The organism is uncultured Tateyamaria sp., from assembly GCF_947494755.1.
In the GTDB taxonomy this organism is placed as follows: Bacteria; Pseudomonadota; Alphaproteobacteria; order Rhodobacterales; family Rhodobacteraceae; genus Tateyamaria.
This window is the reverse complement of the sequence record NZ_CANLVZ010000001.1, coordinates 225,309-280,147: the sequence shown is the minus strand read 5'-3', so window position 1 is coordinate 280,147 and position 54,839 is coordinate 225,309. Positions and strand designations below refer to the sequence as shown.

Below are 54,839 nucleotides of genomic sequence, written 5' to 3'. Positions count from 1 at the left end.
AATGCCAAGGCCGAGGCGATGAAAGTACCGTTCCTGCGCGCGCTTCTGCTCAGCGACAGCATCTATATCGGCTCGAACATCACCTTTGATAATCTGAACCCGGTGTCGACCTACCTGGGCAAGCCCGGCGATGCGGACAAAGGCGGTCTGCCCATCGATGAATACCGGCGGCGGCAAGAGCAGTTCCGCACCTCCGAAGTCGCGGCCCTGAACGACACGAGGCATTTTGCGGATCGGGCGCATGATTTGTACGGCTACCCGCATTTCATCTGCGACACGGGCGGCTCCATCTGTGAGTGGGTGGACCCGCACGACGACAACGACGCGCTGATGCAGAGCCTCAGCGCCGCCTGCCTGCCAATCTGGATCAAAGGGGACGCAGCCCACACCGCCGCCCTGATCGCGCGGTTTGACAAGGCCCCCAAGCCGATGGCCTATCAGCCCGCCTTTTTGCTCGACTGCTGGAACAGTTATCTGGGGGAAACCGGCCTTGGCGAAGACAAAGTCGACCCCGATGCCTTCGTGCGCTGGACCTACGCGCGCGCGCTCGCTCACCGCCAGCCGCGCTACGAGGCGATGTCGCGATGGGGCGTGACTGTGACCGCCGACGAGGTCGCCTCGCTCAAAGGTGAAGCGGATTTTGTCGATCTGGTCGCCATGGCCCTTGAGCGACGTGCACCCTAGGGCTATCTGCACCTTTCGCTTCATTGTTCCATAAATATGCATCTCTCCCCGTGCGCCATCAGGACCACCCTCATGCCCATCAAGCTCCCCTCCACCCTGCCCGCCTATGACGTTCTGACGAACGAGGGCGTGATGGTGATGGACGAAGAGCTGGCGGCCCATCAGGACATCCGGCCGCTCAAGATCGGGCTGCTTAATCTGATGCCAAAGAAGATCCAGACCGAAACCCAGTTTGCGCGCCTGATCGGGGCCACCCCGCTGCAAATCGAACTCACGCTGATCCGCATGTCCGATCACGAGACGCGCAACACCGCCGCCGAACATATGGAGAGTTTCTATCAGCCCTTCTCGGCCGTGAGGGGCCAGAAATTCGACGGGCTGATCATCACCGGCGCGCCCATCGAACATCTCGACTTCGAGGATGTGGACTACTGGGACGAGCTGGAACAGGTCATGGACTGGACACAGACCAACGTACATTCCACGTTTGGTGTGTGCTGGGGCGGCATGGCGATGCTGCACCACTTCCACAAAGTGCCCAAACACCTGCTTGGCGCGAAACTGTTCGGGGCCTATCGGCACGCGAACCTCGCACCCGCCTCGCCCTACCTGCGCGGCTTTTCGGATGATTGCGTCGTGCCCGTCAGCCGCTGGACCGAAGTGCGCCGCCCCGAGGTCGAGGCTGCGGGCCTGCCCATCCTGCTCGGCTCGGACGTCACCGGCCCCTGCCTGATCGAAGACCCCGACCACCGCGCGCTCTATATCCTGAACCACTTTGAATATGACAGCGATACACTGAAACAGGAATATGACCGCGATCTGGAATCCGTACAGGTCGAAGGGGCCAAGATTGCCGTTCCGGTCGGCTATTTCCCCGAAAACGATCCCAGCCAGACACCCGCAAACCGCTGGCGCAGCCACGCGCATCTGCTCTATGGCAACTGGCTGTCCGAGATCTATCTCACCACCCCATACGAGATGGAGCGGATCGGTCAAGATCGCACTGACTTGCGAGGATAACGATATGAAAACAACACTGTGGGTGCTTTTGGCCGTCGTCGTTCTGTGCATCGGTCTGGTGCAATTCTACGCGCTGAAACGCGAGCGCGACGCGGCTGCCGCCTATCCTCCGACCGGGCAAATGCTCGATGTGAATGGCGTGCAAGTCCACGCCGAACAGATGGGCAGCGGCCCCGATCTGGTCTTGATCCACGGGGCCTCGGGGAACACCCGCGAATTCACGCTCGGCTTTGCCCAAACGCTCGCAGAGAGATACCGCGTCACCATTTTGGATCGTCCCGGTCTGGGCTGGACCGACCAAATCGACCCCGAACACAAACGCGCATGGTCCACTGGCCATGCCAGCCCCAGCGACCAAGCCCGACTGCTCAAGGCGGCCACAGACCAGCTTGGTGTCGAAAACCCCATTGTGCTGGGCCACTCCTTTGGCGGGATCGTCGCGCTGGCATGGGCGCTTGAATTTGACGATCTGGCAGGCGTCGTGTCCGTGGCAGGGGTCGCAAACCCGTGGCCGGGCGAACTGGGCTGGACCTACACGGTCAATGGGTCGGCGTGGGGCGGCGCGCTGGTGGTGCCTGTGCTTTCCGCATTTGTGCCGCAGGCTTATGTGGACTCGATTGTGGCGAATATCTTTACCCCTCAGGCAGCACCCGAAGGCTATATCGAGCACGTCGGCCCTGCCCTGATCCTGCGCCGCAACTCTATGCGTGCGAATGCGCGTCAAGTGAACTGGTTGCGTCCTTATGTGGTTGAGATGGCTCAGGAATACGGCGACATCTCCGTACCGGTTGAAATCGTGCACGGCGATGCGGACACCATCGTGCCTCTGACGGTCCACTCCGCCAAGCTGCCGGATCAGATCGATGGGGCCAATGTCACAGTCCTCGAAGGCGTCGGCCACATGCCACAACACACCCACCCCGAGGCCGTGATCGACGCCATTGACCGCGTCGCGGCGCGTGCGGGTTTGCGGTAGTGTCTCAGTTTGAAATTGGTCCTTACAATCCATTGTAGAAACCGCCGTACGCTAACCAAACGTTAACGCGAGTGTGTTGAGTTGATGCCTTGAAAGGACAGTCACAGTGACCTACATTTATTGGATGTTAACCATTGACATGTTGGCAACATATGTCGCAGCCGAACTAAAATAGTGCGCGAATCGACTTGTTGTGGTAGTCAATGAGTGTGTACAAGAGAAAAAAGCGTTGACATGTGAGTCTACATTTACAACGCGAGAGAGGGTTGACATGCCGAAAGGCCCAAACGGACAGAAGCGGCCAGCCGACTCCATTGGGATGTCGGTTATGGTAGCAAAGATAGCGACAGGTGAGGAGGAAGAAACCTCTTACGTGTCAAAGAATCGCCGCAAAAGCGGTGTAGCTGGTGCGAAAGCACGAAATGATATTCTGAGCGCAGAGCGCCGTTCAGAGATAGCAAATCAAGCCGCTAGCGCTCGGTGGCAAAAAGGAGAGAAGGAAATGACTCAACTTTGTTCGTCAGGACTCCACGACCTTCTGTCTGAAGGTGGCCGTGAGTTACATAACGTTAAGTTTCTAGCAGGTACCGACTCCACTAGTGAAGGTATGTGCGAAGAGGCAAGGCGCGTCATTAAGTCTGCGATTGACAGGGGTATGCCGCACAACCCGCCGAAAACGGGCCGTGAGAAAACGCCCATGTAACAACTTGTTATGCATTCCCAAATTGTGGTAGGCCCGATTTTTATCGGGCCTATTTCATTTGGAGCAAAATGTTGTTCAAAAATCTTCAATCAAAGTTTGACGGCAGAACAGAACTCCCAATAGAAATTGAGGAGATTTGCGATGCCCTTATCGAGATGGGGTATCAGGATGATATACGCTTGGTTGAAGAGGAAATGGACTTAAACCAACTTCTTGGAACTTACGTTCAATTCACGGAACCTTCGGGGGGGATGTACTCGGAACCCAATCTGGTTTCACTTATCGTCTATCCTGCAAATGTAGACATTCTGCTGCAAAGAATTATTTGCGCCAAAGAGCTTGTGCACGTGTGTGATGCGCACGTTTCACGAACAAGCGATCCTGAAGACATAATGGAGTTGGCGCAGGTGCTGAGCGGGAGTGCGGCGATAGGGGATGAGCCGCGAATGACGATGAAGGTTGCGGCTGACATGCTGGCTCAACAAAAGGGATTAATGCTTCTATTCCCCAAAGCGGCGAGAGTTATTGCAAGGCAGAAAGTCACAGAAGGCATTCTCACGCTGGATGGCCTAGCTGACAAGCTTCAACTGCCTATATCCACGGTTGAAGACATGCTTGAAGAAGACTGGGATAACTTGGCAGAACGACTCGCAAATATTTAAACTGAAATTTTTGCCTGTTAAGTAAATATAAAACAACTATAACAAAGGTATGAACAAACTTGACATCAAAACCCGCGCAATGATCCTGAACATGATGGTAGAGGGTAATTCCATGCGCTCAATCAGCCGGGTTGTAGGTGTATCAATCAACACAGTGACAAAGCTGTTGATAGAGGCTGGTGAAGCCTGTGCGGCATACCATGACGAGACAGTGCGCAATGTAGGCTCAACTCGCGTTGAGTGTGATGAAATCTGGTCGTTCTGCTACGCTAAAGACAAGAACGTAAAGACTGCCAAAGCCGCCCCTGATGGCGCTGGCGACGTGTGGACGTGGACTGCTATCGACGCAGACAGCAAAATGATCCTGTCCTATGAGGTAGGTGACCGCTCCGCGACAACAGCGCACGAGTTCATGTTTGATCTGCGCGACCGCCTGACAAACCGCGTTCAGCTTACCACAGACGGCCACAAGGCTTACCTCAGCGCCGTTGAGGATGCGTTTGGTTCAGACATTGACTATGCCATGCTCGTGAAGATTTACGGCGAGACTGGCGGTAAGACCGCAGAGCGCAAGTACAGCCCCGCCGAGTGCACAGGCATCAAGAAAGAGGCTGTCATTGGGCAACCTGTCGAAGAACTGGTCAGCACGTCCTACGTTGAGCGTCAAAACCTCACAATGCGCATGGGCATGCGTCGCTTCACCTGTCTGACCAACGGTTTCAGCAAGAAGCTGGAAAACCATCTGCACATGCTTTCGCTGTACTTTGTGCATTACAACTTCGTGCGTATGCACAAGACGTTGAAAATGACACCTGCAATGGCCGCCGGTGTTTCCGACACGCTGCGCGATACAGCTTGGATTGTTGGCTTAGTCGATGCGCGTGCACAAGCGCCCAAGACGCGCGGTCCCTACAAAAAGAAAGCAATTTCAAACTGAGACACTACCGGGTTTGCGTTAACCGTCGCCCTACCCCATATTGCATGTTAAGAGCAGTAACTTGGACCATGCCATGACCCTTCCCTTTGACGGGGCGATCTCCGATTTTTATGAAAACGGTGCGCCAGATGACATTCGCGCAGCGATCAAGGACGCGGACAAGGACGACATCCTCGCCCCGTCCTACCCCCATGATCAGCGGATGAAGGGAAAGGTCTATGACGCCGAGATGGAGGCGCTGCAGATCGAGCTGGTCAAGATGCAGGCCTGGGTCAACGAAACGGGTGCCCGCGTGGCTTGCGTGTTCGAAGGGCGCGATGCGGCTGGCAAGGGCGGTACGATCAAACGGTTCCGCGAGAACTTGAACCCGCGCGGCGCGCGCGTGGTGGCCTTGTCAAAACCTACCGAAACCGAAGCCAGCCAATGGTATTTCCAGCGCTATATCAACCAGTTGCCCGCCGGGGGACAGATCACCTTCTTTGATCGCAGCTGGTATAATCGCGGTGTGGTCGAGCATGTTTTCGGCTTTTGCACACCCGAACAGCGCGCCCTGTTTTTTGAACAGGTGAACCCGGTTGAGCGGATGATAGTCGAGGACGGCATTCACCTGTTCAAGTTCTGGCTGAATGTCGGGCGGGCCGAGCAATTGCGCCGGATCCGCGCGCGTGAGCGAGACCGCCTCAAGCAGTGGAAACTCAGCTGGATCGACGTCGAAGGCCTCAAGAAATGGGACGCCTATTCGGCGGCGATCCGCGAAACGCTCGACAAGACCCACACGGACATTGCCCCGTGGACCATCGTGCGCTCAGACGACAAGAAACGCGCGCGCCTTGCGGCGATCCGCACGGTTCTGCATGGGCTCGACTACACGAATAAAGACGCCCAAGCCATTGGAGAGACTGACAAAGGTATCTGTGGTGGGCCGGACATCTGGGATGCCTAAACGGGGCTATCACCACGGAAACCTGAGGCAGGCCCTGATTGATGCCGCCCTCGTTCTGATCGAGGAAAAGGGGCCGACGGGCTTTACGCTGTCCGAAGCGGCCAAGAAGGCGGGCGTGACGCCGGCAGCCGTCTATCGCCACTACGAAGGACGCGCCGACCTGATCGCCGAATGCGCGCGTCAGGGCTATGGCATCTTTGCGGACCTCATGGAACACGCCTACCAATCCGGTCAACCCTCGGCACTGGCGGCATTCGAGGCGACGGGGCGCGCCTATCTTGCCTTTGCCCGCCGCTTTCCGGGCCACTACATCGCGATGTTCGAGGCGGGAATTTCCGTCAACCGCACCCCCGAACTTGCGGATGTGGCCGCGCGCGCCAATGCGGTGTTGGAAAAGGCCGCTGGTGACCTCAGCGAGCATATCCCGGCGGATAAACGCCCGCCTGCGTCGATGTTTTCGGCCCATATTTGGGCAATGAGCCACGGGGTGGTCGAATTGTTCGCACGCAACTCACCGGGCCGCGCCTCGCCCTTTCCGCCCGAAGACCTGCTGGAAACCGGCATCGGGATCTACCTGCGGGGTCTGGGGCTGATCCGCCCCGACGAGTGACGCCCGTCTAGGGGATGCGATTGCGGACCTGCACCAGCATCGCCTGTTTCTGCTTTTCCAGATTGCGACGGCGCAGCCGCTCTGACAGCCACTGGGTCTTGATCAACACGATCTCACCCAGCCCATCGACCAGATAAAACCGGGTGCCGCCATCAATGACGACGATGTTGCCCCAGTGGATCCCACTGGCGATGCAGCCCTGATCGGCCAAGTAATCGAAAAACGCGGCCAGCTTGTCGGCGAACGCCGCCGTAGCGTGACCAGCCTGGCAAAACGCCTTGACTGTGGGGGCCAGCGCGCCGTCCACATCCACGATCTTTTCAACCAGCGCGCCGGGTCCTGCGCTGGTTTCGCAATAGCCCATCAGGCGCGGCAGGAACGAGGGCAGCGCACCGTTGCGCCACAGCAGGGCAACATATTCTTCCTGTTCGCGCTGCATCGTGCGCAGGCTGCCAAAGCGGATCAACGCGGGCCTGTTGATCCAGCGGGTCTTGAGCTTGCGCAGGTCCTTGCTGGTCGATTTTGGCAGCTTGATCAGCACGTTATCTTGGTTGGGATGCTGATAGACCAACCTGTTCTCGCCCTGGGCGATCAGCTCTGTCTGGTCCAGATCAATGATATCGGTCGCGTCCATGGCCCCATCCCGGTGTTCTTGCCCGCCCTGCCCCCGAGGGCAAATCTAGGGGCCGCAACAGGCAACGGCCAGAAAAAAAGCCCACTGAAAAGCGGGCTTTTGATCTTAATATCGAAGGGTTTAGCGTTTGGAGAACTGAAAGCTCTTGCGCGCCTTGGCCTTACCGTATTTCTTGCGTTCCACAACGCGGCTGTCGCGGGTCAGGAAGCCTGCGGCTTTCAATGCGCCACGCAGTGAGGGATCATAAAGCTGCAACGCTTTGGACACGCCGTGCTTGACCGCACCGGCCTGACCCGAGAGCCCGCCACCTTTGACGGTAGCAACCACGTCAAACTGGCCTTCGACCCCTGCGACCGTGAACGGCTGTGCGAGGATCATTTGCAGCACGGGGCGTGCAAAATAGGTGTTCATTTCCTTGCCGTTGACAGTGACCTTGCCCGAACCGGGTTTGATCCAGACACGGGCGACCGCGTCCTTGCGTTTGCCTGTGGCATAGGAGCGGCCCAGCTCGTCACGAACGGGCTCGCGGTGGATGACCTCAACCGCTTCGGGGGCGGCGTCGCCCGCAACGGCTTGCAGGTCTTCGAGTGTGTTGATTTCGTCAGCCATGCTCATGCGCTCCGCGTGTTTTTGGCGTTCATGGACGCAACATCCAGAACTTCGGGGCTTTGCGCCTCGTGGGGGTGATCCGCCCCGGCATAAACGCGCAGGTTGGTCATGATCTGACGGCTCAGACGGTTGCCGGGCAGCATCCGCTTGACCGCGAGGGTCACGACACGCTCAGGATACTTACCCTCGAGCATTTGCTCTTTGGTGCGCGATTTGATGCCGCCGGGGTGGCCAGTGTGCCAGTAGTGACTTTCCTGACGCTTGTTGCCGGTCAGCTGGATCTTCTCGGCATTGATGATGATGACGTTGTCACCACAATCCATGTGAGGCGTGAAGGACGGTTTGTGCTTGCCACGCAGGCGCATGGCGACGATCGAGGCAAGGCGGCCCAGCACGATGCCTTCGGCATCAATGATGATCCACTTTTTTTCGATGTCCGCAGGTGTTGCGGTAAAGGTTTTCATGTGTCGCATCCCTAAGGGGTCGAATTTCAGATTGGGGCGTTATATGGGGGGTCAAGGGGCGCGTCAATGACGTGAAGTCAGTTAAAATAAATGTAAATCAATGCTTTATAAATACGGTATCATATTACCCCAATTTGAGGGCAACTTTCAACCCTTGCACCCCACCCCACATCTGCAACAAGGGGCCTTGACGATTTTGACAACCCAAAGGCCCCTTTCGACGTGATATCCGATTTGGCGTTTTTTCCGGCACTGGCGACCTTGGCCTTGATCGTTGTGGCCACCCTTGCGGGCATTCCGACCGTGCGCAAACTGATCACCGTCTATGAGGCCAAGCACGAGTTGCGGCAAGGCTCGGCCGGCTGGCTGCGCAGCATCGGGGGCTGGTCCATCATTGCGTTCTGGCTAATGACCACGTGGTTCATCGCAACCATCATCGGCGATTGGGGCGTCAGCGGCGATCTGGCGGGGGCGATTGACCGTGGCTGGCTGCGCCTGCGCATCCTGCTGGAAATCGCCGTCGCCCTGATGGAGTCCGACCGATGAGCGGCGCGCTACAGGCCGAATTGCAATGCCCGTCCTGCGCGGGCCAGTGCCTTTACGATCCGGCCCCCCAAGCGCTGGTCTGTCAAAGCTGTGGCACCCCCCGCCGGCTTGAGACCGAGGATGACGCCCGCGCAGGCCATGAATACCCCTTTGATCCCGACACCGACACCTCCGAGGCCCCGGCGCAGATCGACGCCACGGTCCACCGCTGCGAGACCTGCGGCGGGACGGTGACCTTTGTCGGCCCCTCGCTCAGCACGCGCTGTGCCTATTGCGATGGCCCCGTGGTGCTGGCGGACGGTGATCGGGCCTATGAGCCGATGGCGCTGATCCCGTTCCGGGTGCCCGACAGTGATGCCCAGAAGGCCGCGCTGGCGTGGGTCGCGCGTCGCCTTGCCGCGCCGCGCGATCTGGCCGGGATCGTGGCCAAGGGGCGGGTTGCGGGCATCTATGTCCCGTTCTGGACCTTTGATAGCAAAGAGGCGGTGCAATATTGGGCAATGTACACCACGCGCCACAACAAAAAGACGCGCACCCACAAGGTGCAGGGGGGCATGACCATCCGCTTTGACGATCTGCTGGTGCCCGCCTCGCCCCATGTGACACCCCTGATCCGCGACGGCATCCTGCATGATTTCCAGCCAGCCAATCTGCGCCCCTACCGGGCAGGGTATCTGGCCGGGTTCGCCGCCGAACAGCACCACCAGAGCGTCCACGAGGGGCTGGCCGCCAATGAGGACGACAAGGACCTGCTGATCCGCAACCACATCAAGGACGACATCAACAGATCCGGCGTGCACAATATCGGCTATCAGGCCGCCACGACCGGTATCCATTATCGGCGCATCCTGCTGCCCGTGTGGATTCTGCACTATAGCTACAAGGGGCGAGCCAAGAAGGTAGTGGTGTGCGGGATGCGGGGGCGCACCTTTGGCGAGCGGCCCTTTTCGACATGGAAACTGGCAGGCTACGCGGCGGCGCTGTCCTCGGCGACGGTGGCGTTCGGGCTGTTCTGGGGCGCGGCGGGCCTGCTTTAGACCCCGATGGATTCGGGTGGATTGTTGAGAAGATCGCGCAGGCGCACCAAGGCACGCTCATAACTTTCGATGCCCACACCTGCGTTGACCGCAAAACGCACCGCATGGGGCGCACGCGCATCGCGGCAGGCATATTCCTCGGCCGCGCGGATGCGCACGCCTTGCGCTTCCGCCGCCTGCACAAAGGCCCCGGCCCGCCACCCTTCGGGCAGACGCAGCCACAGAAAGGGCACATCGCTGCGCCATTCCAGATCATAGCTGCCCAGCACATTGACCGCGCAATGGACATAGGCCCCAATTTCATCCCGGGCCCGCTGCATCATCGGCGCGAGGTCTGGATGGATCAGCAGCTTGGCCGCCAAATCCGTCATCGGCGTGGCCAACCCGAAAAAGGAATACTCCGCCGTGCGCCGCAACACTGCCGCCTGCCCCTTGGGCGCAACCGCAATGCCAAGGCGCAAGGCCGGGGTGACGGATTTCGAGATGGACGAGATGTACCAACTGCGCTCGGGTGCAAGCATCCGATAACTTGGGGCCTGCGCGGCCCCAAGGCGATAGCAATCATCCTCAAGAATGCTCAGATCGTGGCGGCGGATCACCTCGACCAGCTCGGCGCGCCGCGCCTCCGGCGTAAACCCGCAGGTCGGATTGTGGACCTCAGGCGAGGTGCAAAAGACCTGCGCGTCATGCGCCTTGATCGCGGCCTCAAGCGCGTCGGGCATCACACCATGTTCGTCCATGGCCACCGGGATTACATCCGCGCGCAGCAATTCGGCAGCGCGGCGAAAGCCGGGATAGGCCAGATCCTCGACCAGTACAGCCGGGCGACGGCCCCGCAAAAGGGCCTGAAAGATCAGCATGATGGCGTTCTGCCCGCCATGGGAAAGCACGATATCATCCGCGCTGAACGATCCCAAAGGAGCGGAAGACAACCACGCTTTAGCCGCCTCGCGCGCAGGCGCGGCCCCGCTGCGGGTCGGGTAGTGCATCATGCCCGATGGCGGATCGGCGGCAACCTCAGCCAGCAAGGTCCGGATCAGCGTCGCCTGCCCCACACTCGGCAAGTGCGGCGAGAACAGATTGACCTGATAGGGTTGGTATTCCGAATTGTGCGTGGCTGAATCCACCTCAAGCGGGATGTCCGTCCACAGCGGCGTCTTGGGATCGGGCGTGGCGACAAACGTGCCCCGCCCCACCTCGGCGCGCAGCGTGCCATCGTCCGTAAGCAGCGTATAGGCGCGGGCAACCGTCCCCGGCGTTATACCCAGCTTCCATGCCAGATCACGCACCGGAGGCAGCTTTTCACCGTTTTTCAGGTGATTTGAGGCGATCCGGGCGCGAATGGCCTCCATCACCGCTTTGTATTTCGGCCCCGGTGTATCAAGCAGGTCCGGCCGCCAAATTGTATCCATTACAATATTTCCGTAGATTTAGTACGCACCACTATTGTACCGTTATTTCTGGCAGCTTTGCTATATTGTGTCAATACAATTACAGGAGATTTCCCATGACACACCGCATCATGAACGCAGACCAGAACCTCGCCTATCTGATGGCGCAAACCCGCATTCCTGCGGCCTCGGTTGTCGCGCTCAAATGTGCGGTACTGCTGTCGAAATGGGCCACACGCCGCCGGTCACGACTGGCCCTGGCGCAACTGACGCCAGCGCAGTTGCGCGATGTGGGACTGACACCCGCTGCCGCCTCGATCGAAGCACAGCGTGTGTTCTGGCGGGCGTGACATCCCCGTGGCATCCGCCAGACCTCTTCCTTGCGGCCGGGTCTACCCCGGCCGCCTTTTCACTATTTGACATACACTAAAGCCATCCCACTCAAGGCAGATCGACACCTTGCGGCGGGATCGCATAGGTTAGGCTGGCACGCGCGACGGGCTGCGCCATCCCCTCGGAAAAGATCAGCACGTCTGACACAGACAATTGCTTGCCCAGCTTCAGCAGACGACCCTGACCGATCAGATCAACACCTGCGGCAGGCTTGCGCATGAAATCAATCGAACAGTTCGTGGTGACCGCCAGCGCGCGCGGCCCGATATGGGCCAGCGTGACCATATAGGCGGTCACGTCGGCCAGCCCGAACATCGCGGGCCCCGAGATTGTACCACCGGGGCGCAAATGGTGATCTTGTACCAATAATCGCAAGGTCACGCCCGCCTCTGTTACCTCTTCGACGTTGAACTCCCCCGCCACTTCCAGAAACACCTTTTGCAGAAACGCGTTCATCTCGGTGGCGGTCATCACGGTTCGCATGCTTTTCCTCACTGCTGGCGTGACGTAGGGTTTGCTCGAAACCGGGAGGAGGGCAAGATGGCAATTCTGGAACGTGAGGTCACAGGCGCGGTGGCGCATCTGCGCATGAACGCGCCCGAGCGGTTGAATGCGCTGTCGGACGAGATGATCGCGGCGGTGCACACGACGCTCGACGAGATCGCCGAGGATCGCGGCATTCGCGCGGTGGTCCTGTCTGGCGCGGGCAAGGCCTTTTGCGCAGGCCATGACCTCAAACAGATGACCGCCGGGCGACAAGCCGAAGATGGCGGCACCGCCTACTTTGCGGATCTGTTTGACCGCTGCGCGGCGATGATGACCCGCATCCAGTCCCTGCCCCAACCCGTGATCGCCCAGGTCCACGGGATCGCAACGGCTGCCGGGTGCCAGCTGGTTGCGACCTGCGATCTGGCCGTGGCAGCACATGGCACACGATTTGGGGTCAACGGGGTCAATATCGGCCTGTTCTGCTCGACCCCGATGGTTGCGCTGTCACGCAACATCCCGCGCAAGCACGCCTTTGAAATGCTCACAACTGGCGATTTCATCGAAGCCGCGCGCGCGGCTGAGCTGGGCCTGATCAACCATGCCGTTGCACCCGACGATCTGGAAAGCGCAACCGCCGTCCTCGCCCGGAAAATCGCCGACAAATTGGGCAGCGCCGTCAAAATTGGCAAAGAGGCGTTCTATGCCCAGGCCCAGATGAGCACGGCAGACGCCTATGCCTACACCGGGGATGTCATGGTCAAGAACCTCGCCGACCGCGACACGCAGGAAGGGATCGCAGCCTTTATCGCCAAGCGCACGCCAGAGTGGAATCAATAACCCTTTGAAATTGAATGAAATTACGTGGGATTTTGAATTGTTTCCAAATCAGGCCCGGATTATTTCCAAATCAAGCGTAGTAATTTGGGCGCAAATGCGGCACAAATAGGACACGGTTCATCGGAACTGTCACACTTTTGGGTCGCCGCCGGCGGAAGGTCCCTCCAGATCAGCCTCTCACTGATCGACCATTCCCGCAGCGGCGACCCCAAAACCACCCCACAGCAATATAAGCCAGAACCCACCCCGCGGTTGCGCGTGCGTGGTCCATGCCCTACATCCGCGCCATGACAGACATATTACACATCGTGGGCGGCGGCATGGCCGGGTCCGAAGCCGCCTGGCAGGCCGCACATATGGGTATTTCGGTGGTTATCCACGAAATGCGCCCCGAGGTTGGCACCTTCGCCCACCAGACCGGACTGCTTGGTGAGATGGTGTGTTCCAATTCATTCCGCTCTGACGATAGCGAGCAAAACGCAGTCGGCCTGCTGCACTGGGAAATGCGGGCGGCCAATGGGTTGATCATGCAGACGGCGGACAAACACCGCCTGCCTGCGGGTGGCGCATTGGCTGTGGACCGCGAGCCTTTTGCCCAATCGGTGACGGATGCGCTGATGGCGCACCCCAATATCCGTGTTGAGTATGGGGAAATCACCGCCCTGCCGGAGGATGGCCACTGGATCATCGCGACCGGGCCGCTGACGTCGTCAGCCTTGGGTCAGGCCATCGCAGCCGAGACGGGGGCCGAGGCGCTCGCCTTCTTCGACGCCATCGCGCCGATCATTTACCACGACAGCATCGACATGAGCAAAGCGTGGATGCAATCGCGCTATGACAAGGGTGAAACCGAGGAAGAGCGCACCGCCTACCTCAACTGCCCCATGGATCGTGACCAATACGAGGCGTTTATAGACGCGCTGCTGGCCGCCGACAAAACCGAGTTTCACGAGGGCGAGACAGCCGGGTATTTCGACGGCTGCCTGCCCATTGAGGTGATGGCCGAACGGGGCCGCGAAACCTTGCGCTTTGGCCCGATGAAGCCGGTGGGCCTCACCAATCCGCATGCGCCCGACGTCAAACCCTATGCCGTCGTCCAATTGCGGCGCGACAACAAACTGGGCACGCTCTACAACATTGTCGGGTTTCAAACCAAGATGAAGTATGGCGCACAAGGGGATGTTTTTAAAAAAATTCCGGGTCTCGAGAATGCACGGTTCGCCCGTCTTGGCGGCATTCACCGCAACACGTTCCTGAACGCCCCCACACTGCTCAGCGCGGACATGCGCCTCAAATCCCGTCCCAACATCCGCTTTGCCGGTCAGATCACCGGCGTCGAAGGTTATGTGGAATCCGCCGCCATGGGTCTGCTAGCGGGGCGCATGGCTGCGACCGAAATTCTGGGAGGCACGCTCGCCCCCCCGCCAGATACGACCGCCATGGGCGCATTGATCACCCACATCACCGGCGGGGCGGATGCAAAGACATTTCAGCCAATGAACGTCAATTTCGGGCTGTTCCCCCCGGTCGAGGGCCTGAAAGGTGGGCGCAGAGGGCGCAAGGACCGCTACAAAGCTTATACAGACCGCGCCAAAATCGATTGGCAAGACTGGCTCGCCCCTCAAGCCAAGGCGGCCTGATTTCTTTTGACCAAAAATACCGCGGGGGTCTGGGGGCTGGCCCTCAGGTGCAGGTCTTGAGGCGGCCCCTAGCCACTGGACGTCTCACCGCCTAAACTGGCGTCATGACAAAATTTCTGAACAAGGCGTACAAGGCCCGTGACGCCGCCTCCACGCGCACGCTCTATGATGACTGGGCCGCAAGCTACGAGGCCGAAGTCAGCGAAAACGGCTATGCAACACCGGGGCGCTGTGCGGATGCGCTGGCGCGGCAGGTCGATGATCTGGCCGCCCCCGTCCTGGATTTCGGATGCGGCACCGGGCTCTCCGGCCTTGCCCTCAAACATGCCGGGTTCGGCACCATCGATGGCGTAGATCTGTCCGAGGAAATGCTCAACGGAGCACGCGAAAAAGGGGTCTATCGGCATCTAAACCAGATCGAAGCGGGGCAAGACCTGCCGCGCACCGATTACAAAGCCATGGCCGCCATCGGCGTCATTGGCGCAGGCGCAGCCCCGATCAGCGTGCTGCACCAGTTGATGCGTGCGTTGCCACCCGATGGCAAACTGGTCTTTTCCTTCAATGATCACGCCCTTGAGGACCCCGCAAACATGGCCGGGGTATCGGAATGGACCGACTGCGGTGCCGCCCGTTTGTTGTTCAAGGAGGCTGGCGCACATCTGCCCGGCATCAACCTCAACTCCACCGTCTATATACTTGAGAAAGCGTGACATTTCGAACCCGCTTTGCACCGTCCCCGACCGGACCACTGCATCTGGGGCATGCCTATTCCGCCTTGCTCGCTGAGCAGATCGCGGCCCGGCACAATGGTGACTTCCTGCTGCGGATCGAGGACATCGATCAAGGCCGCGCCCGCCCTGCCTGGGAGGCGCAGATTTACGACGATCTGAGATGGCTGGGGCTGACCTGGCCAACCCCTGTGATGCGCCAATCGGACCGGCTCGCGACATACCACCACGCGTTGGATCGGTTGTGGGCGGCGGGGCTGCTTTATCGCTGTGACTGCAATCGGCGCGACATTGCCGAGACGCTCAGCGCGCCGCAGGAGGGTGCGCCACTGCACGGCCCCGATGGGCTGATCTATCCCGGCATCTGCCGCACCAAACATCCCCGCACCGGGCCGCGCCCGCAGGACCACGCGCTGCGGCTCGATATGGGTAGGGCCACGTCACCCATCACGCTCAGACCATATGTCGAAACCGGGTTAAACGCGGGCGAGATCAGCGCAGACGATCCCGTGCGCACCATTGGCGACATCGTCTTGGCGCGCCGGGACATGGGCACATCCTATCACCTTTCGGTCGTCGTGGATGACGCGGCCCAAAAGATCACGGATGTGGTGCGCGGCGTCGACCTCGCCCCGGCCACAGCGATCCACGTCCTCTTGCAACAGCTGCTGGACCTGCCCACGCCGCGCTATCACCACCATGCGCTGATCCGGGATGAGGCGGGCAAACGGCTGGCCAAACGGGACGATGCACGCAGCCTTGCGACCTACCGCGCCGAGGGCAGATCGCCCGACGATATCCGCGCCATGATCGGGTTGTGACCTTCAGACCTGACAGGGTGAGCGCCAATCGGGCGCGCAGGCCGCATCATACCATATATGACATCAACTCCACTTCGCAACCCTCTGTTACATCGGTATAAAAACAGGTACGCCGCCCCGTGTGACATGCAGGCCCGGTCTGGCGCACCTGCATCAGGATACAGTCCCGATCGCAGTCAATGCGCAGCGACACCAGGTCCTGTACATGGCCCGATGTCTCGCCCTTGATCCAGAACTCCTGCCGCGAGCGCGACCAATAGGTCACCCGCCGGGTCTCAAGCGAGCGGCGCAACGCTTCGACATTCATCCAAGCCATCATCAGAACCTCGCCGCTGTCCACATCCTGCGCAATTGCGGGCACCAGCCCTTGCGCATTGAACTGCACCGTGGCGGGGTCAAAAACGTCACTCATGGCAAAACCTTTTTGAATCTGGATCAGACCCGCTTATGTAAGGACAAAGCGCAACTGACACCAGAGACGCCACGCATATGCCAGCTGATACGGACCTGATCAAACTCTACTCGAACCGGATCCTCGCGCTGGCGGCCGACATTCCGCATCACGCCCGCCTGCCCGACCCGGATGCCAGCGTCAAGAAACGATCGCCCTTGTGCGGCTCGACTGTCACGGTGGATGTGAACGTGGCGGACGGCAAAATCGTGGGCTTTGGCCAGGACGTCAAAGCCTGCGCACTGGGCCAGGCTGCGGCGGCAGTTGCGGGCGGCGCGATCATCGGGCGAACGCTGGACGAGGTGATCGTGGCGCGTGACAGTCTGCGCGCGATGCTGAAATCAGGCGGGCCTGTCCCATCCGCGCCCTTTGACGGGTTTGAGGTGCTGGAACCTGCGCGCGAGTACAAGAATCGCCACGCCTCCATCCTCCTCAGCATCGAGGCCACGGTCGAAGCGATGGAACAAGCGGTGCAGTCCGACTGCGCCTGAGCGTCGATATTAGCCAAATCTGAACGATTAGCGCCTAAAGGTAGCCAACCTTTAGGCGGCGAAAGTGACTGGATGACGGCCCACCCTGAATTTCCCGATATGCCGCAGTTGAATGCGCTTGCACGTGCGGCCTCTGCGCTTGGGTATGAAATCGTTGATATTGCGGGGTTTCTTGACATGGTCGAGGCACAGGCCCGCGATCAGCGCGCCGCCCTGTCGGCGCTTGAGCGGGAAAGCCGACAGATCGAAACCGCCAATGATGCCGCGCAAGAGGCGGCAAGCGATCTTGAGGATAGCGTGGCGCGCACATCCGAAGATGTCAGCCACTCCGCCGCTTTGATACGCGCGTTTGGCACCCAATCGCGCGAGGTCGCGACATGGGTCCAAGGGTTGTCAGAGCGCAGCGATGATGTGGGCGAAACACTCAAGGCCGTGAAATCCAACAACTCACAGATTGCCGCGATCTCGATGCAGGTGAACACGCTGGCCATCAACGCCAAGATCGAGGCGGCCCGTGCCGGTGAGAGCGGGCGCGGCTTTGCCGTGGTGGCTGAGGCCATCAATGAGCTGTCGCAAAAGACCAAGGCCGCCGCCGCGCAGATTTCAACAAATATCGAGACATTGACCGGCTGGATCTCGGCCCTTGGCGTCGAAGCGCAGGACGTGGCCGAACGTGCCACCAAACTGATGGAGCACAGCACCGAGACCGATCAGGCGCTCAGCAGGATGGAGCGATCGGTGGGCGACACGAAGTCTCAAGCCGACCGCATCGATGCTGAAACAAAGAAAGTGCGCGCCGCTGTCGAGTTGTTCGCCCCCGACATGACAGAGATCGGCAGCAGTATCGTGGCCACCACAGACGGAATCAAACAGGCCCACGCCCGGGTCGAGCGGTTGATTGACACATCCGAAGAAATTGTGCAGTCCACCGCTGACCTTGGCGGGCTGACCGATGACGCGCCCTTTGTCGACTATGTGCGCGCGCAGGCCGCAGCCATCACCAAGGTGTTCGAAGAGGCCATCGATCAAGGCAGGATCAGCGTACTAGCCCTGTTTGACCGCACCTATGTGCCCATTCCGGGCACGGCCCCCGAACAGGTGCGCACTGCCTATGTCGACCTGCTTGATACCGTGCTGCCCGCGATACAGGAACCGGCACTCGCCTTTGATCCCCGCGTTGTCTTCTGCGCAGCGGTGGATGTGAACGGTTATCTGCCGACGCACAATCGCAAATTCGCGCAACCACCGCGCGATGATGTCATCTGGAACACCGCCCATTGCCGCAATCGGCGTATTTTCAATGATCGGGTGGGCCTGAAGGCCGGGCGCAACACAGCCCCGTTCCTGCTGCAGGTGTACCGGCGCGATATGGGAGGCGGGCAATTTGTGATGATGAAGGATTTGTCGGCCCCGATCACCGTGCGAGGACAGCATTGGGGCGGCTTGCGACTGGCCTATACGTTTTAACCAGCGGCGGCTTTATCCAAAAAAAACGCCGCACATCCTGTAAGGATGGCGGCGCAAGGAAAGCGTGTCTTGCGGGGGACAGATCCGTTATCCCCCGAGGCAATTGGGGGAATTCGTAATCGACAGGCAGAGCCGGTTACGAAAGGTAGCGCCAATTTGGGACGGGCGCAAAGAGGATCAAAGCAAGTACGCAGGCAGTAATCAGATCAAGGACGGCAGATGCAGACCCACCACCAGCATCACCATCAATGCCGCCGCCCCAAGTGCATCCTGAAGCAATGTCGCTTCGGCCCGGGTGGCAATCTGTTTGATGTGGCGCAGCGTGGTCATGTCGGCGTCTCCGTTCTTAAGTTGCCTCTTTGTTCTCACATTCTTAATGATGCGTAAAGAACTTTTTAAGAACATTTGTGAACTTTTCGGAACCCGGGCGCTAACCCACTGATATCAAACGAATGGCCTCGTCCTGCCGCATCAACCACAGCAGAACACGCGCAGCCTGCCCGCGCGGACTTTGCAAGGTCGGATCATCCACAAGCAATTTGCGCGCGTCACTTTGGGCGACGGCCATCAACGCACTCTGCCGTTCCAGATCCGCAATCCGAAACCGGGGGACGCCCGATTGCGCGGTTCCGATCAGGTCTCCGTATCCGCGCATCTGCAGGTCGGTTTCCGAGATGCGAAACCCGTCCTCGGTTTCGCGCAGCACTTCGAGCCGTTTGCGCCCCGCCTCTGACAGCGGTGCCTGATACATCAGCAAGCAGGTCGAGGCCGCCTCGCCCCGCCCGACCCTGCCGCGCAATTGGTGGAGCTGGGCCAGCCCGAATGTCTCCGCCCGTTCGATCACCATGATCGTGGCATTTGGCACGTTCACCCCAACCTCGATCACGGTCGTGGCGACCAGAACGCCGGTTTCACCTGCTTGAAACCGCGCCATGGCGGCGTCCTTTTCGGCAGGCGGCATTTGTCCATGCACCAACCCCACGCGTCCCTCGCCCAAGACCGCGCGCAACCGTTTGAACCGCTCCTCGGCCGCCGTCAGATCCAGTGCCTCGCTTTCTTCGACCAACGGGCACACCCAGTAACACTGACGCCCCTCGGCCATGACGGCTTGCAAGCGCGCGATCACCTCTTCGATGCGCCCGGTGCTGACCAGCGCCGTCTTGATCGGCTTGCGACCGGGCGGTTTTTCATCCAGCACGGAGACGTCCATGTCGCCGTATTGCGCCAGCGCCAAGGATCGCGGGATCGGTGTGGCGGTCATCACCAGAACATCTGCCGTCCCGCCTTTCTTACCCAAGGCCAGCCGTTGGCGCACCCCAAACCGGTGCTGTTCATCCACGATGGCCAAGCGCAGATCGTCAAACTGCACATCGTCCTGAAACACGGCGTGCGTGCCCACCAGAATATGTATGTCGCCCCGCGCAAGGGCTGCCAGCTTGGCGCGTCGTTCGCTGCCTTTGTCCCGTCCGGTCAGTATTTCCAAAACAACGCCTGCGCTTTCGGCGAGGGGCTGCAAGCCCTCAAGGTGTTGACGCGCAAGGATTTCCGTCGGGGCCATCATTACGCCCTGCCCGCCCGCCTCGACCGCGATCAGCAGCGCCATGAACGCCACCAGCGTCTTGCCCGCGCCCACATCCCCTTGCAGCAACCGGTTCATCCGAACGGGCTTGGCCATGTCGTCTGCAATGTCCGCAATCGCGCGTTCCTGCGCGCCGGTCGGCGCAAAGGGCAAGTCGGCACGCACCTTTTGCTGCAACGCTTGTGTCCCCACCGATGGTCGCCCGGCCACATGCCGTTCGGACGCCCGGGCCAGCGCGAGGGTCAATTGATGGGCAAACAATTCATCATATGCCAAGCGGGTGCGTGGCCCTGACGTGGCCGACAGATCACCCTGCGCCTCGGGGCTGTGCGCGGCCTGCATGGCGCTCGCAAAATCCGGCCATTTGGCCTGCACAATCTGGCCCGGATCAACCCATTCGGCCACGTCCGGCAACCGCGTCAGCGCAGCGCGAGACGCTTTGAACATCGTCTTTTGCGTCACCCCCGCCGTCAGCGGATAGACCGGTTCGAATTGCGGGATCTGATCGGCCTCCTCGGGGGGCAGAATGTGGTCGGGATGCACCATATTGGCGACACCATCGAACATCTCGACCTTGCCCGACACGACCCTTTCACTGCCGACCGGCAACACTTTGTTCAGGTAATCGCTGCGCCCATGGAAAAACACCAGCTGGAAACTGGTTTGCGCATCTTCGACATGAATGCGGTAGGCCCCGCCCCGATTGCGCGACGGGTGGTGTGCGCCGACCTTGATCTTGACCGTGAAGGTACCGGGCAGCGGCGCGCCCTCCAAACTGTCGCGCAGGGTGCGATCAATGCCGGTATGGGGCAGCGTGAACAGCACATCGCGAGGGGCCTGAATGCCCATGTGCCCAAGGTTCTGCGCCGTTTTCGGCCCCACTCCATCGAGCGTTTCAAGGTCGGCAAAAAGCGGAAACAGGACTTCGGGGCGGCTCATGACGCGGCAATCAAGTCCAACCACGCATCTTCGTCCAGCATTTCGATGCCCAATTCCGCGGCCTTTTTGGCCTTGGAACCGGCCCCCGGGCCAGCCACCAGAATGTCGGTTTTGGCACTGACGGAGCCAGATACCTTGGCCCCCAATGCCTCCGCGCGCGCCTTTGCCTCCGCCCGGGTCATTTTCTCGAGCGTGCCGGTGAACACGACGGTTTTGCCTGCCACAGGGCTGCCATCCGTATCCGGGCGCGCGGCGGCCTCGATGTCCAGATGTGCGACCAACCGGTCAATGCTGGCGATTTCAGCCGTTTGGTTGAAGGTGGTCGCAAGCGATTTTGCCATCACCGCGCCGACGCCGTCGATGCTCAGCAGATCGTCCCACGCCGCGTTGCCTTCTTGCGCGGTGCGCATTGCGGTGCTGAAGGCGTCCCACGTCCCAAAATGCAGAGCCAGAAGGTTCGCCGCCGAATCGCCCACATGTCGGATCCCAAGCGCGAAGATCACACGGTTAAGCGCAATGGTCCGACGGTCGTCGATGGCGTCAAAGAGGTTGGATGCTGATTTGTCGCCCCACCCTTCGCGGTTCTTGAGCTGCTTCACACCCGAGCCATATTTTGCGCGCAACTCGAAAATGTCCGCAGGTTCGGCGATCCAGCCATCGGCATAGAATTGTTCGACTTGTTTGGCCCCCAAACCGTCGATGTCAAAAGCGGACCGGCCTACAAAGTGTTTCAGTTTTTCAACAGCTTGCGCGGGACAGATCAGCCCACCCGTGCAGCGTCGGATTGCATCACCCGGCTCGCGCACCGCGTCGCTGTCGCATTGCGGACAGGTCTGCGGCATCAAAAACACGGGGGCGTCTTCGGCGCGTTTGGACAGATCGACATCCGCAACCTTCGGGATAACATCGCCAGCGCGGTACACCTGCACCCAGTCGCCCACGCGGATGTCCTTGCCGTCGCGGATTTCGGACCCTTTGTTGTCGCGGCCAGCGATGTAGTCTTCGTTGTGGAGCGTCGCGTTCGAGACGACAACGCCGCCCACCGTGACCGGCGCGAGCCGTGCGACCGGCGACAACGCACCCGTGCGTCCGACCTGAATGTCGATGGATTCCAGCCGCGTCCACGCCAATTCCGCGGGGAATTTGTGCGCAATCGCCCATCGCGGTGTGGTGGAGCGGAACCCAAGCCGGCCCTGTAACCCAAGGTCGTTCACTTTGTACACAACCCCGTCGATGTCATAGCCAAGGCTGGCGCGCTGTTGTTCGATCTCCCGGTAGTGGGCGATCATCGCCTCGGGGCTGTCGCATATGGCCGTCAACGGATTTGTTTGAAATCCGAGCGCGCTCAGCCGGTCAATCGCGCCCATTTGAGTGTCCGCCAACGGCTCGGACAAGGCACCCCAGGCATAGGCAAAGAATTCCAGCGGCCGTGCACGGGTGATGGTTGCATCAAGCTGGCGCAAAGAGCCTGCAGCGGCATTGCGCGGGTTCGCAAACGGTTTTTGGCCCGCCTCCGCCTGGCGTTCATTCAGCGCCTCGAAGTCGGGATGAGACATGTAGACTTCGCCGCGCACCTCAAGGACGTCCGGTGCGCCACTCAAGGATTGCGGCACCGTGTCGATGGTGCGGGCGTTGGCCGTTACATTCTCGCCCACAGCACCGTCGCCACGGGTTGCGGCCTGCACCAGCTCGCCCTTTTCATAGCGGAGTGACAGGGACAGCCCATCAATCTTTGGCTCGGCCGTATAAGACAGCGCAGCCGCGCCATCCAGCCCCAGGTATTTGCGAATGCGTCCGTCAAATTCGACCACGTCCGTGTCGTCGAACGCGTTGGCCAGTGACAGCATTGACACGGCATGGGTAACTTTTGAAAACCCTTCGGACGGGGTCGCGCCCACCTGTTCGGATGGACTGTCCTTGCGTTTAAGCGCCGGAAACCGCGCCTCGATTTCGGAATTGCGCCGTTTCAGCGCGTCATAGTCCGCATCTGAAGTAACTGGGTCATCGCTTGCATGATAGGCGGCATTCGCCTCCCCCAACACCTGCGCCAAACGGGCGAGTTCGTCCCTCGCCGCCTGTTCATCCAAATCTGCTAGTGGGGTCTGCGCTGTCACGGTGTCCCTCGTCCGGTTCAGGCCAAGAGATAGAAGCGCGGGCCGCCAGCGTCCAGTCATTGATGACCCGCAACCCGGACCGACAAATGAAAACGGCCAGCGCCCCCATGAACTGCGCTGGCCGATTGCCGAGAGAAATCCAGATAGGATCAGGCGCCGATGGCGAGCCGTTCATCCCCGGTATCCTGTGCCGGTTCCGGGTCCCTCAGCACATAGCCCCGCCCCCAAACCGTTTCGATATAGTTCTGCCCACCCGTCGCGGTGCTGAGTTTCTTGCGCAGTTTGCAGATGAAAACGTCAATGATCTTCAACTCGGGCTCATCCATGCCGCCATAAAGGTGGTTGAGGAACATCTCTTTGGTGAGCGTCGTGCCCTTGCGCAGCGAGAGCAGCTCGAGCATCTGGTATTCTTTTCCGGTCAGATGGACGGTCTTGCTATCGACGCTGACGGTCTTGGCATCCAGGTTCACCGACACATCACCCGTATTGATGACCGATTGCGAATGGCCTTTGGAGCGGCGGATGATGGCGTGAATGCGGGCCACCAGTTCTTCGCGGTGGAATGGTTTGGTCAAATAGTCGTCTGCACCAAAGCCAAAACCCTTGATCTTGTTTTCAGTATCGTCCGCACCGGACAGGATCAGGATCGGCGTTTCGACACGTGCCAGCCGCAATTGACGCAGCACCTCGTGCCCGTTCATGTCCGGCAGATCGAGGTCCAGAAGGATCAGATCGTAGTCATAAAGCTTGGCCAGATCGATCCCTTCTTCCCCCAGGTCCGTCGCATAGACGTTCAGGTTGGCATGGGTCAGCATCAACTCAATACTTTTGGACGTCGTCGGGTCATCTTCAACAAGCAGCACACGCATTCTAGGCTCTCCAAACTTGGGGTGTCTTGGGCTGAACTAAACGTGAACTGAAAAGGTTAACCACACGTTACCCTTGAGACAGAGATAGCACAACAACCTAAGGTTGTCTATACTTTTGAAGTGCCGTCGCCTTCAATGCCTCTTCGCCATGTTCGGACACAGCGCGCACCCATTCCACAAACTCCTCTTCGGAGATGCCGTATCGCTCAAGCGCGACCTCTTGGCTAATCAACCCAAAGGCCACCCCGCGCACCACAGCCGCCTTGCGCGAGGCGACCCATCGTCGGGTCGTTTTGGGGGGCAAATCCGCCTGCGTTAATACCGTGCCATCCGGCAGAGAGACCGCCCGTGGGCCATCGACTTTTTTCAAATACATTGCACCGCTCTTGTCTTGGTTTTGCCCAACATCGGCGCTGGCATTTAATGCGGCGTTAAACGGCCCCTTGAGACTATTTCGCATTTTCATATATATGCGCCGAACCCTCCCGGAGATGCCCCATGCTTGACCAATCCGGTCCGCTCAACTCGCTTGGTTTTGCCAAGTCCCCGGCCGACACCCGCGTGGTTGTCGCGATGTCTGGCGGCGTGGACAGTTCGGTCGTGGCGGCCGAACTCAAGACCCAAGGCTACGACGTCGTGGGCGTCACCTTGCAGCTGTACGATCACGGGGCTGCGCTGGCCAAAAAGGGAGCGTGCTGTGCGGGTCGTGACATCCATGATGCGCGCCGCGTGGCCGAGGAAATGGGCTTTCCCCACTATGTGCTCGATTATGAAAACGTCTTCAAAGACGCAGTGATCTACGAGTTCGCCGACAGCTATCTGGGCGGAGCCACGCCGGTGCCCTGCATCCGCTGCAATGAGCGCGTGAAATTCAAGGACCTGCTGGAAACAGCCAAGGATCTTGAGGCGGACTGCATGGCCACGGGGCACTATATACAACGCAAAATGGGCGATTTTGGCGCGGAACTGCACAGTGCAGCAGATGCCGCGCGCGATCAAAGCTACTTCCTGTTTTCGACCACGCCCGAGCAACTCGACTACCTGCGCTTCCCGCTTGGGCACCTGCCGTCCAAGGATGATACGCGGGCCTTGGCGGCCAAATACGGGCTGAGCGTGGCCGACAAACCCGACAGTCAGGACATCTGCTTCGTACCCAACGGCGACTACGCCTCTGTCATCCGCAAGCTGCGCCCCGAGGCGGCGGCACCGGGTGATATTGTGGACACCGAAGGGCGCGTTCTGGCGGCCCATGATGGCGTGATCAACTACACGATCGGGCAGCGGCGCGGCCTCGGGATCGGGGGGCTGGCGGACCCGCTTTACGTGGTGAAACTGGACGCGGATGCCCGTCAGGTCATCGTCGGCCCCAAGGAGATGCTTGCGACCCGTACCGTCCCTGTTCGCGAGATCAACTGGCTCGGCGATGTTCCGCTCGACAGCCAATCGGAATGGCACGTGGCGGTCAAAGTCCGCTCGACCCGCCCGCCCACCGACGCCGTGATTCGGCCTATCAGCGCGACGGAGGCCACTGTCGAACTGGTCGCCGCCGAAGCAGGCGTATCCCCGGGCCAGGCCTGTGTCTTTTACGACCGCGACAGCAGCCGGATCTTTGGCGGGGGCTGGATCCACAAAGGCTAGGCGGCGCGGTTGCGTCGCCCGTCTCTTTGCGGCTAACTGAACGTGTGTTCAAATCTGTCCGGAGGTCCTGTCGATGCAACTCAACACAACTCAAGCGGTAGTAACGGGCGGCGCGTCAGGGCTTGGAGAAGCAACGGCGCGCCATTTCGCGTCTCTGGGCGCGCAAGTCACCCTGCTGGATCGCGATTCGAATCGGGGTCCGGAGGTCGCAGCCGAGATTGGCGGGCACTTTGCCGAGACGGATGTGACGGACGAGGCCTCGGTTCAGGCGGCCATTGATCTGGCGCGCGACAAGATGGGTGGGATCAATGCAGCCGTAAACTGCGCCGGCATCGCATTGGGTATTAAGACGGTTGGCCGCGATGGCCCCCACCCCCTGCCCGCCTTCCAGAAGACCATCGACATCAATCTGGTGGGCAGCTTCAACGTGGCCCGTCTGGCCGCCGCCGCCATGGCCGACAACACGCCAGAACCCGATGGCGCGCGCGGCGTGATCATCAACACGGCCTCGGTCGCGGCCTTTGACGGGCAAAAGGGGCAAGCGGCCTATGCGGCCTCCAAGGGCGGGATCGTGGGGCTGACCCTGCCTATGGCCCGGGATCTGGCCAGCAGCGGCGTGCGGGTGATGACCATCGCGCCGGGTATCTTCAAGACCCCCATGCTGGCCGGATTGCCCGAAGATGTGCAGGCGGGTCTGGCCGCGGATGTGCCGAACCCACCCCGCCTTGGTGATCCGAACGAGTTTGGGCGGCTGGCCGCGTTTATTGTCGAGATGGGGTATCTGAACGGCGAGGTGATCCGGCTCGATGGCGCATTGCGGATGCGATAATGCAATCCGAGCGGCACAAGATGGAAGCAGGTATGTGGTATACGTGCCTTGATGATGAGCTTGAGGACTTGCGCTGCATCGCGCTGGATGCGGTGCACACCCACAATACGTTACCCCCGGCACAACGCCGCACGCTCAGTGCCCCCTTATCTGCCCTCTTCGGCGACCACGGCCCCAACTGCCTGATCGAAGCGCCGTTCCACTGTTCATATGGGCGCAACATCCATCTCGGCGTCGATGTTTTTATCAATGCGGGCTGCGTGATCCTCGACAGTGCGCCCGTTCATATCGGGGACGGGACGATGATCGGACCCGGAGCACAAATCCTGTGTGCGGATCACCATCGCGACCCCGTCAAGCGGCGGGCAGGCATCGAAATAGCGCATCCCGTCACGATCGGGGCGGATGTCTGGATAGGCGCGGGTGCGATTGTACTGCCGGGTGTGACCATCGGCACGCGCGCCATAATCGGTGCAGGCAGCGTCGTGACCAAGGACGTGGGGCCAGATGAAACAGTCATCGGAGCAGCCGCCCGCGCCCGCTAGGCTTGTGCCTTCTCTTCCAACGCCAGCCATTCTTCCTCGGCGGCATCCAGCTTGGACTGGCGTTCAATCAGCGCATCCGTCGCCTTCTGGAACTTCACGGGATTTTCGGTGAACAGGTTCGGATCACTCATCAATTCCTGGATCTTGTTGATCTCCGCCTCGAGGCGCTCCAACTCGGCGGGCAAGGTCTCGAGACGATGCTTTTCGGTGAAGGTCAGGCCCGACGTTGGCGCGCTTTCTGGCTTCGACTTCATCCCGGACACTTTTGATTTCGCTTGGATTTCAGCCCTTTCGTCTGCACCGCGCTGACTGCGGTAATCCGACCACCCACCCGCATAGACAACCGCTTTGCCGTCCCCCTCCATCGCGATGGTGGTCACAGCGACTCGGTCCAGAAAATCGCGGTCGTGGCTCACCAGCATCACGGTCCCATCATACTGGTCGATCAGGTCCTGCAAGAGATCGAGCGTTTCGACATCCAAATCGTTCGTCGGCTCGTCCAGCACCAGCAGGTTCGACGGTTTCGCCATGATCTTGGCCAGTAATAACCGCGCCTTTTCTCCCCCAGACAGCGAACGCACAGGCGCGCGGGCTTGGGCGTCATCAAACAAAAATTCCTTGAGATAGCCCACCACATGTTTGGGCGTGCCACGCACCATGACCTGATCGGCCTTGCCGCTGACGCGCATGTCGGGGTCGCCCGTCAGGCTGTCCCACAGGGTCATGTCGCCATCCAGCTTGGCTCGTGCCTGATCAAACAGCGCGATATCGAGGTTGGTGCCAAGGGTCACGGTGCCGGTGTCGGGCGCAATCTGCCCCGTCAGGATGTTCAGAATGGTGGTCTTGCCCACGCCGTTGGGGCCGACAAAGGCGATGCGGTCGCCCCGCTGCACGGTCAGCGAAAACGGCTGCGCGATCACCTTTTCACCGAAGGCTTTGGAGATGTCCTTGGCCTCGATCACCTTGCGCCCTGATTTCTGGCCCGCGCCAAAAGCCATCGCGGCCGTACCCTGCCGCTTGATCTGGCTGGCGCGTTCGGCGCGCAACTCCTGCAAGGCGCGCACACGGCCCTGATTGCGCTTGCGCCGCGCACTGATGCCCTCAACGGCCCACCGGGCCTCGGCCTTGATCTTGCGGTTGAGTTTGTGGCGTTGAGTGTCTTCCTCTTCCCACGTGGTGTCGCGCCACGCCTCAAACGCATCGAACCCCTTTTCCTGACGGCGCACCATTCCCCTGTCGATCCATAGGGTTGCGCGGGTCAGTTCACGCAGAAACGCACGGTCGTGGCTGATCAGCACGAAACCGGCGCGGGTGGTCTTCAACTCACTTTCAAGCCAGGCGATGGCCTCAATATCCAGATGGTTGGTTGGCTCGTCGAGCAGCATCAACCCCGGCTCTTCGGCCATCAGCCGAGCCAAAGCCGCGCGGCGACGCTCGCCACCGGAGGCGGTGGACACAGGACGGGCGGGATCAAACTTCAGACCGGCCCCGGCGCGCTCCACCTTGTAGAGATCCGACGCATGCAGCCCGTGCATCGCGAAATCACCGAGCGTTGTAAAGCCGGACATATCCGGGTCCTGCTCCATATATCCCACCGTCACGCCGGGGCCCGCCACGATCTCGCCGCGATCAGGCTCGACCAGCCCGCCCATGACTTTCATCAACGTCGACTTGCCCGAGCCGTTGCGGCCCACAAGGGCCACGCGATCACCGGGTTGGACAACCAGGGACAGGTCGTCAAACACAGGATCGCCCCCGAAGGTGAGGGAAATATCGGAAAGCTGCAGAAGGGGTACACGTGCCATGACGCGCAGCTAGTGGGTCAGGCCCTCAGGGTCAACCACACCGCCCCCTTGCCCCTTCCTTTGACCAAAAATACCGCAGGGTGTCCGAGGGGCCGGCCCCTCGGTCCGACCTCAGCCCAGCACGGCCCGCAAAAGCCGTTTGCGCGCCGGTGGGATTGCCCCAATCTCGACCCCTGTAAAGACGTGCAACGTGTTGAGTTGGCGATCCACAACCGCATGGTCGCTGACCCATCCGCCCATCATCAAATAGGTGCGCAACAAGGGTGGCATGCGCAGCATCGCCTTTTTCGCATCCGGCTTGCGGCGCAGGCGGGCGGCATATTTGAAGACATGGGGGGCCTTGACGCGCGGCAGCCAGCGGTTGGGGGCCAGATGGCGGGCCTTGAGCATGGCAAAGGCGTCCAGATAATCCGCCGTCTCGGTGCCAGCAAAGGACGAACAACCAAACAGCAGCGTCACCTCATTGGCGTCGACATAGGCCGTCATCGCCCCCCACGCGACGCGCAGGATGTCAGGGTCACTCATCTCGGGGTCGACGCAAAAGCGGCCCATTTCAACAAGGTTGCCTGCATAGCCTTCCAATGCGGTCAGCTCGTAATACTGAGCGGAATAGCTTTGAGAGATATCGCCAGCCGCCAACGGCATCATCCGAAAACAGCACACGACCGCGCCGTCCATCACCCGGCGGATCAGAATGTGAACGCAGCGGTCATCAAAGGCGTCTCCGTCCAGATCCACGCCGAAGCAGCGGGCGCGCAGGGCCTGGGCGGCCGCGATATCATGCGCGCTCTGCGCCTGCTCTGCCAGATAGCGGCCCTTGGACAGCCCGATCATGCCTCACATCTCCTGCCATGGGCGGTGACACATGACATATGCCACGGCGCGCGCGACAGAAGGATGACAGGCGTGATCAGTTGTCGCCAAAGACGCCGCCTGCCCCGATGCGCCCGATATTGCCAAAGAGCTGGCGAATGATGTTGGTGTCGGTCACGCCACTTTCGGTCACACGGCGCGACAAGGGTACAACGCGCCCGTCCTCTAGCCCGAACCGTTCGATATTGGACAGCACGCCCGCCTCGTCAAAGCTGACAGCCAGTACCTGACGTTCGATGATCGTGGGGCGCGTGAACGCGAAGGTGCGCACGCGGCTGCGTACATAGAAATAGTTGCCGCCTTCAAGAACACCGCCCGCGGTTGGGGGGCCCACCAGATCCTCGACCGAAGCGCGGGTATCGATGCCGACTGCAAGCTCCTGAAGGTCTTCGTCGTCGGGAACATAGCCGTGGTTGCGAAACGTGGGGGAACAGCCCGCCAGCGAAAGCGCCAGAACTGCGCCGAGAAGTGGTGTAAAGGTCCGCATTGTGACCCCCCTTTGTTGCGCCGCCCCTTGCTCAGGAGGCGGAGTGCTTTTATCCCGACTTACTAAAAGGTTTCCTCCGGTTCAAGAAACGAAAGCATCCAGCATGTCAAAGACCCCTCCGTCACGTGCGGCCCTGCGTGTGGCCGACCTGTCCCAGAACAGTGAGACGGCTTTCGAAGTGGTCCCCGATGCCGCAGCGATGGCCGCCATGGCTGACACGCTAGACCTCAGCGGGTTGCGCAAGGTGCGCTTTGCCGGGGCCATCTCGGGGCATGGCGCGAGAGACTGGCACCTTGAGGGCACATTGGGGGCGACGGTGACCCAGCCCTGCGGCGTGACACTTGTGCCTGTCACCACGCGGCTCGATGTGCCGGTGCGCCGCCTCTTCGTGCATGACTTCCGCCCGGACGAGGATGTGGCCGAGGGCGACGAGGTGGAAATGCCCGAGGATGACACCATCGAACCCCTTGGCCAGTGGATTGACCCCGAGGCGATCCTGATCGAAGCGCTGAGCCTTGCGGTGCCCGAATATCCGCGCGCGCCGGACGCCGCATTGGGCGAAACGATTCTGACTGAGCCGGGTGTGGCCCCCCTCACCGACGAGGCCATTCGCCCCTTTGCAGGGCTTGCGGACCTCAAGGCGCAGATGGAGGGCGACAAGGAGGACTGATTTGCCCTTGCACGCAAGGATGGATTGAGTATTTTGCGCCCTTCACGCAATTTTCGGTTGGACATGGCGTGGGCACTTGCCTAAACGCACGTCACACCTGATCAGGATGATCGAACCCGTGCCCCTTTGCAGGGCAACCCAAACCGCGCCCCTTTGTCGGGCGATTTAAACCGCGCCCCTTTGTCGGGCGACCTGACAATCTCGCATCCCCGTCGCTTTGCGATGCGGCTCTGCCCAAATCCAAAGGCCCATTCCAATGGCTGTGCAACAGAACAAAGTGTCGAAATCGCGCCGCAACAATCGCCGCGCCCACGACAGCTTGACCGCCGCAAACCCCAACGAGTGCACCAACTGTGGCGAGCTGAAACGCCCCCACCATATCTGTGCAGCCTGCGGTCACTACGACGACAACGAAGTTGTCGCCCTGACCGAAGAGATCGATCTGGAAGACGACGCGGCCTAAGTGGATTGAAAGCGATACACGCAAGACATCAGCAATGACGGCCCCCCCATCCGATACGGCCGACACGAGGTCAGCGCTCGCTTTTCCGATCATACTTTCTGTTGACGCAATGGGCGGGGACGCGGGCCCCGCCGTTGTTGTGTCTGGCTGTGCGACTTCTGCACAGATCAATCCCAAACTCGGCTTTATCCTGCACGGCCCCAAGGACGAGCTTGAACGGCTGGTCGCGCGCCGCAAGGGCCTTGCCGACCGCTGCGAGATTCGCGACGCCGCAGACGTCGTGACCATGGAAGACAAGCCCAGCCACGTGGTGCGCAACGGCAAGGACACCTCAATGTGGTCCGCTATCGAATCGGTGCGCGCGGGCGAGGCCACCGTGGCCGTCAGCTGCGGCAACACCGGCGCGCTCATGGCTTTGTCGATGATCCGCCTGCGCAAGCTGCCCGGCGTGAACCGCCCCGCTATTGCCGTGCTTTACCCCAGTTCAAACCCCCAGGGCTTCAATGTGATGCTCGATGTGGGCGCGGATGTGCGCGCGGATGCTGACGATCTGCTGCGCTTTGCGCTCATGGGCGCATCCTATGCCCGCAACGGCCTTGACCTGTCCCGCCCCCGCATCGGCCTGCTGAATGTGGGCACCGAAGAGCACAAGGGTCGCGCCGAATTGAAAGAAGCCTATGAGCTGATCAAGGATCACGCGGGCGCTGCCGATTTCGAATTTGTCGGCTTTGTCGAGGGTGGCGATATCTCGGGTGACATGGCGGACGTGGTCATCACCGACGGCTTTACCGGCAACGTCGCCATCAAGACCGGCGAAGGCACCGCGACTCTCATCGGCGAACGGCTGCGCGAGGCCTTCAAATTCTCGCCCCTGTCGCGCCTGGCCTCGTTGCTCGCGTTCACCTCGCTGCGCCGCCTCAAAAAGCGGATCGATCCGCGCCGGGTCAATGGGGGCGTGTTCCTTGGCCTGAATGGTACGGTTGTCAAATCGCACGGGGGCGCAGATGCTACGGGTGTGTCGGCCGCCATCAAGCTTGCGGCCCAATTGGCCGAACTTGGCTTTAACGATAAGCTGGCTGCGCGCGTCGCCAAAGTGACGATGCAGGCTGAGGAGAGCGAAACATGACCTTGCGTGCCGTTGTGCGCGGTGTCGGGCACTATTTGCCTGCGCGCGTGGTCGAAAACGCCGAATTCGAGGCCACGCTTGAGACCACGGATGAGTGGATTCGCGCCCGTTCCGGAATTGAGCGGCGCCATTTTGCCACTGAAAACGACACCACATCTTCAATGGCAACCGCAGCCGCACAGGCCGCCTTGGCCGATGCTGGAATGGATGTGAACGACATCGACGCCATTGTCCTGGCAACCTCGACCCCCGATCTGACCTTTCCGTCGGCAGCCACGATGGTACAGGCCCAACTGGGCATGACGCGCGGCTTTGCCTTTGACATTCAGGCGGTCTGTGCGGGGTTCGTCTATGCGTTGACCAATGCCAACGCGCTGATCGTGTCCGGTCAGGCCAAACGGGTGCTGGTGATCGGGGCCGAGACGTTCTCCAAGATCATGGACTGGACCGACCGCGCCACCTGCGTGCTGTTTGGCGATGGCGCAGGCGCACTGGTGCTTGAGGCGCAGGAGGGTGCGGGGACCGCGCAGGATCGCGGTATTCTGGCCACGGACCTCAACTCGGACGGGCGCCACCGCGACCTTTTATATGTGGATGGGGGCGTCAGCACCGGCACGAGCGGCTATCTGCGGATGCAGGGCAATCAGGTCTTCCGCCACGCGGTCGAAAAGCTGGCGAGCACCGCCCACACGGCCATGGACAGTGCCGGAGTGACAGCGGAGGACGTCACATGGATCGTACCCCATCAGGCCAATATCCGCATCATTCAAGGCACCGCCAAAAAGATGAATGTCCCGATGGAGCGTGTCGTGGTCACCGTTCAGGACCACGGCAACACCTCGGCGGCTTCAATCCCCTTGGCACTGTCGGTGGGGCGCGCCCGCGGACAGATCAAGGACGGCGATCTGATCGTGACCGAGGCGATTGGCGGTGGTCTGGCTTGGGGCGCGGTCGTGCTGCGCTGGTGAAAATGCTGTTTTGAGCCGCTATGTCTTAAGACGCACTCGCTCTGATTGCAGTTTTCGTCCATTGTCCAAGCCATTGATATTGACTCGGAATTTCCACTCCACTTATGCTTCACCAAAGGGGAGTTCACATGACTGACAAGACTTTGACGCGGATGGACCTGAGCGAAGCGGTATTTCGCGAGGTGGGTTTGTCGCGGAATGAAAGCGCGCAATTGGTTGAAAGCGTGCTGGATCACATGTCTGATTCGCTGGTGAAGGGCGAGCAGGTCAAAATTTCGTCCTTTGGCACATTCTCGGTGCGCAACAAGTCCGCCCGCGTGGGCCGCAACCCCAAAACGGGCGAAGAGGTGCCGATCAACCCGCGCCGGGTCCTGACCTTCCGCCCCTCGCATCTGATGAAAGATCGTGTGGCCAGCGGCAACAAGTCCTGAGCCGATGAGCAAATCCGCAGACGCCTTTCGCACCATCTCTGAAGTGGCTGACTGGCTCGGGGTGCAAACCCACGTGCTGCGGTTCTGGGAAAGCAAGTTTACTCAGGTGAAACCCGTCAAACGCGCAGGTGGACGGCGGTATTACCGCCCCGCCGACATGCTGCTGTTGGGCGGCATCCGCAAATTGCTGCACGACGATGGGCTGACAATCAAGGGCGTCCAGAAAATCCTGCGCGAAGAGGGCATGGCCTATGTCTCGGACATGTCCAAACCCTTGGACGAGGAAACCGAGGCGCAGCTTGACAGCGATCTGGTGACCCATGTGGAGGAGGATATTCCCCCCGCCCCAGTCCCAAGCGCGCCACCTCCGATCTCGCGCGAACCGACCGAGGCCAACGCGGCCTTTCTGTCCGAAACCGTGCTGTCCCCCACGCCGGTGGAGCCACCGGACGCTGCTGCACCGCCACCCCCAACCATGCCCGACGTGCTGGCCGAGCCTACACCACCGGCAGAGCCGATGCAGGCGGCAGAGGTCACGCCACAAGCGCAGCCCGAGCCTGTTGAGCCGCCCGAGGATACAACACCCGAGGCCGCTCCTTTTGAGGCTGACGTAGCCCCAATGCCGACAGACCCGCCCCCCTCTGACATAGCGCCAGAGGCACCGGCCGCACCCCTCGACCCAATTCCCGAGCCGATTGCGGCCAGCGCGCCTGAACCCGCACCAGAGACCGAGCCTGAGGTCGAGCCTCAAATTGCAACCGAGGCCCCTGCCGAGCCTGCGCCTGCCGAAACACACACCCTGCCATCTTTCCTGACCGAGCCGCTTGCGCCCGCGCCCACAAGCCCGGTCGCCCGTGTGGTGGATGTGCCAGATGATGCGGACCCGGCCAGCTATGAGGTTGCGCCCTCCGCGCTGACGCGTGTCGGCCAGATTGACCGGCTCAGCCCCGATCAGATCAGCGCGATCCGCCCCCTTGTCGCCCAACTGTCCGCGCTGCGCGATCAGATGGCTGGCACCCGCACCGACGCCCCCTAAGCCAAGAACGTCCATCCGTGCCAATTCCCCCTTGCCCCCGGCCAAAATTCGGTTATGACACGGGCAAAGTCGGGCTATGGCGCAGCCTGGTAGCGCGTCCGTCTGGGGGACGGAAGGTCGCAGGTTCGAGTCCTGCTAGCCCGACCATTTACAACGGCTTCCGCGCTACGGGGCCATGCATCGCCGCCCTGAAAGCCAACGATATCGAGGGGATGGGATGACCGGCGTACTTGCAGACACACATCTGAAGACCATGATTGCCCGCGCCGAAATCGCGGCTGATGTGGCGATCACCGATGCCCAAGTGCAGCCCGCCAGCCTTGATCTGCGCCTTGGCCATGTGGCCTACCGCGTGCGCGCCTCGTTTCTGGCGGGGCATGGGCGCACGGTCACGGATCGCCTGACCGAATTTGAAATGCACCGGGTCGATCTGTCGGATGGGGCCGTTCTTGAGAAGGGCTGTGTCTACGTGGTGCCCTTAATGGAGCGGTTGGACCTGCCCGAGGGCATTCAGGCGGTCGCCAACGCCAAAAGCTCGACCGGGCGACTTGATCTGCTGACCCGGCTGATCACCGATGGCGGAGCCGAGTTTGACCGGATCGCGCCGGGCTATCAGGGGCCGCTTTATGCCGAGATTTGCCCACGCTCGTTCTCTGTTCTGGTCCGGCCCGGCATGCGTCTCAACCAAATCCGGTTTCGCGATGGTCAGGCGGTGTTGGGTGACGACGAATTGCGGGCGCTTCACGCGGATATGCCCCTCGTTGATGGGACTGCGGTCATTGACGAGGGATTGGGGTTCTCGGTCGATCTGCGCCTGAAGGACACCACACTGGTTGGCTACCGCGCCAAGCCCCACACCGGTGTGATCGATCTGGACAGGATCGGGCACTATGATCCGACCGAATTCTGGGAAGACGTCCACAGCAGCGATGGTCACATCATTCTGGACCCCGGCGCGTTTTACATTCTGGTCAGCCGCGAAGCGGTCCACATCCCGCCCGATTATGCCGCCGAAATGGCCCCCTACCTTGCCATGGTCGGTGAGTTCCGGGTCCATTATGCAGGCTTTTTCGATCCCGGCTTTGGGCACGACCCTGCGGGCGGGGCCGGATCACGCGGTGTGCTTGAGGTGCGCTGCCATGAGGCCCCCTTCGTGCTGGAACACGGCCAGATCGTCGGTCGGCTGATCTATGAGCGGATGAAGGCGCGCCCCGAACAGATGTATGGCGCGGGGATCGCATCAAACTATCAGGGCCAGGGCCTTAAGCTCTCCAAACACTTCGCCGCGCCGCATTAGGCGGGGTCGCCCGCCTCGGGTGGTGGTACGTTGACCTCCGTGTCGTTGGGCATGTCCCGCTTGAAAATGCGCTTGCCCGCCGATTGGATCGAGGCAAACGCATCCTCTGCCATGAATCCTGACAGGAAGGCGATAAAGGCCACGGTATAGGGGCTGAGTTCGACGTCATTGCCTGTGCCCCCGCCTTGGGTCAGGGCCAGCATACCCGCCCCGGAAAACAAAAAGATCGCGATGGCGGCGGCAATCCCCTCGCCCACATTCACGAACAGGCGCGACAGGGTCAGCGTATCGGCATGCGCCGAGGAATAGTAACGGCGCGAGAACGCAACCACGGTGCCCAACCCCCCTGCCGCAATGGTCACGATTAGGGTCAGGAAGATGGTGGGGAAACTGACCAGCCGCATCAACGCATCCGGGATCAGCGGTATATTCATCGACAAGGCCGCCAGCCGGGCGCGGGTCACGGACCCGATCGGCAGCACCTCGCGCAGCGCCTTGATGCGCTCGTCATGCTGGCCGCGCTGCGCCTCAAGGGCTGTGATCTGGTCTTTGACCACATCGCGTTCCTGCTGAAGATCGTGCGAAGCCTTGTTTGTACGCTCAAGCGCGGCCAGCAGGTCGTCCAGCCTGAGCCGGGAGGCGTTGGCCATGGTGGTAAAGGCGTCCCGGCCAGCCGCATCAAGGTCGGCGTCCCCGATCCCCTCCTCAACCACGCTGATCAGGGTCGTCACGCGGGTGTGCGGGCCAAGGCCGGTCTGGTTCAACACCAGCTCATATCTGCTGCGCGCCGGGGCTTGCAGGGCGTATTGATACTCGGTCAGGTCTGCCACGATCAGATCCGCCTGCACCCGCAGCGTCTCGCGGTCGCGATTGATCGGGCCAAAGGACAACCGGATCCGCGCCTCGTAATCGGCCACCTGTCTGCGCAGATCGCGCAGGCCCTCGGCCAGCTGCAGCTTGGCATATTCGAGGTTCTGCTCGCGGCGCAGGATAAAGATCATGTTGTCGATATCCGCGTCTTGCCCGGCGGTCGCGGTGTCGCCTTCGATCTGGGTGCGCATGGGTTCGCTTTGCCAGGCGGTGCGATAGATGTAGCTGCCAAAGCCAAACGTGACGAGCATCACAAACAACACGTAAAGGGCCACAACCGTGACCCCCAACGAAACGGAGCCCACACGGTTTCCCGTCGTGTTATCGCCCATAGCTTAAATCCCCCACTTGAAAGCAATGGGGGTACGCTAGGGCACTACTTATAGTGGATCAACGGGGGTTTTCCTGACCGGACCGTGGTCAGCTCAGCCCTGATTGTTCTGGGCGCGGGCCTGTTTGGCCGCGCGACGCGCCGCGCGCACCTGCCGGATTTCCGCTTGGGTCGGTGGGGCGTCGTCGTCGATGTCAAAGCTTTCAGCCATCTGATTTTGCGGCTGGCGCGCCCGGTTCTGGACCGGTGGCGGCCCCGATTTACGACCCCGCCCGATGCGGTTCACACCCGCATTGATCCCAGAATTGATCGCTTTGCGCATGATGATGCGCATGACCATGTTGATGATCTGATTTGCATTCATGGCACTGCTCCTGCCCTGTTCTGCGTCCTGTTGCGTTCAATATAGCATCAAATGCGGCGAATTTCAGGCCCGCCCGGTCTCTAATCCTCAAAGAGCTCGGATTGGCCTTCGGTGTCTTCGGCCTCTTCTTCGGTCTCGGGGCCGGGCATCGTGCCGGGCGGCGGGCGATTTTCCAGCAATCCGGCAGCACGCAATTCCTTGAGGCCGGGCAGATCGCGCGCGTTCTCAAGGCCAAAGTGATCAAGGAAGGTTTGCGTGACCACAAAGGTCACAGGCCGCCCCGGCGTCATCTTGCGCCGCCCGAACCGGATCCATTCGAGTTCAAGCAATTGATCCACCGTGCCCCGGCTGACGGACACGCCCCGGATCTCCTCGATCTCGGCGCGGGTGACGGGCTGGTGATAGGCGATGATGGCGAGCGTTTCGATGGCGGCGCGGGACAGCTTGCGCGTCTCGACCGTTTCCTTTTGCATGAGGAACCCAAGGTCAGCGGCGGTGCGGATCGCCCAGGCATCACCGATCTTCATCACCTGCACGCCGCGCCCCTCATAGCGTTTGCGCAGGTAAACCAGCGCCTCTGCCGGGTCGCAGCCATGGGGCATCCGCGCCTCAAGTTCACGCACGGTGATGGGTTCGGCGGTCGCAAACAGGATCGCCTCGACCATCCGTTCCTGTTCAGCCATCGGAGGGGCTTCAAACAGGCTTTCTTCTTTTTCTTCAGGTGCTTCTGTCACGGGGCTCATCTCGTTTGCGCAGTTGGATCGGCGCGAATGTGTCGGTTTGCCGGATTTCGAGGTGGCCTTCCTTGACCAGTTCGAGGCTGGCGGCAAAGGTTGCCGCTGTGGCCGAGCGGCGCTTGATCGGGTCCAGTTCCCACCCTTCGGGCAGATAGGACAGAATGTCGGTCCACTCGCCCGCATAGCCGATCAACCCGCGCATCCGCTCAAGCGCCTGTTCCATCGTGAACACTGCGTCGCGGTCCATCACGAAGGGGCGGAATTCGTCGCGGGTGCGGATGCGGGCATAGCCTTGCATCAGATCAAGCAGGGTCGCCGAATAGGTCACCTTGCGCACCCGCGTGACCATCTCGGACTGGCCGCGTGCAAAGAAATCCCTGCCCAACTGGTCGCGCGCCATCAACCGCGCGGCGGCATCGCGCATCGCTTGCAGGCGTTCGAGCTGAAAGGCCAGATGGGCGGCCAGTTCTTCGCCAGATGGCCCCTCTTCGGTCGGGTCGGGCGGCAAGAGCAGGCGGGATTTAAGGAAGGCGAGCCAGGCCGCCATCACCAGATAGTCAGCAGCCAGTTCTAGGCGCAACTGTTTCGCTTTTTCGACAAAAGCGAGATATTGATGCGCCAGTTGCAGCACCGAAATCTTGCGCAGATCGACTTTTTGGGTCCGCGACAGGGTCAAGAGCAGGTCCAGCGGCCCCTCGTACCCGTCCACGTCAATGATCAGCGCCTCGGCAGCGAGGCGGTCGGCAACCGACACGCTGTCTTCTTCAAAGCTGTCTTCAGCCATGCCTGCTCATCGTCACACGCCCCCGCCCAAAAGCGCCTCAAGTTCGGCGTTCAGGTCGGCAATGTCAATGTCATCAGGGGTGCGACGGGCGGCCAATGCGGCCTCGGCCCGGCGTTGCGCGGCATCACTCATAGGGCCCGCCGCATTGGCAGAGGCGATCCGGCTGGCAAGCGGTGCATTGCAATGGAGGATCACGTCGCAACCCGCCTCAAGCGACCGGCGCGCGATCTGATCCACGGTCCCACTCAGCGCCTTCATTCCGATATCGTCCGTCATAATGAGCCCGTCAAAGCCGATCTCTTCGCGGATCAGGGTCATTGTGGCGCGCGACAGGGTGGCTGGCACCTCATCGACGGCCTCATAGACCACGTGGGCGGTCATCCCCATAGGCAGGTCATTCAGCGCGTGAAACGGAGCAAAATCCGTCTCGCGCAGTGTATCAAGGCTCACGTCCACGCGCGGTAGATCATAGTGGCTATCCAGATCGGTGCGCCCATGGCCCGGAATGTGCTTGAGCACTGGCAGAACACCCCCGTCCAGCATGCCGTCGGCGGCGGCGCGGCCAAGCAGGGCGATGTCCGCGGGCGACGTGCCGTAACAGCGGTTGCGCAGAAAATCATGGGTGTCCTTGACGATGATATCGACCATCGGCGCGCAATTGCTGTCGATGCTGAGGGCTTTAAGTTCGTGCGCTATGTGCCTGTGACGCAAGTACATTGCGCGTTCTGCATTGTCTCCGGCGCGGCGTACGAAGTCTAGCGGCGGCAGATGTTCCGTCCAGGTTGGCCCGCGCAGACGCTGCACGCGCCCGCCCTCTTGATCAATGGTGATCGGGGCGTCGCGCCCCACAGCCTCGCGCATTTCAGAGCACAGGCCATAGACCTGATCCGGCGTGTCGATGTTGCGGGCAAACAGGATGAAGCCGAACGGGTCAGCCTCACGAAAGAACGCCTTTTCGTCGACACTGAGTGCCCCCCCATCCGCGTCGAGAATGGTCGCGCCGAAATTCATCGCGTGACGACCGGGATGCAGTCCGCGCCTTCGGCAACAAGGGCCGAACAGAACCGGCGCGCGTCGCTGAGGTCGGCAAAACCGTGGGCGCGCAGACGGTAAAAGGTGCGCCCGCCCGATTGCGCCTGCTGTACAATCCGGTCCTTGCCCTTGAGGTAGTCGCCAAAGCGACCCTGCATCTTGTCCCACTGTTCGCGCGCGATTTCGGGGCTGTCGAAGGCCCCAAGCTGCACGAGACGGGTGCCGGTCGGAATCGTTGCTGCATCAAGGTCTTGCGTGCCTTGCGCCTCGGCAATGGCTGCGACGGGCACGACAACAGCCGGCGCGCTTTTGGGGCGCAATTGGGGACGCCTGGATTGGGATGGTCCGGGGCCCGTGACGCTTGGCTCGGATGCTGTCGCGGCAGGAGCGGGCACCGCGGCGGCAGCAATGCTGGCCGGCTCCGGCTCAACCGGGTCAGCATCGATGGCGTCGACCCCGGCGGTAAGCTGGTTCACAAGGTCGTCCACATTGTCGATCGCCAGCACATCACGCGGCGACGTCTCAAAACTGGCGGACACGTTCAGCGGTTCAGGCTGTTGCACGGGGGCCACCGTTTTGGCTGTCATCGGCAAATCTTCGTCGCTTAGATCCATGGGGCGCGGGGCCAGAACGAGCCGATCCACAGGGCCGGATGCTTCGCCGACGGCGGCCACTTCGTTCACGGCAAGGCCGGTGTTTTGTGCAAGCTGTCCGCCCGGTTCACTTGGTCGGATGCGCATGTCCCCCTCAGCCGCGCGCACCACCGGAATGCCCGAAACATCGCGCATCACCAGCTTGTAGCCCCAGATCGACACGCCCGCGATCAGCGCCAGAGACACGGCAGCCCCTGCCAGATTGGTCATGTTCTTCAGTGGGTTGGAAGGCGTTTTTGAAGTTGTGTTGGGGGATGTATATCCCACGTGACCCACATGGTGGGTGAACTGCATATCTGCCATCTGTGCCTCGTTGTCCGCGCCGATGCGTGCCCGCGCGGATCATCTGATTGTGGGTGCGCCCCAAAGAAGCGCAAGGGGAAGTCGGTGCCTGCTGTGCCCCTTTTGGCGGGGCTAACGCAGCTCTTTGGCTGGTTCTACGCCAAGAATACCAAGGCCAGCCGCAATTACAACGGCGCAGGCACGCGCGAGGGCAATTTTTGCCTGCGAGGTGGCCGCACCCTCTTGCAGGAAGCGTAAGGAGGGAACGTCGTTGCCCCGGTTCCAAAGCCCGTGGAAGGTGCCCGCCAGATCATAAAGGTAGAAGGCGATCCGGTGCGGTTCATTGCTGCGCGCCGCCGTTTCAACCAGCCGGGGCCATTCGGCGAGCTTCGCCGCAAGCGCCAATTCCGCCTCGTGATCGAGTTTCGACAGGTCGGCGGCGGCCAGCGTCCCATCATCGACGGCAATCCCCGCCTCTTCGGCCTTGCCCAGAACGGACGTCACCCGCGCGAATGCGTATTGGACGTAAAACACCGGGTTTTCGCGGCTTTGCTCCAGCACCTTGTCGAAATCGAAATCGAGCGGCGCGTCGTTCTTGCGCGTCAGCATGTGAAACCGGGTCACGCCGGGGCCGACCTGATCGACCACATCGCGCAGGGTCACGAAAGTCCCAGCCCGCTTGGACATCTTGAACGGCTCGCCGTTTTTGAACAGCTTAACCAGTTGCGTCAGTTTGATGTCGAGCGGGACGGTGCCCCCCGACAGCGCGCTGACGGCCGCTTTCATCCGTTTGACATATCCGCCATGATCGGCCCCGAAGACGTCGATCAGCGCATCAAAGCCCACGGTTCCATCCGGGTTCTGTCGCGTGATCTTGTCATAGTGATAGGCGATGTCGGGTGCGAAATAGGTCCACGCCCCATCCGACTTCATCACAGGCCGGTCCACATCGTCCCCGTGGTCGGTGGACTTGAACAGCGTTTGCTTACGCGGCTCCCAATCCTCGGGCTTTTTGCCCTTGGGTGGCTCAAGCACGCCTTCGTAGATCAGGCCCTTGGAACGCAGATCGTCCAGCGCCGCTTCGATCCGACCCGTGCCATAGAGCGACTTTTCGGAATAGAACACGTCCATCTCGACGCCGAGGGCTTTGAGGTCGGCCCGGATCAGGTCCATCATCGCTTGGGTCGCGTAGTCGCGCACCTCATCCAGCCAGAATTGCTCGCCTTTGTCGACGAACCTGTCGCCGACCTTTTCCTTCAGCGCCTGGCCGACTTCGATCAGATAGTCGCCGGGATAGGTGCCATCGGGAAAGGCGACGTCCTGTCCGTGCGCTTCGAGATAGCGCAGGTATACCGACCGCGCGAGCACATCGACCTGCGCGCCGCCGTCATTGATATAGTATTCGCGTGTCACATCGTGGCCCGCAAAGGCGAGCAGTGAGGCCAGCGCATCCCCGAACACCGCGCCGCGCGTGTGGCCCACGTGCAGAGGCCCCGTGGGGTTGGCCGAGACATATTCGACGTTCACCCGCTTGCCTGCGCCCATATCAGAGCGGCCAAAATCCGCGCCTGCCGCCAAGACATCCCCCACAATCCCCTGCCACACGACGGGTGCCAACCGCAGGTTCAGGAACCCCGGCCCGGCCACCTCGGCGCTGGTGACGCGTGGATCATTTGACAGCCGGGTGGCGAGTGTCTCGGCAATATCGCGCGGTTTCATCCCCGCCGGTTTGGCCAGAACCATCGCCGCATTCGTCGCCATATCGCCGTGCGCTGCATCCCGCGGCGGCTCCACCGCGACGTTGTCAGTCGACAGCCCTTCGGGCAGCGCGCCATCTGCCACCATGGCGGCAAGGTCGGACAGCACAAGGGCGCGGATATCGGCGAAAAGGTTCATGTCTCAGTTACTCAGGTTAGGGTTCGGGCGGTGTATCACGGCCACCGGGCGCGTCAATCAGGCTCCACGATCAGGCGCGCATGTTCCTGCAACGCGTAGCGGTCCGTCATGCCCGAGATATAGTCCGAGACCGCCCGTGCGAGCGCCGTTTCATCGCCCCCTGTGGCGTGGCGGCGCCATTCCGGGGGCAGCAGTTCGGGTTGTTCCATGAACAGCGGGAACAGATCCTCGACCACCTGGGTGACTTGGGCGCGCTTTTCCATGACGCTTGGGGCGCGGTACATATTGGTGAACAGGAATGCGCGAATGTCCTGCAGATCGGCCCAGAGGCGGTCGGAAAACCGGATCACAGGGCGTCCAAGATGGCGGATATCCTCGACCGATTGAGCCTTGCTTGTGCTCAATAACTCACCCGAGGTTGCGACCACATCGCTGACCATCTGCCCAAAGACGCGCCGCAACGCCTCGTGACGCCGCCGCATGGGGTCAAGGCCCGGATATTGCGCATCCACTTCGGCATATGCGGCCCCGATCATGGGCAGGTGCAGGATGTCATCCTCGTCAAACAGCCCGGCCCGCAGCCCGTCATGCAGATCGTGGTTGTTATAGGCGATGTCGTCGGAAAGGGCGGCCACCTGCGCTTCGGCACTGGCATGGGTGTCGAGTTCGAGATTATGGATCGCGTTGTATTCCGCCAGCGCGAAAGGCAGATCACCGGTCACCGGTCCATTATGCTTGGCGATCCCCTCAAGGCATTCCCATGTCAGGTTCAACCCATCAAATTCGGCATAGTGACGCTCAAGCTGCGTCACAATCTTGATGGCTTGGGCATTGTGATCGAAGCCGCCATAGGGCGCCATCAGCGCCTGCAACGCATCCTCGCCGGTGTGCCCGAAGGGCGGGTGGCCCAGATCATGGGCCAACGCGATGGCCTCGGTCAGACAATCGTTCAGCCCCAAAGCCCCCGCAATGGTGCGTGCCACCTGCGCCACTTCAATCGAATGGGTCAGCCGTGTGCGGTAATAATCACCCTCATGTTCGACAAACACTTGTGTCTTGTGCTTGAGCCGGCGAAAGGCCGAGGCATGGATGATCCTGTCCCGGTCGCGCTGAAAACACGAGCGAAAGGGCAACTCTGTCTCCGGCACACGCCGTCCCCGGGCACGCGCAGGATCAGAGGCAAAGGGCGCGGTCATGTTGCTGATCCTTGTCGCCTGTTCCAATGATCCATATATTGCAGGTGCAGCGCGATTGAAACCGCCGCACCCGCAAACAGTGATCGGAGCCGACAGATGCAACTCCCCCCCACCGTGACCTCCCGCGCGTTCGAACGTCTGGCTGAAATCGGGGCCGCAGATCAGGGTCAGGCCCTGCGCGTGGCTGTTGAGGGGGGTGGATGTTCCGGCTTTCAGTACGAGATTGCGCTCGATCAGCCCAAAGAGGATGATCTGATCCTCGAAGGGGCCGGACAAAAGGTCGTGGTGGACGCGATTAGCCTGCCCTTCCTGTCCAACGCCACCATCGACTTTTCCGAAGAGCTGATCGGCGCGCGTTTTGTGATCGAAAACCCGAACGCGACCAGTTCCTGCGGCTGCGGCACATCCTTTTCGATGTGACGCCTCAGGCGGGCACGGCCCGCGCGAATTGCTCAAAGAAAGCGGCGAAATGGGGCGAGGACGCCTCGCTTGTGCGCAATGTGTCTCCGGCGTCAGGGTCAAGCATATCGTATAGGCCCGCCTGCATCTGCTCCCAATCCGCGCTGCGTGCATCCGCGAAACTCAGCAGCGCCGAGGACATCGGGCGCAACGCCCCTGCCGCCAGAACCGGACGTTGGAACACGGCACGCCCCTCGGGCACGGCGCGCGCCATCTGGTCCTGACCAGCCGTGGCGCAGGCCCAGTTGGCCACAAGATATTCATGATAGTCATCCGACAGCGGCGCATCGCCGTCTTGCCGAACGTCAAAGCCATTGACGGTCTGGCGCACCGCCGCTTCCCACACCGGGTTCGCGGCCTGGCCAGCCTGGCGCATGGCGACACAGATCTCAGCCAGCAAATCCATGTTCTGATCCAGAAGCGCAAGAATGCCTGCGTATTCCAGACTGACCAGCGCCCGGGGGTCGAGGCCGGGGTCCTTGCGCCCGTATTCGGACAGATAGAACACGATATGCGTCAGCTCGTAGGCCGCCTTTTTATTGGGCAGCGCAAAGGTGGCCGGGCGATTGATGAAGGCGTGCAACCGGTCATCGAGGCCCGGATCAGCCGCCGCTGTGTGCACACCGCGCCGCGCCAGCAACCGGCGCGCTTCGGCGCGTTGCAGATCGCTTAGCTCCGCTTCGGGCAGGCCCTGTTTGGCGACCCATTCACACAGACGCTCCATTTGCGCGCCGGCCACACCAAGGTCTTCGAGGTCGAGGCCAATGGACAGCAGGAACCGGTAATATTGCGGGAAAAACTGCAACCGCTCGGTCAGACTGCCGTAAAAGGCCAGGTGCGGCGTCAGCGCCTCTTGGGACACAGGCGTGCCGGTGCATTCCAGAATGTTGAGCAGTTCGGCGTTCTCTTTCAGCCAGAACACATCATCCTGGATGCGGCGATGGCGGGCGAAGCCGTCGATCAGGGCGTCGGTTCGCTCGGCCAAACGTTGGCGGCGCGGCAGGACGTTGAGGGCAATGACATTTGACATGGGGGTAGTGTCCTTTTGATTGCAATATGTCGTCCCGCCGCGGCAGCGACGTTTACGAGCCCGACGAGAAGAGGCCAGTCACCGCACCATCCGTCACAGTGCCCGTGACAGGGGCCGAGCCGGAGGAGAACATTTCTGTCGCGTCCCCTGCGCTGGCATCCGAAGCGGTGGGCGTGGAGCCGGAGGAGAACATGTGCGTCGCATCACCCGTTGTTGCATCCGAAGCGGTTGGTGCAGAGCCGGAGGAGAACATTTCAGTCGCATCCCCTGCTGTTGCATCGCTGGCCGTGGGGGCCGAACCAGACGAGAACATGTGGACGGCATCACCTGTTGTGGTGTGCGCTGTTGTCGCTGTGGAGCCTGACGAGAACATCTCGACCGCGTCCCCTGCACTGGCTTCGCTGGCCATTGGCGCAGAGCCTGAAGAAAACATGGAAATCGCATCACCCATCAGTGCATCACTCGCCGCCGGGGCCAAGCCGGACGAAAACATTTCAGTCGCATCGCCGCAGTGCAGGCCGTCGATTTCAGTGGTAGTGGTTGAGACAGAAACTTTACGTTGAGCAGTCATGTTGAGGTCCTTTTCATCTCTTGGTTGTGACCTCTCAACCTTTGCTCGTTAAAAGTGTGTTGCGAAGCACAAATTCTCCTTACGCGTGTTTTCTGGCGGTTTATCCACATGAAGACCCCCTCAGAAGGTGCTGACCTCTGGACAGATGTTGTTGCCTGATCGGTTGCAAAAAAAATTTGTCCACAGCGCCGATTTTTCATGGATCGAGAGCCGCTCGCCCGGAATCAGCCTCACCGCACGCCGAATCAGATCGTTGAAAAAGCGTTCACCGACCGCGCGGCGCAGCCTGCTTGCGATCCCCGAACGGATCGGTCACATCTGGATCAACAGGCAGCGGAGGCCCTTTATGAAAATCGCGACGTTCAACATCAACGGGATCAAAGCGCGCGCCGAGGCGCTGCCGCGATGGCTTGATGCGGCGCAGCCTGACGTGGTGCTGATGCAGGAAATCAAATCCGTGGACGAAAATTTCCCCCGCGAGATGTTCGAAGACCGCGGATACAATGTCGAAACGCACGGGCAAAAGTCGTTCAACGGCGTCGGCATCCTGTCTAAATTGCCGCTGGAAGACGTGAGCCGTGGCCTGCCCGGCGATGAGAGTGACGAACAGGCCCGCTATATCGAAGCGACGGTAATGGGCGAGAGCCAAGCGGTGCGCCTGTGCGGTCTGTACCTGCCCAACGGCAACCCGGCACCGGGGCCGAAATACGACTACAAGCTGGCCTGGATGGAGCGGTTGCGCCAGCGTGCCGTGGAATTGCTGGCCGAAGAGACTCCATTTCTGATGGCGGGTGATTACAACATCATACCCCAGGCCGAAGATGCCAAACGGCCCGACGCATGGCGCGAGGACGCATTGTTCCGGCTGGAAAGCCGCACCGCCTATCGCCGCCTGATCAATCTCGGGCTGACCGAAGCCTTCCGTGCGCGCAGCCTCGGGCCCGGTCACTATTCATTCTGGGACTATCAAGCGGGCGCGTGGAACCGTGATGACGGCATTCGTATCGACCATTTCCTGATGTCGCCTGCCTGCGCGGACATGATGACCGACTGTCAGATCGACAAGCAGGTGCGGGCCGAGGAAAAGCCGTCGGATCACGTGCCGGTCTGGATTGATCTGGCGGCTTGACTTGACCTCGTCGCGCCATCGTGAGGGTGTGTCCGGCAGCTTTCTTGCGAAAGCAGTCCTTGCCACTTGATGCAATCACCTTCGTGATTGAATCACGCTTCCAGTTCAGCATCCCAATAAAGAAAATCCATCCAGCTTTCGTGCAGATGGTTGGGCGGGAATTTTCGGCCCATGTTGCGCAACTCTTCGGCGGCGGGTTGGCGGGGCGGTTTGCGCAGGCCCATGCCGGTGCGGTGCAGCGGTTTGGACCCTTTGCGCAGGTTGCAAGGGCTGCAGGCCGCGACCACGTTTTGCCAACTGGTCACACCACCACTGGCGCGGGGCACCACGTGATCAAAGGTCAAATCGCCCCGCGCGCCGCAATACTGGCAGCGAAATTCATCCCTCAGAAATAAATTAAAGCGCGTAAAGGCCACGCGCTTTTGAGGTTTGACATAGTCTTTGAGGACGACAACCGACGGTATCCTGATCTCGGTACTCGGGCTTCGCACCACTTCGTCATATTCAGCGACGATATCCACCCTGTCGAGCCAGGCCGCCTTGATCGCCTCCTGCCAGGGCCACAGCGACAGCGGGTAGTAACTGAGCGGTCGATAATCCGCATTCAGCACCAGCGCCGGGTGATGCCTGAGCGCGCCAGAGCTGCGCACAAAATCTGTTCTGAAATCGCCGTCCATCTCGCGTGACTCCATCCTTGCCCGGTCCGCCAAAACTGACACCAGAGCGGGGAGCCGCCCCAGCCTTATATCGCGACTATATCTTGTGGAAACCGATCTGCAAGAGCGCAGTCCACCACGATATGTCGCATATTGCATAGGGTGTAGGCGTAACAGGCAAATGACGCGCGCCATCGCGCCGCTTGGGCCAGGAAAAAGCGCCATATCGATCAAAGGTAAGGAATACACCACTCGCCTGCGACGTTGTAACGGCGCAATATGACCGCAATTCAAGGCGGATGCTCTTGCGACCTCATTTTAGTCGATACCGAGGCTCTCCGCTGCCACTGATTTTTTGGAGCCCACACATGTCATTGCCTGCCCCTGCCAAGCGCACTGCCCGTCTGTTCAAGCGCTTGCATGCCGCACGCCCGATGGCTGACACGGGCGGGACCACCCCCACCGATTTCATCCATGACACCACACATGCGGTGGCCCTGTGGTATGATCCGGCCAATGCGATCCGGTCGGATTTCGGCACCATGACCGCCTACCGCGCGATCACGACGGGGGGTGATCTGCTGTGGTATGTGGTGTTTGAAAACGGGGCGTCGGTCTATCACGCCCAATGCGACGATCCCTATGTGGCAATGACCCAAGCCTCAGAAGCCCAATGCGCGCAGCGCCAGTTGATGGATCAATGGCACTCGGTTCAGGCCATCGCCCGTGATCTGCTGGCCGGCCGGCAAGAGTTTGACGTCACCCTTGAGGATGCGCGTCACGCGCCCATGTGCCCGCTTGGGTTTCGCGCAGTCATGACCTCGGCGGGCCTGTTCGGGCTGAAGCGGATATCGGGCAAGACAGCCGCGCGTTTGATGCGCGCCGAACCGCAGATCGGTTTTGTGATCTATGCGGCGTGGAAACGGGCGCAGGTCTCGCAAGAGGCCAGCCCCCGCCGGGTTCCTTTCGGAGCGCTCTGCTGAAACGCCCTACTCGACCGGGCGTGCTCTCATGTCAGCCACGCTGGTCCAGCCCTGCGCCCCGCAGGATCGCCAGCCGGTCCCCGGCCCTGCCGTTGCGGTCGAAAACTGATCCTGATTGTGCGAAAACCGTGCGATATCATGCAGCATCATCGACAGGCAGAACGGTGTGATCTGGGTCAACCCGGACCGGTTGCCCAGCACCACCTGCACCGGATGCCCCGACCCGTCCGACAGGTTCAGCGTCACCGAGAACCAGCGCATCCCCACCTCGTTGCTCACCCCGTCCAGATTGGCCACCATCACGTTGTGCAACACGTGTGACGACATCGCCCGCACCGCATCCCAGTTGTCGGCCATCAGCACATAGGCATCAACGTCCAGCAGGCTTTGCGGCGCTGCGGCGAAATTCCATCCAGCCGTGGCCGCATCAAGTTGCAGCATGTTGGGCAGGATTAATGGCGACTTCACGCCCTCCAGCAGCAGCACGAATTGGCGCCCAAGCGTGGTCTCCAGCGGAACCATGGGGGTCGCGGGCGTATCTGGTGTCGTCTGTTCTTCACCTGTATCCTGCGCGGATACCGGGGTGCCCATCCAGTGCGGACCCGCCGTCGCGCCAAGTGCTGCCAGCGCCAGAACCCAGGCCACCTTGCGCAAGTGCATCACTTTCACAGCCCCAGCTTGTCGCGCATGAAGGCGAGCGCAACGCTCAGCCCGTCCTGCGCAATCCCATGCGCGGTCCCTTCCATGACGTGCGCATATACGTCCTTCCACCCGGCCTCTTGCAGGGCCTCTGCGGCCTGCGGCAGTGACTGTGGTGGCACCACATCGTCCTGATCGCCGTGCACCAGCAGGATCGGCGGGCGGCTGACCACCTCGTCGGCCAGCACTTCGGGGTTCAGCAGACGGCCCGAAAAGGCCACGATCCCCGCCACAGGGTCCTCGCGGCGCGGGGCCACATGCAGCGATATCATCGTCCCTTGGGAAAAACCGAACAGCACGACCTGTTCTGGCAGCACATCCTCATCCACCATCAGCGCGTCGAGAAAGGCGTTGAGGTCTTCGGCGGCGGCATTCAAGCCGCGCTCGGCCTCTTCCTCACTGCTACCATCGATCCACGGGATCGGGAACCACTGGTAGCCGCCCGGATAGCCCGGGATTTGTTCAGGCGCGTCGGGGGCCACGAACAGCGTGTCGGGCAGATGATCCTTCAGCGGCTCGGCCAACCCGAGCAGGTCCGCCCCATTGGCCCCGTAGCCATGCAGAAATACGACGATCGAGCGCAATGCGCCCGATTGCGGTTCGACCCGCCCTGCTTGCAACACCCGTGTCATGTGATCCCTTCCCGGCCCTTGGCCACCCGGTAATAGGTAAAGAACAGGCGCGCGGCAACCGCCCGCCACGGGCTCCAGTCGGCGGCCATGGCGCGCAAGGCCTTTTCGGTTGGGCGTGCGGGCAGATCATAGATCAGGCGCGCGGCCTCCTGCAGGGCCAGATCGCCCGGTGCAAACACATCCGCCCGACCCAAAGCGAACATCGCATAGATCTCCGCCGTCCAGACCCCGATGCCTTTCACGGCTGTGAGGGTCGCGATCACCTCAGCATCGGGCGCTGTGCGCAGGGCATCATAATCTATGCCCGCCTCGGCCAGCGCCAGCGCGTAGGCGATCTTTTGACGGCTGAGGCCCGCCGCGCGCAACCCGTCCTCTCCGGCAGCGATGATGGGGACTGGCGAGGTCAGCCCTTCGGCTTCAAGCCGGCCCCAGATTGCCGCCGCAGACGCAGTGCTGACCTGCTGCCCGATGATCGCGTTGAAAAGTGCGGCAAACCCGTCCGGACGACGGCGCAGCGGCAGCGGGCCTGCGATCTTGAGCGCCCGGGCAAGAGCCGGGTCATGGGCTGCCAGCCACGCCGCCCCTTCGACCACATCCGCCTCTGTTTCGATGATGCGTCCACTCATAGGGTCTTGAGCCAGTCGGCCATCTGTTCGGCACTGCGCAACCGTGGCCCCGATGGCAATGCAGGTGGGCGCAGCATCACCACCGGCAAGCCCAGATCACGCGCTGCCTGCACTTTGGGAAAGGCATCCGGGCCCCCGATATTGCGCGCCAGAACCACGTCAATCTCGAGGCGTTTCAGCAGCTCGGCCTCCCCTGCCGCATCCAGAGGGGCCGACCCAAACACAAATTCGCAATTGCCAAAGCCCGTTGGCTCGCGGTGCGCAGTCAGTTGGCGCAGGAACACGCGACCCCGGTGGCGGGCAAGCTCGGTCAGGCTGCCGCGCCCGGTCGCGGCAAACACCCGCGCGCCAGCGGGCAAAGCGGCGACGGCCTGTTCCATCGTGTTGACCTGTTGCCACTTTTCCCCCGCGCCCGGCATCCACGGATCGCGCCCCACCCGCGCATAAGCGGCGTGTGGAACAGCGGCGAGGGCGCCAATGCGGGTGAACACATCAAAGGCGTGGCTCACATCGACAATGGCGCGGGTATCGGCAGGCACGGTGGCATGTTCCGACAGCCCAAGCGGCACCGCCTCGCCCTCGCGTCCCCAGACCACGCAGGCCCGCGCCTGTGCCGCGTTCAGCCATGCGACCGCGTCGTGCACCTCGCGGGCACCGGCCAGAACAGCGATCAACGGGGATGTGGTCATGGCCCCACCCTAGTGCCATCCCTGCCCTGCGCAACCGTTTGTGCGCGCACGCAGAGTACGGGGCGCTTGCCGCGCGCAGGCAGGCGGTCTAGTCAGTGCTTATGACCCAAGTGGATGACACCCGCGCCAAGCGCAATGTGGCCGTGCTGGTGGCCGCCCAAGCCTTTCTGGGCAGCCAGATCACCATGATGTTCGTGGTTGCAGGGCTGGCGGGTCAGCAGCTTTCGCCCATTGCCTGTCTGGCCACCCTGCCGATCTCGCTGATCGTCTTCGGGTCGATGACGACCGCGCCGTGGCTGTCGAACGTGATGCAACGGTTTGGGCGCAAAACCGGGTTCATCCTTGGTGCCCTTGGTGGGCTGGTTGGGGCCGCTATCGGAGTTTGGGCGCTCAGCATCGGCAGCTTCTGGCTGTTCCTCGTGGGCAGCTACATGACCGGCATCTACATGTCAGCGCAAGGGTTTTACCGCTTTGCTGCCGCCGACACCGCGTCTGATGCGTTCCGGCCCAAGGCGATTTCCTATGTGATGGCCGGTGGGCTGTTGTCGGCCATCATCGGACCGCAGGTTGTCGCTTATGTGACCGCCGGGGCAGTGGACGCGACGGTCGCCCGCTACATCCCGATCTACTGGGTCGCGATGGGCTTCAACCTGATGGGCATGGCGCTGTTCCTGCTGCTCGACATTCCCAAACCGCCGCCGCCCTCTGCCACGGATGGCCCCGGACGGACCCGCGCCGAGCTGCTCGCCAGCCCGCGCATCGCCGTCGCGGTGATCTGTGCGGCGGTGTCCTATGCGCTGATGAACCTTGTGATGACGTCGACCCCGCTGGCAGTGGTGGGTTGCGGGTTCACCGAGCCGGACGCAGCCAATGTCGTCACCGTACATGTGCTTGCGATGTTCGCGCCGTCCTTCTTCACCGGCCACCTCATCACCCGTTTCGGGGTCGAGCGGATCATGGGCTTGGGCCTCGCGATCCTTGGCGGGGCCGGGATCGTGGCGCTGAATGGGGTCGAGTTGAGCAACTTCTATGTCGCCCTCTTCCTGCTCGGTCTTGGCTGGAATTTTGGCTTTATCGGTGCCACCACCATGCTCGCCGGGGCCCATACCGCGCAGGAACGTGGCCGGATGCAGGGCATGAACGACCTGATCGTCTTTGGCGGGGTCACCGTCGCCTCGCTCGCCTCAGGCGGGTTGATGAACTGCATCGGCGGGGACCCAGTCGAGGGCTGGGCGGCGGTCAATATCGCGATGGTCCCCTTCCTCGTGCTGGCCGGGGCGTCGATCATCTGGCTGATGATGCGCCAGCGCGCCGCGACAGTTTAGAGTGCGAGCCGCCCGGTCGTGGCGCTGAGGCCCAAGCGCAGCGGCGTGAGCGGTGCGGGCAGCGTCCCATCACCGACCGCTTGAGGGTTCCGGATCACCTGATCGAGCAGTTTTCCGGCGCCGATTGCGGGCCACAAGGCCGGGCGGGCAGCCTTGGGCAATGCGGGCCGCACGCTCCGTGCCTTGGCCCGTTTCGCCAGTACGATCAGCCCCTCATGCGTACCATCAAGCAGCGGAATGCGACCCGCAGCCGCCAAGGCGGGCACCGCCCGCAGAAATGCTGCCGTCCCCGCTGCGAAAGCCAACGCACGCACGTCGCCCTCAGCTTGCGCAGGCGCGCCGAGCGCGGCGGCCGCTGTCCACATCAGATGCCCGGCCGTCTGGTCGATATAGGCGTCCATATGCGCCTCATCCTCGAAAGGCTCGGGGTAAATATCCCATCGCCGCGCGGTCACGCTTTCATCCAGCATTTTGGCCTGCTCGGGGCCGATCACACCGGCCAATGGGGTCGTGACCTCATGCTTGCGCACCGCGCGCCCTCGGGCAATTTCCTCGAGCGCATCACGCCACCATTGCAGGCGCATCTCGGCGATCATCGCCTCCTGCGTGACCCAGGGCGCGCGCGAAACCTCGACATTCATCGCATAGATCGGAAACAGCATCGCGCGCGCCGCCACGGGCGCGGCCATGACGGTGCGAAATCGGTCCGGGTCGCCCTGTTCCACGATGCGCGCGCAGGCAATGACAGGTTCGGGCAGGCTCACGCGGGCGCACCAAAGGTGCGCCTTACGGCCCCCCTCATGCCACGCCGTCCTGCACCAGTTTCCAGCGGATCGCGTCCAACAGGGCCTCGAAACTCGCGTCCACGATGTTGGCCGACACGCCGACCGTGGACCAGCGTCGCCCCTGACCGTCCTCGCTGTCGATGATGACGCGAGTGACGGCTTCGGTGCCGCCTTGAGTGATGCGCACCTTGAAGTCCACCAGCCGTATGTCCTCCACATTGGCCTGATAGCGACCCAGATCCTTGGCCAAAGCCTTGAACAGCGCGTTAACGGGGCCACGATCCGTCCCCTGTTCGTCCATGGACTCGCTGACCGACAGCATCTTTGTCCCATCGACCTTCACCACCACAACGGCCTCGGACAACGACACCATACGATTGCGCTTGTTCTTGCGCCGCTCGATCGTGACGCGGTAGCGCTTGACCTCGAAGAACTCCGGCATCAGCCCCAACGCATCCCGCGCCAGCAGCTCGAACGAGGCTTGGGCCGTGTCATAGCTATAACCATCCGCCTCACGCGTCTTGATCCGATCAAGGATCACCGATAGCGCCGGGTCCTTTGGCGCGACCTTCAGCCCCATATCGCCAAGCCGTTTGCGCAGATTGGACTGGCCCGCCTGATTGGACATGGGGATGATGCGCGCATTGCCGACCAGCGCGGGCTCGATATGCTCATAGGTGGTGGGATCCTTTAGGATCGCGCTGGCATGCAGCCCCGCCTTGTGTGCAAAGGCCGATCCCCCCACGAACGCCGCCTGTTTCTGCGGCACCCGGTTCAGGATATCGTCAAGCATGCGCGAGGTTTTGGTCAGCCCTTGGAGCGCCTCAAGGCTCACCCCGGTCTCGAACCGGCTGGCATAGGGTTCTTTCAGCAGCAGGATCGGGATCAGAGCCGTGAGGTTGGCATTG

At 61.3% G+C, this 54,839-nt stretch carries 60 protein-coding genes, 1 tRNA gene and 1 pseudogene (2 of these 62 cut by a window edge); 31 read left to right on the top strand and 31 right to left on the bottom strand.

Annotated elements, in window-relative coordinates:
- The 7 genes from Q0908_RS01435 to Q0908_RS01405 all read left to right on the top strand — a co-directional run.
- Window positions 1-684, top strand: the 3' portion of a protein-coding gene (locus Q0908_RS01435; protein ID WP_299280658.1) for an ATPase. It extends 180 nt beyond the left edge of the window; only the last 684 of its 864 coding nucleotides appear in the window; its start codon lies beyond the left edge, outside the window; its stop codon occupies window positions 682-684.
- Window positions 685-756: 72 nt separating this feature from the next.
- Window positions 757-1,704 (top strand): homoserine O-succinyltransferase, encoded by a 948-nt coding sequence (gene metA / locus Q0908_RS01430; protein WP_299280657.1) that lies wholly within the window; start codon window positions 757-759, stop codon window positions 1,702-1,704.
- A gap of 4 nt (window positions 1,705-1,708) precedes the next feature.
- On the top strand, window positions 1,709-2,680 hold the full coding sequence (locus Q0908_RS01425; protein WP_299280656.1) for an alpha/beta hydrolase: 972 nt from the start codon (window positions 1,709-1,711) through the stop codon (window positions 2,678-2,680).
- Between the two features lie 771 nt (window positions 2,681-3,451).
- Window positions 3,452-4,045, top strand: a complete 594-nt coding sequence (locus tag Q0908_RS01420; RefSeq protein ID WP_299280655.1) for a hypothetical protein — start codon at window positions 3,452-3,454, stop codon at window positions 4,043-4,045.
- Between the two features lie 49 nt (window positions 4,046-4,094).
- Window positions 4,095-4,982, top strand: a complete 888-nt coding sequence (locus Q0908_RS01415; protein WP_299280654.1) for an IS1 family transposase — start codon at window positions 4,095-4,097, stop codon at window positions 4,980-4,982.
- Window positions 4,983-5,055: 73 nt separating this feature from the next.
- The gene (gene ppk2 / locus Q0908_RS01410) at window positions 5,056-5,925 is read left to right on the top strand and encodes a polyphosphate kinase 2 (RefSeq protein WP_299280653.1); all 870 of its coding nucleotides are present in this window, start codon (window positions 5,056-5,058) and stop codon (window positions 5,923-5,925) included.
- On the top strand, window positions 5,918-6,535 hold the full coding sequence (locus Q0908_RS01405; RefSeq protein ID WP_299280652.1) for a TetR/AcrR family transcriptional regulator: 618 nt from the start codon (window positions 5,918-5,920) through the stop codon (window positions 6,533-6,535). The genes ppk2 and Q0908_RS01405 overlap by 8 nt, the downstream gene beginning before the upstream one ends.
- Before the next feature lie 7 nt (window positions 6,536-6,542).
- Here the strand turns inward: Q0908_RS01405 and Q0908_RS01400 are convergent, their stop codons facing one another.
- The 3 genes from Q0908_RS01400 to rplM form a co-directional block, all read right to left on the bottom strand.
- Window positions 6,543-7,169: a YrbL family protein gene (locus tag Q0908_RS01400; RefSeq protein WP_299280651.1), complete on the bottom strand. Its 627-nt coding sequence runs from the start codon at window positions 7,167-7,169 to the stop codon at window positions 6,543-6,545.
- Window positions 7,170-7,289: 120 nt separating this feature from the next.
- On the bottom strand, window positions 7,290-7,778 hold the full coding sequence (rpsI, locus tag Q0908_RS01395; protein ID WP_299148274.1) for a 30S ribosomal protein S9: 489 nt from the start codon (window positions 7,776-7,778) through the stop codon (window positions 7,290-7,292).
- Between the two features lie 2 nt (window positions 7,779-7,780).
- The gene (gene rplM / locus Q0908_RS01390) at window positions 7,781-8,242 is read right to left on the bottom strand and encodes a 50S ribosomal protein L13 (RefSeq protein WP_299280650.1); all 462 of its coding nucleotides are present in this window, start codon (window positions 8,240-8,242) and stop codon (window positions 7,781-7,783) included.
- A 222-nt stretch (window positions 8,243-8,464) separates the two neighbouring features.
- On the opposite strand from rplM, the gene Q0908_RS01385 reads away from it, so the two are divergent.
- Together Q0908_RS01385 and Q0908_RS01380 are read left to right on the top strand one after the other, a co-directional pair.
- Window positions 8,465-8,788: a hypothetical protein gene (locus Q0908_RS01385; protein WP_299280649.1), complete on the top strand. Its 324-nt coding sequence runs from the start codon at window positions 8,465-8,467 to the stop codon at window positions 8,786-8,788.
- Window positions 8,785-9,825, top strand: a complete 1,041-nt coding sequence (locus Q0908_RS01380; RefSeq protein WP_299280648.1) for a hypothetical protein — start codon at window positions 8,785-8,787, stop codon at window positions 9,823-9,825. The genes Q0908_RS01385 and Q0908_RS01380 overlap by 4 nt, the downstream gene beginning before the upstream one ends.
- Here the strand turns inward: Q0908_RS01380 and Q0908_RS01375 are convergent.
- Window positions 9,822-11,237, bottom strand: a complete 1,416-nt coding sequence (locus tag Q0908_RS01375) for a PLP-dependent aminotransferase family protein (RefSeq protein WP_299280647.1) — start codon at window positions 11,235-11,237, stop codon at window positions 9,822-9,824. The two genes, Q0908_RS01380 and Q0908_RS01375, sit on opposite strands and share 4 nt — an antisense overlap.
- A gap of 95 nt (window positions 11,238-11,332) precedes the next feature.
- Here Q0908_RS01375 and Q0908_RS01370 point away from each other — a divergent pair, with 95 nt between their 5' ends.
- Complete coding sequence (locus Q0908_RS01370) at window positions 11,333-11,566, top strand: DUF1127 domain-containing protein (protein WP_299280646.1); 234 nt, start codon at window positions 11,333-11,335, stop codon at window positions 11,564-11,566.
- 91 nt (window positions 11,567-11,657) lie between these two features.
- Here the strand turns inward: Q0908_RS01370 and Q0908_RS01365 are convergent, their stop codons facing one another.
- A complete protein-coding gene (locus Q0908_RS01365) occupies window positions 11,658-12,092 on the bottom strand; it encodes a PaaI family thioesterase (RefSeq protein WP_299280645.1) in 435 nt (144 codons plus the stop codon).
- A 48-nt stretch (window positions 12,093-12,140) separates the two neighbouring features.
- On the opposite strand from Q0908_RS01365, the pseudogene Q0908_RS01360 reads away from it, so the two are divergent.
- The 4 genes and pseudogenes from Q0908_RS01360 to gluQRS form a co-directional block, all read left to right on the top strand.
- Window positions 12,141-12,935, top strand: a pseudogene (locus Q0908_RS01360) (enoyl-CoA hydratase); the annotation flags it as partial.
- A 287-nt stretch (window positions 12,936-13,222) separates the two neighbouring features.
- Window positions 13,223-14,575 (top strand): methylenetetrahydrofolate--tRNA-(uracil(54)-C(5))-methyltransferase (FADH(2)-oxidizing) TrmFO, encoded by a 1,353-nt coding sequence (trmFO, locus tag Q0908_RS01355; protein WP_299280644.1) that lies wholly within the window; start codon window positions 13,223-13,225, stop codon window positions 14,573-14,575.
- Window positions 14,576-14,679: 104 nt separating this feature from the next.
- Window positions 14,680-15,285 (top strand): methyltransferase domain-containing protein, encoded by a 606-nt coding sequence (locus tag Q0908_RS01350; protein WP_299280643.1) that lies wholly within the window; start codon window positions 14,680-14,682, stop codon window positions 15,283-15,285.
- Entirely contained in the window at window positions 15,282-16,124 is an 843-nt protein-coding gene (gluQRS, locus tag Q0908_RS01345; RefSeq protein ID WP_299280642.1) for a tRNA glutamyl-Q(34) synthetase GluQRS, read from the top strand. Before Q0908_RS01350 ends, gluQRS begins: the two co-directional genes overlap by 4 nt.
- A gap of 46 nt (window positions 16,125-16,170) precedes the next feature.
- Here gluQRS and hisI read toward each other — a convergent pair whose 3' ends face one another.
- Window positions 16,171-16,536: a phosphoribosyl-AMP cyclohydrolase gene (gene hisI, locus Q0908_RS01340; protein ID WP_299280641.1), complete on the bottom strand. Its 366-nt coding sequence runs from the start codon at window positions 16,534-16,536 to the stop codon at window positions 16,171-16,173.
- 77 nt (window positions 16,537-16,613) lie between these two features.
- On the opposite strand from hisI, the gene Q0908_RS01335 reads away from it, so the two are divergent.
- Complete coding sequence (locus tag Q0908_RS01335; RefSeq protein WP_299280640.1) at window positions 16,614-17,066, top strand: iron-sulfur cluster assembly scaffold protein; 453 nt, start codon at window positions 16,614-16,616, stop codon at window positions 17,064-17,066.
- Between the two features lie 72 nt (window positions 17,067-17,138).
- A complete protein-coding gene (locus tag Q0908_RS01330) occupies window positions 17,139-18,533 on the top strand; it encodes a methyl-accepting chemotaxis protein (RefSeq protein WP_299280639.1) in 1,395 nt (464 codons plus the stop codon).
- A 201-nt stretch (window positions 18,534-18,734) separates the two neighbouring features.
- Here the strand turns inward: Q0908_RS01330 and Q0908_RS01325 are convergent, their stop codons facing one another.
- The 5 genes from Q0908_RS01325 to Q0908_RS01305 all read right to left on the bottom strand — a co-directional run bounded on the left by Q0908_RS01325 (window position 18,735) and on the right by Q0908_RS01305 (window position 24,410).
- Window positions 18,735-18,863 carry a hypothetical protein gene (locus Q0908_RS01325; RefSeq protein WP_299280638.1) on the bottom strand — a complete coding sequence of 43 codons (129 nt, stop codon included), beginning with the start codon at window positions 18,861-18,863 and terminating at the stop codon, window positions 18,735-18,737.
- A gap of 100 nt (window positions 18,864-18,963) precedes the next feature.
- Window positions 18,964-21,051 (bottom strand): ATP-dependent DNA helicase RecG, encoded by a 2,088-nt coding sequence (gene recG / locus Q0908_RS01320; RefSeq protein WP_299280637.1) that lies wholly within the window; start codon window positions 21,049-21,051, stop codon window positions 18,964-18,966.
- Entirely contained in the window at window positions 21,048-23,165 is a 2,118-nt protein-coding gene (ligA, locus tag Q0908_RS01315; RefSeq protein ID WP_299280636.1) for an NAD-dependent DNA ligase LigA, read from the bottom strand. Before ligA ends, recG begins: the two co-directional genes overlap by 4 nt.
- A 149-nt stretch (window positions 23,166-23,314) precedes the next feature.
- Window positions 23,315-24,034 (bottom strand): response regulator transcription factor CtrA, encoded by a 720-nt coding sequence (gene ctrA / locus Q0908_RS01310; protein WP_299280635.1) that lies wholly within the window; start codon window positions 24,032-24,034, stop codon window positions 23,315-23,317.
- Window positions 24,035-24,131: 97 nt separating this feature from the next.
- Entirely contained in the window at window positions 24,132-24,410 is a 279-nt protein-coding gene (locus tag Q0908_RS01305) for a DUF1153 domain-containing protein (protein ID WP_299148307.1), read from the bottom strand.
- Between the two features lie 122 nt (window positions 24,411-24,532).
- Between Q0908_RS01305 and mnmA the strand changes: the two genes are divergently transcribed.
- The 3 genes from mnmA to Q0908_RS01290 all read left to right on the top strand — a co-directional run bounded on the left by mnmA (window position 24,533) and on the right by Q0908_RS01290 (window position 27,046).
- Window positions 24,533-25,672: a tRNA 2-thiouridine(34) synthase MnmA gene (gene mnmA, locus Q0908_RS01300; protein WP_299280634.1), complete on the top strand. Its 1,140-nt coding sequence runs from the start codon at window positions 24,533-24,535 to the stop codon at window positions 25,670-25,672.
- 73 nt (window positions 25,673-25,745) lie between these two features.
- A complete protein-coding gene (locus Q0908_RS01295) occupies window positions 25,746-26,501 on the top strand; it encodes an SDR family NAD(P)-dependent oxidoreductase (RefSeq protein WP_299280633.1) in 756 nt (251 codons plus the stop codon).
- Complete coding sequence (locus Q0908_RS01290) at window positions 26,501-27,046, top strand: sugar O-acetyltransferase (RefSeq protein WP_366868539.1); 546 nt, start codon at window positions 26,501-26,503, stop codon at window positions 27,044-27,046. Before Q0908_RS01295 ends, Q0908_RS01290 begins: the two co-directional genes overlap by 1 nt.
- Here the strand turns inward: Q0908_RS01290 and Q0908_RS01285 are convergent.
- The 3 genes from Q0908_RS01285 to Q0908_RS01275 form a co-directional block, all read right to left on the bottom strand.
- Complete coding sequence (locus tag Q0908_RS01285; RefSeq protein ID WP_299280632.1) at window positions 27,043-28,851, bottom strand: ATP-binding cassette domain-containing protein; 1,809 nt, start codon at window positions 28,849-28,851, stop codon at window positions 27,043-27,045. The two genes, Q0908_RS01290 and Q0908_RS01285, sit on opposite strands and share 4 nt — an antisense overlap.
- Before the next feature lie 111 nt (window positions 28,852-28,962).
- The gene (locus tag Q0908_RS01280; RefSeq protein WP_299280631.1) at window positions 28,963-29,685 is read right to left on the bottom strand and encodes a GNAT family N-acyltransferase; all 723 of its coding nucleotides are present in this window, start codon (window positions 29,683-29,685) and stop codon (window positions 28,963-28,965) included.
- Window positions 29,686-29,761: 76 nt separating this feature from the next.
- Complete coding sequence (locus Q0908_RS01275) at window positions 29,762-30,211, bottom strand: outer membrane protein assembly factor BamE (RefSeq protein WP_299280630.1); 450 nt, start codon at window positions 30,209-30,211, stop codon at window positions 29,762-29,764.
- A gap of 103 nt (window positions 30,212-30,314) precedes the next feature.
- Between Q0908_RS01275 and Q0908_RS01270 the strand changes: the two genes are divergently transcribed.
- The 8 genes from Q0908_RS01270 (at window position 30,315) to Q0908_RS01235 (ending at window position 36,202) form a co-directional block, all read left to right on the top strand.
- The gene (locus tag Q0908_RS01270; protein ID WP_299280629.1) at window positions 30,315-30,881 is read left to right on the top strand and encodes a DUF177 domain-containing protein; all 567 of its coding nucleotides are present in this window, start codon (window positions 30,315-30,317) and stop codon (window positions 30,879-30,881) included.
- Between the two features lie 256 nt (window positions 30,882-31,137).
- Window positions 31,138-31,344 (top strand): 50S ribosomal protein L32, encoded by a 207-nt coding sequence (gene rpmF / locus Q0908_RS01265; protein WP_299148323.1) that lies wholly within the window; start codon window positions 31,138-31,140, stop codon window positions 31,342-31,344.
- Window positions 31,345-31,378: 34 nt separating this feature from the next.
- Window positions 31,379-32,470 (top strand): phosphate acyltransferase PlsX, encoded by a 1,092-nt coding sequence (gene plsX / locus Q0908_RS01260; protein WP_299280628.1) that lies wholly within the window; start codon window positions 31,379-31,381, stop codon window positions 32,468-32,470.
- A complete protein-coding gene (locus Q0908_RS01255) occupies window positions 32,467-33,438 on the top strand; it encodes a beta-ketoacyl-ACP synthase III (protein ID WP_299280627.1) in 972 nt (323 codons plus the stop codon). The genes plsX and Q0908_RS01255 overlap by 4 nt, the downstream gene beginning before the upstream one ends.
- Window positions 33,439-33,566: 128 nt before the next feature.
- On the top strand, window positions 33,567-33,869 hold the full coding sequence (ihfA, locus tag Q0908_RS01250; RefSeq protein WP_299280626.1) for an integration host factor subunit alpha: 303 nt from the start codon (window positions 33,567-33,569) through the stop codon (window positions 33,867-33,869).
- 4 nt (window positions 33,870-33,873) lie between these two features.
- Window positions 33,874-34,905: a MerR family transcriptional regulator gene (locus Q0908_RS01245; protein ID WP_299280625.1), complete on the top strand. Its 1,032-nt coding sequence runs from the start codon at window positions 33,874-33,876 to the stop codon at window positions 34,903-34,905.
- 70 nt (window positions 34,906-34,975) lie between these two features.
- A tRNA-Pro gene (locus tag Q0908_RS01240) sits at window positions 34,976-35,052 on the top strand.
- A gap of 70 nt (window positions 35,053-35,122) precedes the next feature.
- Entirely contained in the window at window positions 35,123-36,202 is a 1,080-nt protein-coding gene (locus Q0908_RS01235) for a 2'-deoxycytidine 5'-triphosphate deaminase (protein WP_299280624.1), read from the top strand.
- Here the strand turns inward: Q0908_RS01235 and Q0908_RS01230 are convergent.
- The 8 genes from Q0908_RS01230 to Q0908_RS01195 all read right to left on the bottom strand — a co-directional run bounded on the left by Q0908_RS01230 (window position 36,199) and on the right by Q0908_RS01195 (window position 44,347).
- Window positions 36,199-37,404, bottom strand: a complete 1,206-nt coding sequence (locus Q0908_RS01230; RefSeq protein WP_299280623.1) for a hypothetical protein — start codon at window positions 37,402-37,404, stop codon at window positions 36,199-36,201. The genes Q0908_RS01235 and Q0908_RS01230 overlap by 4 nt on opposite strands.
- 93 nt (window positions 37,405-37,497) lie before the next feature.
- Window positions 37,498-37,767 (bottom strand): hypothetical protein, encoded by a 270-nt coding sequence (locus tag Q0908_RS01225; protein WP_299280622.1) that lies wholly within the window; start codon window positions 37,765-37,767, stop codon window positions 37,498-37,500.
- A gap of 80 nt (window positions 37,768-37,847) precedes the next feature.
- On the bottom strand, window positions 37,848-38,501 hold the full coding sequence (gene scpB / locus Q0908_RS01220) for an SMC-Scp complex subunit ScpB (RefSeq protein ID WP_299280621.1): 654 nt from the start codon (window positions 38,499-38,501) through the stop codon (window positions 37,848-37,850).
- Window positions 38,485-39,288, bottom strand: coding sequence for a ScpA family protein (locus Q0908_RS01215; RefSeq protein ID WP_299280620.1), 804 nt, complete (start codon window positions 39,286-39,288; stop codon window positions 38,485-38,487). Before Q0908_RS01215 ends, scpB begins: the two co-directional genes overlap by 17 nt.
- Window positions 39,289-39,300: 12 nt before the next feature.
- On the bottom strand, window positions 39,301-40,299 hold the full coding sequence (gene nagZ / locus Q0908_RS01210; protein WP_299280619.1) for a beta-N-acetylhexosaminidase: 999 nt from the start codon (window positions 40,297-40,299) through the stop codon (window positions 39,301-39,303).
- Complete coding sequence (locus Q0908_RS01205; protein WP_299280618.1) at window positions 40,296-41,276, bottom strand: SPOR domain-containing protein; 981 nt, start codon at window positions 41,274-41,276, stop codon at window positions 40,296-40,298. Before Q0908_RS01205 ends, nagZ begins: the two co-directional genes overlap by 4 nt.
- A 111-nt stretch (window positions 41,277-41,387) precedes the next feature.
- Window positions 41,388-43,151 carry an arginine--tRNA ligase gene (argS, locus tag Q0908_RS01200; RefSeq protein ID WP_299280617.1) on the bottom strand — a complete coding sequence of 588 codons (1,764 nt, stop codon included), beginning with the start codon at window positions 43,149-43,151 and terminating at the stop codon, window positions 41,388-41,390.
- Between the two features lie 53 nt (window positions 43,152-43,204).
- Window positions 43,205-44,347 carry a deoxyguanosinetriphosphate triphosphohydrolase gene (locus tag Q0908_RS01195; protein WP_299280616.1) on the bottom strand — a complete coding sequence of 381 codons (1,143 nt, stop codon included), beginning with the start codon at window positions 44,345-44,347 and terminating at the stop codon, window positions 43,205-43,207.
- 96 nt (window positions 44,348-44,443) lie between these two features.
- Between Q0908_RS01195 and Q0908_RS01190 the strand changes: the two genes are divergently transcribed.
- Window positions 44,444-44,767 (top strand): iron-sulfur cluster assembly accessory protein, encoded by a 324-nt coding sequence (locus Q0908_RS01190; protein WP_299280615.1) that lies wholly within the window; start codon window positions 44,444-44,446, stop codon window positions 44,765-44,767.
- Window positions 44,768-44,771: 4 nt separating this feature from the next.
- Here Q0908_RS01190 and Q0908_RS01185 read toward each other — a convergent pair whose 3' ends face one another.
- Window positions 44,772-45,836 carry a hypothetical protein gene (locus Q0908_RS01185; protein WP_299280614.1) on the bottom strand — a complete coding sequence of 355 codons (1,065 nt, stop codon included), beginning with the start codon at window positions 45,834-45,836 and terminating at the stop codon, window positions 44,772-44,774.
- A gap of 52 nt (window positions 45,837-45,888) precedes the next feature.
- A complete protein-coding gene (locus Q0908_RS01180) occupies window positions 45,889-46,407 on the bottom strand; it encodes a DUF6749 domain-containing protein (RefSeq protein WP_299280613.1) in 519 nt (172 codons plus the stop codon).
- A gap of 346 nt (window positions 46,408-46,753) precedes the next feature.
- Between Q0908_RS01180 and xth the strand changes: the two genes are divergently transcribed.
- A complete protein-coding gene (xth, locus tag Q0908_RS01175; protein ID WP_299280612.1) occupies window positions 46,754-47,536 on the top strand; it encodes an exodeoxyribonuclease III in 783 nt (260 codons plus the stop codon).
- A 92-nt stretch (window positions 47,537-47,628) separates the two neighbouring features.
- Here xth and Q0908_RS01170 read toward each other — a convergent pair whose 3' ends face one another.
- Window positions 47,629-48,213 carry an HNH endonuclease gene (locus Q0908_RS01170; RefSeq protein WP_299148932.1) on the bottom strand — a complete coding sequence of 195 codons (585 nt, stop codon included), beginning with the start codon at window positions 48,211-48,213 and terminating at the stop codon, window positions 47,629-47,631.
- Between the two features lie 347 nt (window positions 48,214-48,560).
- Here Q0908_RS01170 and Q0908_RS01165 point away from each other — a divergent pair, with 347 nt between their 5' ends.
- Window positions 48,561-49,175: a hypothetical protein gene (locus Q0908_RS01165; protein WP_299280611.1), complete on the top strand. Its 615-nt coding sequence runs from the start codon at window positions 48,561-48,563 to the stop codon at window positions 49,173-49,175.
- 6 nt (window positions 49,176-49,181) lie between these two features.
- Here Q0908_RS01165 and Q0908_RS01160 read toward each other — a convergent pair whose 3' ends face one another.
- From Q0908_RS01160 to Q0908_RS01145, 4 genes are read right to left on the bottom strand one after another with little or no spacing between them, the layout of a single operon-like run.
- Window positions 49,182-49,844: a hypothetical protein gene (locus tag Q0908_RS01160; protein ID WP_299280610.1), complete on the bottom strand. Its 663-nt coding sequence runs from the start codon at window positions 49,842-49,844 to the stop codon at window positions 49,182-49,184.
- Window positions 49,841-50,506: an alpha/beta fold hydrolase gene (locus Q0908_RS01155; protein WP_299280609.1), complete on the bottom strand. Its 666-nt coding sequence runs from the start codon at window positions 50,504-50,506 to the stop codon at window positions 49,841-49,843. Before Q0908_RS01155 ends, Q0908_RS01160 begins: the two co-directional genes overlap by 4 nt.
- Window positions 50,503-51,132 carry a DNA-3-methyladenine glycosylase 2 family protein gene (locus tag Q0908_RS01150; RefSeq protein ID WP_299280608.1) on the bottom strand — a complete coding sequence of 210 codons (630 nt, stop codon included), beginning with the start codon at window positions 51,130-51,132 and terminating at the stop codon, window positions 50,503-50,505. The genes Q0908_RS01155 and Q0908_RS01150 overlap by 4 nt, the downstream gene beginning before the upstream one ends.
- Window positions 51,129-51,821: a precorrin-6A/cobalt-precorrin-6A reductase gene (locus Q0908_RS01145; protein ID WP_299280607.1), complete on the bottom strand. Its 693-nt coding sequence runs from the start codon at window positions 51,819-51,821 to the stop codon at window positions 51,129-51,131. Before Q0908_RS01145 ends, Q0908_RS01150 begins: the two co-directional genes overlap by 4 nt.
- 101 nt (window positions 51,822-51,922) lie before the next feature.
- On the opposite strand from Q0908_RS01145, the gene Q0908_RS01140 reads away from it, so the two are divergent.
- Window positions 51,923-53,146, top strand: coding sequence for an MFS transporter (locus Q0908_RS01140; protein WP_299280606.1), 1,224 nt, complete (start codon window positions 51,923-51,925; stop codon window positions 53,144-53,146).
- On the opposite strand, the gene Q0908_RS01135 is transcribed toward Q0908_RS01140, so the two are convergent.
- Both Q0908_RS01135 and cimA read right to left on the bottom strand, forming a co-directional pair.
- On the bottom strand, window positions 53,143-53,910 hold the full coding sequence (locus tag Q0908_RS01135) for a squalene/phytoene synthase family protein (RefSeq protein WP_299280605.1): 768 nt from the start codon (window positions 53,908-53,910) through the stop codon (window positions 53,143-53,145). The genes Q0908_RS01140 and Q0908_RS01135 overlap by 4 nt on opposite strands.
- A gap of 34 nt (window positions 53,911-53,944) precedes the next feature.
- Window positions 53,945-54,839, bottom strand: the 3' portion of a protein-coding gene (gene cimA, locus Q0908_RS01130; protein WP_299280604.1) for a citramalate synthase. It continues 719 nt past the right edge of the window; the window shows 895 of its 1,614 coding nt (coding positions 720-1,614); its start codon lies off the right edge, out of view; it ends in the stop codon at window positions 53,945-53,947.

Bases quoted from the DNA above. Each gene is read 5' to 3' on its own strand.
- recG (WP_299280637.1), bottom strand. From the start codon at position 21,051: ATGAGCCGCCCCGAAGTCCTGTTTCCGCTTTTTGCCGACCTTGAAACG.
- ctrA (WP_299280635.1), bottom strand. From the start codon at position 24,034: ATGCGTGTGCTGCTTGTTGAAGATGACCCGACGACGTCCAAAAGTATT.
- argS (WP_299280617.1), bottom strand. From the start codon at position 43,151: ATGAACCTTTTCGCCGATATCCGCGCCCTTGTGCTGTCCGACCTTGCC.
- Q0908_RS01155 (WP_299280609.1), bottom strand. From the start codon at position 50,506: ATGACACGGGTGTTGCAAGCAGGGCGGGTCGAACCGCAATCGGGCGCA.
- Q0908_RS01280 (WP_299280631.1), bottom strand. From the start codon at position 29,685: ATGATCGGGCTGTCCAAGGGCCGCTATCTGGCAGAGCAGGCGCAGAGC.
- Q0908_RS01285 (WP_299280632.1), bottom strand. From the start codon at position 28,851: ATGGCACGTGTACCCCTTCTGCAGCTTTCCGATATTTCCCTCACCTTC.
- Q0908_RS01165 (WP_299280611.1), top strand. From the start codon at position 48,561: ATGTCATTGCCTGCCCCTGCCAAGCGCACTGCCCGTCTGTTCAAGCGC.
- hisI (WP_299280641.1), bottom strand. From the start codon at position 16,536: ATGAGTGACGTTTTTGACCCCGCCACGGTGCAGTTCAATGCGCAAGGG.
- Q0908_RS01185 (WP_299280614.1), bottom strand. From the start codon at position 45,836: ATGTCAAATGTCATTGCCCTCAACGTCCTGCCGCGCCGCCAACGTTTG.
- Q0908_RS01270 (WP_299280629.1), top strand. From the start codon at position 30,315: ATGTCAAAGACCCCTCCGTCACGTGCGGCCCTGCGTGTGGCCGACCTG.
- Q0908_RS01425 (WP_299280656.1), top strand. From the start codon at position 1,709: ATGAAAACAACACTGTGGGTGCTTTTGGCCGTCGTCGTTCTGTGCATC.
- Q0908_RS01330 (WP_299280639.1), top strand. From the start codon at position 17,139: ATGACGGCCCACCCTGAATTTCCCGATATGCCGCAGTTGAATGCGCTT.
- xth (WP_299280612.1), top strand. From the start codon at position 46,754: ATGAAAATCGCGACGTTCAACATCAACGGGATCAAAGCGCGCGCCGAG.
- ihfA (WP_299280626.1), top strand. From the start codon at position 33,567: ATGACTGACAAGACTTTGACGCGGATGGACCTGAGCGAAGCGGTATTT.
- Q0908_RS01195 (WP_299280616.1), bottom strand. From the start codon at position 44,347: ATGACCGCGCCCTTTGCCTCTGATCCTGCGCGTGCCCGGGGACGGCGT.
- Q0908_RS01375 (WP_299280647.1), bottom strand. From the start codon at position 11,237: ATGGATACAATTTGGCGGCCGGACCTGCTTGATACACCGGGGCCGAAA.
- Q0908_RS01205 (WP_299280618.1), bottom strand. From the start codon at position 41,276: ATGGCAGATATGCAGTTCACCCACCATGTGGGTCACGTGGGATATACA.
- ppk2 (WP_299280653.1), top strand. From the start codon at position 5,056: ATGACCCTTCCCTTTGACGGGGCGATCTCCGATTTTTATGAAAACGGT.
- Q0908_RS01400 (WP_299280651.1), bottom strand. From the start codon at position 7,169: ATGGACGCGACCGATATCATTGATCTGGACCAGACAGAGCTGATCGCC.
- Q0908_RS01420 (WP_299280655.1), top strand. From the start codon at position 3,452: ATGTTGTTCAAAAATCTTCAATCAAAGTTTGACGGCAGAACAGAACTC.
- Q0908_RS01150 (WP_299280608.1), bottom strand. From the start codon at position 51,132: ATGAGTGGACGCATCATCGAAACAGAGGCGGATGTGGTCGAAGGGGCG.
- Q0908_RS01255 (WP_299280627.1), top strand. From the start codon at position 32,467: ATGACCTTGCGTGCCGTTGTGCGCGGTGTCGGGCACTATTTGCCTGCG.
- Q0908_RS01350 (WP_299280643.1), top strand. From the start codon at position 14,680: ATGACAAAATTTCTGAACAAGGCGTACAAGGCCCGTGACGCCGCCTCC.
- mnmA (WP_299280634.1), top strand. From the start codon at position 24,533: ATGCTTGACCAATCCGGTCCGCTCAACTCGCTTGGTTTTGCCAAGTCC.
- nagZ (WP_299280619.1), bottom strand. From the start codon at position 40,299: ATGAATTTCGGCGCGACCATTCTCGACGCGGATGGGGGGGCACTCAGT.
- Q0908_RS01230 (WP_299280623.1), bottom strand. From the start codon at position 37,404: ATGGGCGATAACACGACGGGAAACCGTGTGGGCTCCGTTTCGTTGGGG.
- Q0908_RS01325 (WP_299280638.1), bottom strand. From the start codon at position 18,863: ATGACCACGCTGCGCCACATCAAACAGATTGCCACCCGGGCCGAAGCG.
- Q0908_RS01180 (WP_299280613.1), bottom strand. From the start codon at position 46,407: ATGACTGCTCAACGTAAAGTTTCTGTCTCAACCACTACCACTGAAATC.
- Q0908_RS01295 (WP_299280633.1), top strand. From the start codon at position 25,746: ATGCAACTCAACACAACTCAAGCGGTAGTAACGGGCGGCGCGTCAGGG.
- Q0908_RS01335 (WP_299280640.1), top strand. From the start codon at position 16,614: ATGCCAGCTGATACGGACCTGATCAAACTCTACTCGAACCGGATCCTC.
- Q0908_RS01235 (WP_299280624.1), top strand. From the start codon at position 35,123: ATGACCGGCGTACTTGCAGACACACATCTGAAGACCATGATTGCCCGC.
- Q0908_RS01415 (WP_299280654.1), top strand. From the start codon at position 4,095: ATGAACAAACTTGACATCAAAACCCGCGCAATGATCCTGAACATGATG.
- Q0908_RS01225 (WP_299280622.1), bottom strand. From the start codon at position 37,767: ATGAATGCAAATCAGATCATCAACATGGTCATGCGCATCATCATGCGC.
- Q0908_RS01365 (WP_299280645.1), bottom strand. From the start codon at position 12,092: ATGCGAACCGTGATGACCGCCACCGAGATGAACGCGTTTCTGCAAAAG.
- trmFO (WP_299280644.1), top strand. From the start codon at position 13,223: ATGACAGACATATTACACATCGTGGGCGGCGGCATGGCCGGGTCCGAA.
- Q0908_RS01245 (WP_299280625.1), top strand. From the start codon at position 33,874: ATGAGCAAATCCGCAGACGCCTTTCGCACCATCTCTGAAGTGGCTGAC.
- rplM (WP_299280650.1), bottom strand. From the start codon at position 8,242: ATGAAAACCTTTACCGCAACACCTGCGGACATCGAAAAAAAGTGGATC.
- Q0908_RS01215 (WP_299280620.1), bottom strand. From the start codon at position 39,288: ATGGCTGAAGACAGCTTTGAAGAAGACAGCGTGTCGGTTGCCGACCGC.
- rpmF (WP_299148323.1), top strand. From the start codon at position 31,138: ATGGCTGTGCAACAGAACAAAGTGTCGAAATCGCGCCGCAACAATCGC.
- metA (WP_299280657.1), top strand. From the start codon at position 757: ATGCCCATCAAGCTCCCCTCCACCCTGCCCGCCTATGACGTTCTGACG.
- rpsI (WP_299148274.1), bottom strand. From the start codon at position 7,778: ATGGCTGACGAAATCAACACACTCGAAGACCTGCAAGCCGTTGCGGGC.
- Q0908_RS01170 (WP_299148932.1), bottom strand. From the start codon at position 48,213: ATGGACGGCGATTTCAGAACAGATTTTGTGCGCAGCTCTGGCGCGCTC.
- Q0908_RS01405 (WP_299280652.1), top strand. From the start codon at position 5,918: ATGCCTAAACGGGGCTATCACCACGGAAACCTGAGGCAGGCCCTGATT.
- Q0908_RS01370 (WP_299280646.1), top strand. From the start codon at position 11,333: ATGACACACCGCATCATGAACGCAGACCAGAACCTCGCCTATCTGATG.
- Q0908_RS01275 (WP_299280630.1), bottom strand. From the start codon at position 30,211: ATGCGGACCTTTACACCACTTCTCGGCGCAGTTCTGGCGCTTTCGCTG.
- Q0908_RS01290 (WP_366868539.1), top strand. From the start codon at position 26,501: ATGCAATCCGAGCGGCACAAGATGGAAGCAGGTATGTGGTATACGTGC.
- Q0908_RS01190 (WP_299280615.1), top strand. From the start codon at position 44,444: ATGCAACTCCCCCCCACCGTGACCTCCCGCGCGTTCGAACGTCTGGCT.
- Q0908_RS01380 (WP_299280648.1), top strand. From the start codon at position 8,785: ATGAGCGGCGCGCTACAGGCCGAATTGCAATGCCCGTCCTGCGCGGGC.
- plsX (WP_299280628.1), top strand. From the start codon at position 31,379: ATGACGGCCCCCCCATCCGATACGGCCGACACGAGGTCAGCGCTCGCT.
- Q0908_RS01140 (WP_299280606.1), top strand. From the start codon at position 51,923: ATGACCCAAGTGGATGACACCCGCGCCAAGCGCAATGTGGCCGTGCTG.
- Q0908_RS01305 (WP_299148307.1), bottom strand. From the start codon at position 24,410: ATGTATTTGAAAAAAGTCGATGGCCCACGGGCGGTCTCTCTGCCGGAT.
- Q0908_RS01145 (WP_299280607.1), bottom strand. From the start codon at position 51,821: ATGACCACATCCCCGTTGATCGCTGTTCTGGCCGGTGCCCGCGAGGTG.